38 protein-coding genes (1 of these 38 cut by a window edge) are annotated in these 47,491 nt (G+C 55.8%); 19 read left to right on the top strand and 19 right to left on the bottom strand.

Annotation, left to right across the window (positions count from 1 at the left end):
• A partial coding sequence (locus AB1J88_RS29310; protein ID WP_430292649.1) for an MraY family glycosyltransferase occupies positions 1-1,010 on the bottom strand: 1,010 nt, incomplete at its 3' end.
• Positions 1,010-1,978, bottom strand: a complete 969-nt coding sequence (locus AB1J88_RS29305; RefSeq protein WP_430290008.1) for an NAD-dependent epimerase/dehydratase family protein — start codon at positions 1,976-1,978, stop codon at positions 1,010-1,012. The genes AB1J88_RS29305 and AB1J88_RS29310, both read right to left, overlap by 1 nt.
• 543 nt (positions 1,979-2,521) lie before the next feature.
• On the opposite strand from AB1J88_RS29305, the gene AB1J88_RS29300 reads away from it, so the two are divergent.
• The 14 genes from AB1J88_RS29300 to AB1J88_RS29235 all read left to right on the top strand — a co-directional run bounded on the left by AB1J88_RS29300 (position 2,522) and on the right by AB1J88_RS29235 (position 22,134).
• A complete protein-coding gene (locus tag AB1J88_RS29300; protein WP_222018736.1) occupies positions 2,522-3,424 on the top strand; it encodes a glycosyltransferase family 2 protein in 903 nt (300 codons plus the stop codon).
• A 176-nt stretch (positions 3,425-3,600) separates the two neighbouring features.
• The gene (locus AB1J88_RS29295) at positions 3,601-4,437 is read left to right on the top strand and encodes an ABC transporter permease (protein WP_430290007.1); all 837 of its coding nucleotides are present in this window, start codon (positions 3,601-3,603) and stop codon (positions 4,435-4,437) included.
• Positions 4,427-5,767 carry an ABC transporter ATP-binding protein gene (locus tag AB1J88_RS29290; RefSeq protein WP_430290006.1) on the top strand — a complete coding sequence of 447 codons (1,341 nt, stop codon included), beginning with the start codon at positions 4,427-4,429 and terminating at the stop codon, positions 5,765-5,767. Before AB1J88_RS29295 ends, AB1J88_RS29290 begins: the two co-directional genes overlap by 11 nt.
• Before the next feature lie 4 nt (positions 5,768-5,771).
• On the top strand, positions 5,772-9,515 hold the full coding sequence (locus AB1J88_RS29285; RefSeq protein ID WP_430292648.1) for a glycosyltransferase: 3,744 nt from the start codon (positions 5,772-5,774) through the stop codon (positions 9,513-9,515).
• Complete coding sequence (locus AB1J88_RS29280; RefSeq protein ID WP_430289989.1) at positions 9,512-10,858, top strand: glycosyltransferase family 4 protein; 1,347 nt, start codon at positions 9,512-9,514, stop codon at positions 10,856-10,858. Before AB1J88_RS29285 ends, AB1J88_RS29280 begins: the two co-directional genes overlap by 4 nt.
• A gap of 170 nt (positions 10,859-11,028) precedes the next feature.
• Positions 11,029-12,438 carry a glycosyltransferase gene (locus AB1J88_RS29275; protein WP_430292647.1) on the top strand — a complete coding sequence of 470 codons (1,410 nt, stop codon included), beginning with the start codon at positions 11,029-11,031 and terminating at the stop codon, positions 12,436-12,438.
• Between the two features lie 16 nt (positions 12,439-12,454).
• Positions 12,455-13,393: an NAD-dependent epimerase/dehydratase family protein gene (locus AB1J88_RS29270; RefSeq protein ID WP_430292646.1), complete on the top strand. Its 939-nt coding sequence runs from the start codon at positions 12,455-12,457 to the stop codon at positions 13,391-13,393.
• A gap of 231 nt (positions 13,394-13,624) precedes the next feature.
• A complete protein-coding gene (locus AB1J88_RS29265; protein ID WP_430292645.1) occupies positions 13,625-14,848 on the top strand; it encodes an acyltransferase family protein in 1,224 nt (407 codons plus the stop codon).
• Between the two features lie 2 nt (positions 14,849-14,850).
• On the top strand, positions 14,851-15,312 hold the full coding sequence (locus AB1J88_RS29260; protein WP_430289986.1) for a hypothetical protein: 462 nt from the start codon (positions 14,851-14,853) through the stop codon (positions 15,310-15,312).
• 358 nt (positions 15,313-15,670) lie between these two features.
• Complete coding sequence (locus AB1J88_RS29255) at positions 15,671-17,128, top strand: UbiA family prenyltransferase (RefSeq protein ID WP_430292724.1); 1,458 nt, start codon at positions 15,671-15,673, stop codon at positions 17,126-17,128.
• Positions 17,125-18,438, top strand: coding sequence for an FAD-binding protein (locus AB1J88_RS29250; RefSeq protein WP_430292644.1), 1,314 nt, complete (start codon positions 17,125-17,127; stop codon positions 18,436-18,438). The genes AB1J88_RS29255 and AB1J88_RS29250 overlap by 4 nt, the downstream gene beginning before the upstream one ends.
• Complete coding sequence (locus AB1J88_RS29245; RefSeq protein WP_186613832.1) at positions 18,435-19,175, top strand: SDR family oxidoreductase; 741 nt, start codon at positions 18,435-18,437, stop codon at positions 19,173-19,175. Before AB1J88_RS29250 ends, AB1J88_RS29245 begins: the two co-directional genes overlap by 4 nt.
• Positions 19,172-20,137 carry a lysylphosphatidylglycerol synthase transmembrane domain-containing protein gene (locus AB1J88_RS29240; protein WP_430292643.1) on the top strand — a complete coding sequence of 322 codons (966 nt, stop codon included), beginning with the start codon at positions 19,172-19,174 and terminating at the stop codon, positions 20,135-20,137. The genes AB1J88_RS29245 and AB1J88_RS29240 overlap by 4 nt, the downstream gene beginning before the upstream one ends.
• 38 nt (positions 20,138-20,175) lie before the next feature.
• Positions 20,176-22,134 carry a hypothetical protein gene (locus tag AB1J88_RS29235; RefSeq protein WP_430292642.1) on the top strand — a complete coding sequence of 653 codons (1,959 nt, stop codon included), beginning with the start codon at positions 20,176-20,178 and terminating at the stop codon, positions 22,132-22,134.
• 452 nt (positions 22,135-22,586) lie between these two features.
• Here the strand turns inward: AB1J88_RS29235 and AB1J88_RS29230 are convergent, their stop codons facing one another.
• From AB1J88_RS29230 to mtnA, 15 genes are all read right to left on the bottom strand, one after another.
• Positions 22,587-23,561, bottom strand: a complete 975-nt coding sequence (locus AB1J88_RS29230) for a glycosyltransferase (RefSeq protein WP_430292641.1) — start codon at positions 23,559-23,561, stop codon at positions 22,587-22,589.
• A gap of 29 nt (positions 23,562-23,590) precedes the next feature.
• A complete protein-coding gene (gene rfbA, locus AB1J88_RS29225; RefSeq protein WP_027612427.1) occupies positions 23,591-24,481 on the bottom strand; it encodes a glucose-1-phosphate thymidylyltransferase RfbA in 891 nt (296 codons plus the stop codon).
• The gene (gene rfbD / locus AB1J88_RS29220) at positions 24,478-25,371 is read right to left on the bottom strand and encodes a dTDP-4-dehydrorhamnose reductase (RefSeq protein ID WP_222018729.1); all 894 of its coding nucleotides are present in this window, start codon (positions 25,369-25,371) and stop codon (positions 24,478-24,480) included. Before rfbD ends, rfbA begins: the two co-directional genes overlap by 4 nt.
• Positions 25,368-26,444, bottom strand: coding sequence for a dTDP-glucose 4,6-dehydratase (gene rfbB / locus AB1J88_RS29215; protein WP_027612425.1), 1,077 nt, complete (start codon positions 26,442-26,444; stop codon positions 25,368-25,370). The genes rfbD and rfbB overlap by 4 nt, the downstream gene beginning before the upstream one ends.
• 222 nt (positions 26,445-26,666) lie before the next feature.
• On the bottom strand, positions 26,667-26,906 hold the full coding sequence (locus AB1J88_RS29210) for a lipopolysaccharide assembly protein LapA domain-containing protein (protein ID WP_222018727.1): 240 nt from the start codon (positions 26,904-26,906) through the stop codon (positions 26,667-26,669).
• 27 nt (positions 26,907-26,933) lie between these two features.
• On the bottom strand, positions 26,934-27,230 hold the full coding sequence (gene ihfB / locus AB1J88_RS29205) for an integration host factor subunit beta (protein ID WP_003189779.1): 297 nt from the start codon (positions 27,228-27,230) through the stop codon (positions 26,934-26,936).
• Positions 27,231-27,383: 153 nt separating this feature from the next.
• Positions 27,384-27,662, bottom strand: a complete 279-nt coding sequence (locus AB1J88_RS29200; RefSeq protein WP_222018726.1) for a hypothetical protein — start codon at positions 27,660-27,662, stop codon at positions 27,384-27,386.
• Positions 27,663-27,860: 198 nt separating this feature from the next.
• On the bottom strand, positions 27,861-29,543 hold the full coding sequence (rpsA, locus tag AB1J88_RS29195) for a 30S ribosomal protein S1 (protein WP_041069380.1): 1,683 nt from the start codon (positions 29,541-29,543) through the stop codon (positions 27,861-27,863).
• A gap of 119 nt (positions 29,544-29,662) precedes the next feature.
• Positions 29,663-30,352, bottom strand: coding sequence for a (d)CMP kinase (gene cmk / locus AB1J88_RS29190; RefSeq protein ID WP_007963625.1), 690 nt, complete (start codon positions 30,350-30,352; stop codon positions 29,663-29,665).
• The gene (locus AB1J88_RS29185; RefSeq protein WP_282412745.1) at positions 30,349-32,556 is read right to left on the bottom strand and encodes a bifunctional prephenate dehydrogenase/3-phosphoshikimate 1-carboxyvinyltransferase; all 2,208 of its coding nucleotides are present in this window, start codon (positions 32,554-32,556) and stop codon (positions 30,349-30,351) included. The genes cmk and AB1J88_RS29185 overlap by 4 nt, the downstream gene beginning before the upstream one ends.
• 28 nt (positions 32,557-32,584) lie before the next feature.
• Complete coding sequence (hisC, locus tag AB1J88_RS29180) at positions 32,585-33,697, bottom strand: histidinol-phosphate transaminase (protein ID WP_041069377.1); 1,113 nt, start codon at positions 33,695-33,697, stop codon at positions 32,585-32,587.
• Positions 33,698-33,710: 13 nt separating this feature from the next.
• The gene (gene pheA / locus AB1J88_RS29175) at positions 33,711-34,805 is read right to left on the bottom strand and encodes a prephenate dehydratase (RefSeq protein ID WP_041069374.1); all 1,095 of its coding nucleotides are present in this window, start codon (positions 34,803-34,805) and stop codon (positions 33,711-33,713) included.
• Positions 34,805-35,890 carry a 3-phosphoserine/phosphohydroxythreonine transaminase gene (gene serC, locus AB1J88_RS29170; protein ID WP_145594192.1) on the bottom strand — a complete coding sequence of 362 codons (1,086 nt, stop codon included), beginning with the start codon at positions 35,888-35,890 and terminating at the stop codon, positions 34,805-34,807. The genes pheA and serC overlap by 1 nt, the downstream gene beginning before the upstream one ends.
• Before the next feature lie 221 nt (positions 35,891-36,111).
• Positions 36,112-38,766 (bottom strand): DNA gyrase subunit A, encoded by a 2,655-nt coding sequence (gene gyrA, locus AB1J88_RS29165; RefSeq protein ID WP_041069368.1) that lies wholly within the window; start codon positions 38,764-38,766, stop codon positions 36,112-36,114.
• A gap of 425 nt (positions 38,767-39,191) precedes the next feature.
• On the bottom strand, positions 39,192-40,268 hold the full coding sequence (gene mtnA / locus AB1J88_RS29160; protein ID WP_086794158.1) for an S-methyl-5-thioribose-1-phosphate isomerase: 1,077 nt from the start codon (positions 40,266-40,268) through the stop codon (positions 39,192-39,194).
• Between the two features lie 108 nt (positions 40,269-40,376).
• Between mtnA and AB1J88_RS29155 the strand changes: the two genes are divergently transcribed.
• From AB1J88_RS29155 to AB1J88_RS29135, 5 genes are all read left to right on the top strand, one after another.
• A complete protein-coding gene (locus AB1J88_RS29155; protein ID WP_430292640.1) occupies positions 40,377-41,711 on the top strand; it encodes a TRZ/ATZ family hydrolase in 1,335 nt (444 codons plus the stop codon).
• A 58-nt stretch (positions 41,712-41,769) separates the two neighbouring features.
• Positions 41,770-42,468 carry a bifunctional 2-polyprenyl-6-hydroxyphenol methylase/3-demethylubiquinol 3-O-methyltransferase UbiG gene (gene ubiG / locus AB1J88_RS29150; RefSeq protein ID WP_430292639.1) on the top strand — a complete coding sequence of 233 codons (699 nt, stop codon included), beginning with the start codon at positions 41,770-41,772 and terminating at the stop codon, positions 42,466-42,468.
• A 4-nt stretch (positions 42,469-42,472) separates the two neighbouring features.
• Positions 42,473-43,144 (top strand): N-acetylmuramic acid 6-phosphate phosphatase MupP, encoded by a 672-nt coding sequence (mupP, locus tag AB1J88_RS29145; RefSeq protein WP_430292638.1) that lies wholly within the window; start codon positions 42,473-42,475, stop codon positions 43,142-43,144.
• A 168-nt stretch (positions 43,145-43,312) separates the two neighbouring features.
• Positions 43,313-44,053: a YciK family oxidoreductase gene (locus tag AB1J88_RS29140; RefSeq protein ID WP_003226924.1), complete on the top strand. Its 741-nt coding sequence runs from the start codon at positions 43,313-43,315 to the stop codon at positions 44,051-44,053.
• 362 nt (positions 44,054-44,415) lie between these two features.
• Complete coding sequence (locus tag AB1J88_RS29135; RefSeq protein ID WP_222018721.1) at positions 44,416-45,342, top strand: GGDEF domain-containing protein; 927 nt, start codon at positions 44,416-44,418, stop codon at positions 45,340-45,342.
• A gap of 138 nt (positions 45,343-45,480) precedes the next feature.
• Here the strand turns inward: AB1J88_RS29135 and AB1J88_RS29130 are convergent, their stop codons facing one another.
• Positions 45,481-46,242, bottom strand: a complete 762-nt coding sequence (locus AB1J88_RS29130) for a TenA family transcriptional regulator (RefSeq protein ID WP_217436895.1) — start codon at positions 46,240-46,242, stop codon at positions 45,481-45,483.
• Positions 46,243-46,321: 79 nt separating this feature from the next.
• Positions 46,322-47,491 carry the 3' portion of an EAL domain-containing protein gene (locus AB1J88_RS29125; RefSeq protein ID WP_222018719.1) on the bottom strand. Its footprint extends 1,290 nt past the window's final position, so the window shows 1,170 of its 2,460 coding nt (coding positions 1,291-2,460); its start codon lies off the right edge, out of view; its stop codon occupies positions 46,322-46,324.

The following is a 47,491-nucleotide window of genomic DNA, read 5'->3' as shown; positions in this document are numbered from 1 at the left end:
CCTTCCAGTCGTCCCGCCTCGTACCTGACCGCCAGCCATACCAGAGGCAGGTAAGCCAGGATCAGGGCGAAGGCTCCATCCCATTTGTAGAGCACTACTCCAATCGCAATAGGCATTAGCCAGAGCAAGTTGATCAGGCAGACGGCAAGCGCGACAGGCATATGACCGCCATGCGACCGGGAAGCAAACTGATAGGCATGGCTCCGGTGCGCCTCGTAAACCTTGTCGCCGCGAAGCAGACGCCTTAACAGCGTGAAGGTGGCATCGACAATAAACACCCCTAGCAGAATGAGCCAACCCCACAGTAAATCAGGCGCGATCCAAGCCGCCTGTAGAGACAAAAGTCCCAACACGACACCCAGAAAACCACTGCCTGCATCCCCCATGAAAATCTTCGCCGGCGGAAAATTCCAACACAAAAAACCCGCTACGCAAGCAGCAAGAAGGACTGCGGGCCATGCAAGATCAGCGTTACCGCTGAACCAATAGATAAGCACGCCGCCGAAACACACGGTGATCGCCTCAAGACTGGCAATACCGTCGATACCGTCCATGAAATTATAGAGATTCAGCATCCACACCAGATAAACCACAGCCAGAAAATGCCCGATCCAGCCTGGATCAATCGAGAATCCAAACAAGGCAAAGGGCGCGAGCCCCCCCAGCCAGTAAACTCCCCAACCCGCACTCAGGAAATGCGCCAGCAATCTCCATCGCGCGGCAATATGGCCATGGTCATCCAGAAACCCGATCACAGCAGTGACCGAACCCGCCCCTAGAAAAGCAATAAAGGTATCAGATGACATCAATCCACAGCCATATAGCATACAGAGCGCTACAACATAGCTCAGCACTATTGCCACTCCTCCGCCGCGCGGAGTCGGGACTGAATGAGAGCTGCGGTCATTCGGCACATCCATGAGGCTTCGCGCCAGCGCATAACGCCTTAAGCCTGCGGTCAGGGCGAACGAAACTCCCACCAACAATGGAACAATCCAGTAGAAGTTCATTACTTTTGAGATTCCAGATAGGCTTGCACGGTCGCGTTCAGTCCTTGATCGAGGCTCATTGGAGGCACCCACCCCAAGAGTCGTAAGTTTTTGCTTATATCAACCTGAAGAGAACCGAAAAGTCGCTGGGCAATGGCCTCCCTGCCCAGGAGCTTTGCCCCCAGACACATAAAAGCCACCGGAAATGGCAACAGCCTCGCGGGCTTATTCAATGCTCGACCGATTTTCATCAACAGCTCTGTTGTGGATACATCCTCACCATCGCTGGCAAGAAAAGTCTGATTGGCCGCTGCTGGATGAGAGAAGCACGTCAGTATCAGATCGATCAGGTTATCCAGGCTCACCAGACTACGCTTGTTGACGATCGCACCAAATGGCAACGGAACTCCCCGGTCCAGCCAGCGGATCATACTTAAAAAGTTCGCTTTCACGCCCGGCCCGTAAACCAGTACGGGCCTGATAATAACAAGTTCCATTGACGTCGAAGATACCAACTGGCGAAGAGCTTCTTCAGCTTCACACTTGGAAATGCCATAGGGATCGACGGGGGAAAAGGGATCGTCTGCCGTAAAGGCTCTGCCAGGAACAGTAGACTCCCCGTTCACTTTGATTGAGCTGATGTAAATGAATCGACGGACCTTCGCTTTCACGGCCTGTCGAGCCAGGTTCAGAGTGCCCTCGACATTTACCAAGCGAAACTCGGTCAAGGGATCGCCCGACTGCTCGTCCATCACGTGAACCCGTGCTGCGGCGTGCACTACAACGTCGACGTCAACCAGAGCAGCCTGCCAATCAACGGTTGGAGTCAGGCCAGGAACATTGAACGCGCGCACTGACGCAGGCAGGCTTTTGCAGTCACGTCTTAATGCCGTGCGCAAGGAGTATTCTTTTTGACTTGCCAATGTCCTTAACAGGGCGCCGCCCAGAAAACCCGAACCACCTGTAACCAATACGGTGCTAGCGTTCATCTATCTCATTCTTAAATAGCAAAATCATCGTGATAGCAACCCTGGTCCCACACCTTCGACATATCGCGCAGTCTGCTGTGATCGCGAAGCATCGTCCTGGGCAGCAAGCCAATGCACTGAACACGCGAAACCGAATGGATTTGTTGTAGGGCAACGCCTGAGATCTGTCGTCTATGGCGGCCATGATACCTGTAAACCCGGACCATGCTTTTCAGCCATAAAAATGACGGATGCACATGCTACCTGATTGCCCCCTGTCCGCCGGTCAATATCCCTGCGCAGATGCGGCTAAGCACTACTAGGGCAAAGTAATTTTCGCTACAATGCCCGTTTTGACTTTGGTCATCCAATGTTATTCCGAGGCTGACTCGCGGTTAGTGCCCTCGCCACGGATTTTTCTGACCAACGAGTCATTTATTCGCAACGGAGTGCTAGGTGCATAGCCCCTCAACATCAGATTCTAGCGTGGACACTCACCCGGCAAACCAACTCGTGAAGTCAAATTGCTTCCACCGCTCATTGTCCAAGCGTGTCGCAATACTTATGTGCACGTACAACGGTCAACGTTTTCTGGCTGACCAACTGGCCTCCATCGCAACCCAGACTCACGAAAACTGGATAATTGCCGTATCCGACGACGGATCAACCGATCAGACCCTGGACATTCTCGCGGCGTTTTCCGAAGGATTGAAGACAGCAGACAGTGTCCGCGTGTTCCAGGGTCCCAAACGGGGGTTTGCCGCCAATTTCCTGACTCTCACCTGCAACGAGGCTGTTCAAGCGGATTTTTATGCATGGTCTGATCAGGACGATATCTGGCTGGACACCAAACTCGAGACAGCTCTGGACTGGCTGCAAACGATTCCCACGGATGTTCCGGCACTTTACTGCGGGAGGACCCGCGGCATGAACTCGCACGGAAAGCCCATGGAATGCTCACCACTTTTTTCACGTCCTCCGGCGTTTGCCAATGCATTGGTACAGAGCATCGCGGGAGGCAATACGATGGTGTTCAACCATGCAGCACGCGAATTGATGCGCATCGCAGGCGATCATCTGGAGATCGTCGCGCACGACTGGTGGGCCTATCTTCTGGTGACCGGCGCTGGCGGCAAGGTTGCCTACGACGCACAACCTTTCGTTCTGTATCGTCAGCATGAAGACAACCTGATCGGGGCCAACTCCGGATTGAAAGCCCGGTTTTCACGGTTTCGCCAGATGCTCAAAGGACGCTTTTCGAACTGGAATGAACAGAACATCCATTGCCTGACTTCGGCGCACGCACTGCTGACTAATGAAAACCGGAAAAAACTTGAATGCTTTCGCCTTGCGCGAAAAGGCAACTTGCCGCGCCGCCTTCTTGGACTGCTGCGTGCCGGTGTCTACCGCCAGACACTGCCAGGTAACATCGGACTTCTCCTCGCAGCCATCGTGAAGGGTATTTGACCGATGACAACCAATCGAAAGCTTCACCGTGATGGCAACGGTGTATTCGTCAAATCGGGTTTCAGTCATTGCGCTGCACCCATCGGCTACTTCCAGTCGCCACCTTCAAGCGAACTAAATAACGTCGCTCGTACAATCTATCAACTTACCGAACGGCCTCCATTGGAGCTTTTGCCTTGAACATGCATGATTCATTTCCAACGTCGCCTTTGCGAATGCTGATCAGCGCAATTAAAAATCGCCAACTGATCATGCAACTGACGAAACGAGAGATTTCATCTCGTTATCGCGGTTCAGTGGGGGGCGTAGCATGGTCATTTATCAACCCGCTGCTATTGCTCGCTATTTATACATTTGTCTTTTCAACCGTATTCAATGCGCGCTGGGGCGGCAGCGGTGCGGCCACCGGGTCCAAAGTCGACTTCGCGCTGATTCTGTTTACCGGCCTGATCATTCATGCGTTCTGCGCAGAATGCATCAACTCGGCACCCAAACTGATCACTGGCAACGTCAACTTTGTAAAAAAAGTCGTTTTTCCGATTGAAACCCTCGCTCCGACCTCGGTGTTGAACGCCCTGTTTCACCTGTGCGTCAGCCTGTCGGTGCTGCTGGCAGCACAACTGGTGTTCAATCACTCGATTCCGCTTACTGCGCTGTTTTTCCCGATTGTTCTGATACCGCTAATCCTGATGGTGATAGGCCTATCCTGGATCTTGTCCGCACTCGGCGCATACATACGCGATATTGGCCAGGTCACGGGCATGGCCGCCACGGCACTGCTGTTTCTGTCGCCGGTTTTCTACCCGATCAGCGCCTTGCCTGAAGAGTACCGCGGCTGGCTATATATCAACCCATTGACCGCTGTCATCGAAAATGGCCGCGCAACCCTGTTGTTCGGCCAGATCCCTGATATGCACACACTTGGCACGAGCTATATCGTCGGCATTGTTATCTGCTGCCTCGGCTTTGCATTCTTCCAAAAAACTCGCGCAGGCTTTGCTGATGTCCTCTAAAGATGTTGCCATTCGCGTCAATGACCTCTCCAAGCGTTTCAACATGTATGAGAAAGCGCACGATCGCTTGCTTCAGATGATCTTGCCATCAAAGAAACTTCACCATGAGTTCTGGGCTCTCAAGGACATCAACTTTGAAGTTGCACGCGGCGAGTCTGTCGGCATCATCGGCAAAAACGGTTCGGGCAAATCCACACTGCTGCAGATTATCTGCGGCACACTGACGCCGACCTCGGGCACGGTAAATGTCGATGGGCGCATTGCCGCGCTGCTTGAGCTGGGCTCAGGTTTCAATCCGGAATTCAGCGGGCGGGAAAACGTTTATCTCAACTGTGCGATTCACGGCCTGAGTCGCAGCAAGACTGACGAACTGATGGATGACATCCTGTCGTTTGCAGACATCGGGGAATTCGTCGACCAACCCGTAAAGACTTACTCCAGCGGTATGTTCGTGAGGCTGGCATTTTCTGTCCAGGCTAATCTGAAACCTGAAATCCTGATTGTCGACGAAGCCTTGGCGGTCGGCGATGCACTGTTTCAGAAACGCTGCTACGAACGAATCGAAAAGCTCACCAGCAATGGCACAACCCTGCTGTTCGTCTCCCACGATGAAGAATCGGTGCGGACCCTCACGCAGCGGGCGATCTTTCTTTCCAATGGGAAAATTGAAAGCATCGGGTCTTCGGCCGACGTCATCCTCGATTACCGCAGGAACCTGCACGAACAGGAAAGTCTTTACCTGCAACAGTTGACGAAAAACCTTTCCGACAAGGCTGCGCAACATCAGAAGGACGATAACAAGACTGCCAAGACCGAATCGAAAACTGCAGACCGGTTCTCCTTCGGTAATCAGGATGCCGAGGTTCTGGATGTGCGCGTGTTGAACGCCGAGGGCGAAGAAACCCAGGTTTTCTATGCCACACAGACGTCTGTCATTCGCGTGTCCTTCCGCTGCAACGTCGATCTTGACCACCTGAATGTGAGCCTACGTCTTCGCAACAAGGAAGGCGTCAAGATTTACTCCTGGGGCACGCTAAACCAGGACATGGCCATTGCCGCCAATCTGGCGACGGGCGAGACCTTCTGGACCAAGACATTCACTGCCGGCACCGAGTCCTCTGTTGATTTTCAGTTTGAATGCAGTCTGGGCGCCAACCTTTACGAAATTCAGGCTGCCATCTCCCAGGAAGGCAAACCTTACTACGCCGAACAACGCATTCTTCACTGGCGTGACGAGGCGGCATTTTTTACGGTGGCTACCAAGCCCCGCGAATACCATTTTGGCGGTGTCCTCGACCTCCGCATGAAAGCAATCGAACTCAAGGGCTGAGCCAATGACTATTTCCACCACAAACATTTGCTCGGCATCACTGACGGCAGGGGAACGCCAACAACTGGTCTCGCAGGTACTTTCAGCCTGTGGTAACGGCAAAGTGCTACATATCGGCCTGCCTGATACAGAGTTGCTGCGGGCCTTCCTGCTGGCGGGTGTGCAGGCGTACAACGTCTTCCCGGGTGCTGAAACCGAGTGCGGCAATGCACAGCTTCCAGGACGGTTCATTGCATGGGACGGTGCTGACCTGCTATTGGACGACGAGAGTTTTTCGACGGTATTGATCACTCATGCCGACGACGCTGCTCTCTCCCTCGAGCGTTTGGCTGTCGAAGCGCCAAGAGTCTCGAAACGCAACATCTTCCTGTTTCTGGACACCAGCTGCGAACCCGACACAAAAGAAGCCCGCAAAGCTTGGGAAATGCTGTTCTTCGAAAACGGCGTACGCAAACACCCTGCCTACTATCGCGTCAACGATTACCAGTCTCTGCAATATGAACAAGGCAAAATTGCCATACCGCTTGAGAAGCTTCCCAAGGAAGCCGCCACCGTTTATCCATTGGAAGCGCTGAAAGACGAGCGCGACCTGCACATGGACATGACGCGCGAGCCTGGCAGTCGCTCCGATGGCCATATCATTCGCTATCTCCTGGCCAGTCGCTATGTGCGCAACGGCGACCGCATCCTCGACGCGGCCTGCGGACTAGGTTACGGCGCCTATACTTTGTTCAACTGCTCGGACGCCAGTTCGATCCTCGGCGTTGATGGCAGCAACTATGCAGTCAAATACGCTGAAAAAAACTTCTCTGCGGTCAATTCGCAACTCACCTTCAAAGAAGGCTGGCTGCCGGAAGCGCTGAACGATATTCCGGATAACTCGATCGACCTCATTACCTCGTTTGAAACCTTGGAGCACGTACCGGATCCGGTTGGATTGCTGGCAGAGTTCTACCGGGTCCTAAGCCCGTCCGGGCGAATCGTACTTTCCGTTCCAAATGACTGGTCAGACGAAACCGGAGAAGATCCGAACGAATTCCACTTTCACGTCTACACGTGGGAGCGCATCGTTAAAGAACTGGAAAAAGACTTCATCGTCGAAGCGGCTTACGCCCAGACAGCGGATCAATACAAACCGAAAATCAACAATGCTTACGAGTGGGCAGTCGGCATTCGCGAGCTGTATGAAGTAGACCCCAAGACATTGATCGAAAAAGATCCGTCTTGTGAATGGTGCCTTCTGGTCGGCATGAAATCGCCGACACTTGGCGCAACCGTGCCTTACCGCGAAACCACCTACGATCTCTATCCTGAAAACCCGGGATGGAAGGTCACGCGTTTTGACGACTATGCCAACCCCTGGCTGGTGAAAGGCCTGGTCACGATCGGTCATCGCATCGAAGACACTCAGAAGCTGCTCGAGCTTGCCCGCGAAGTCGCCGCTCAAGCCCCGGAAACCTCACCTGACCTGGGAGCGGCACTGTGCATTCAGGCTTACCAACTGCTGCAGGCATCCACACTGACGGTGAGTCAGCTGGAAGTGTTTGCAAAAGATTCTGACGCTTACATGAATCAGGCGGATCATTCACCGCAGCAGTTGCGCTGGAAAGTATCGATATCGTTCGTTATGGCCCAACTCTGGCAGGCCGCAGGCGACACTGATCGCGCCATTGATCTTTATAAAACTTGTGTGGCCTATGACTGCACTCAATACAGCCCGACTCTGATTACCAAGCAAATCAGGTCCTACCTGAATCTGGGTTTGATCGAGTCCGGCAAAAGAAATAATCAACAAGCAGCGTTGTATTGGCGTACAGGTGTCACCAGTGCAGAAAAGGCCCTCGCCATCGATTGGTGCGCCTCATTGGGCTCGCTCGAAAAACCGACCGATTTTGGTATGTCCGAACTGGGCGCCATTGTCGAACTCGCTTCTTCGTGCGCTTATGCCTTGCGATACGTTTCCAACATTGAGAATCGCACCCCGCAATGGTGGCATCAGCATCTTCGTGACCGCGACTCTCAACTGTCGAGAATGCCAGGTATCGTGGCGGAAACCGCGCGACTGAATCGGGTGGTCATCGACAAAGATGCGACCATTCAGTCTGTGATCACGCAGACCGAGGTCGCCGTACAGGCCGCCATCACCAAGACTGAGGCAGCGTTTCACTCTGCGATCACACAGACGGAAGAAGCGTTCGTGTCCGCCATCTCGCAAACCGAGGCAGCGTTCCAATATCTCATCAACAAAACAGAGGCGGTTGCTGAGTCCGCCATCAATCAGAGTCAGAATCTGAACTCCACGCTGAATGAAATTAATGACGCCCTGCAAGAAGCACTGGCTGCCTCTGAAGCAAGACAGCAGGAGATCAGCGCCCTGAACCAGCACCTGGAACAAAAGAACGCCATCGTGCAACAGCTCAACGTTGAAGTCGCACATCGCGAGCAACGGCTACAAGCCATCGGCCGGAGCCGACTGTTTCGTTTGAGTCAGGCATTTGCAGCGCAACCCAACGATCTCAAGAAATACTTGCGCATCGCCTACATGCTCGCCTCCCTCGTGACCCCTGCCCCCGCACGTCGCTTGCTGAGTCCGACCGTCTCGGCCTTGAAGAAAAGCCTGAGAGGCCAGCCACCAGCTATTGTGTCGAACACTGATGCGCCCACCGACATCAGTGAAGATACTTACATCGTCAAGCAGCCAACCAGTGTGAATGCTGTCCGGCCGCGGGTGCTGCATGTCATCGCCAACTTCATGACCGGCGGCTCCTCACGCCTGGTGGTGGACATCTACGAATACCTGGGCGTCCGGTTCGAGCAAAGTATTCTGACCAGCCATGCGCCGATCCCCGCCGCGTATTCGGGCATCACCATCAAGGAAATCAAACTGTCTGCAGACGAGATGCCTTTTGTCGAGTACCTGCAAGCACTACAACCAAATGTCATTCACATGCACTACTGGGGCGACTGTGATGAACCCTGGTATGACCAGACCATGCGTGCCGCGCAACAATTAGGCATTCCCGTCATCCAGAACATCAACACACCGGTTGCGCCTTACTTGTCGCCCTCCATCAAGCGTTACGTATACGTCAGTGATTACGTTCGCAACGTTTTTGGACAAGCAGAAGCACCGAATGCAACGGTTTATCCCGGCTCCGACTTCTCGATGTTCAAAGCCGATGCGCCCAATCAGACTGCTACCGACACGATCGGCATGGTTTACCGACTGGAAACGGACAAGCTTAATGCTGACTCCATTACTCCATTCATCAAAGCCGTACAGAAACGCCCGCAGACCCGCGTATTGATTGTCGGTGGCGGAAGTCTGATGGAGACCTTCAAGGAAGCGGTGAACTCGGCAGGCGTATCAGACAACTTTGAGTTCACCGGTTATGTCGCCTACTCGCAACTGCCGGACTTGTACCGCCGCATGAAGCTGTTTGTTGCGCCGGTCTGGAAAGAAAGCTTCGGCCAGGTGAGTCCTTTTGCGATGCGCATGCATGTTCCGGTTGTCGGGTATGACATCGGTGCAATTGGCGAGATTGTCGATGACAGCAGCCTGCTCGCCCCTTACGGCGATGCGGACAAGCTCTCTGACATCATCGTAGATCTGCTGAATGACAGTGCTCGTCGCACCTACATTGCCGACCGTCACAGCGAAAGAGCCGAGGCTCACTTCTCGATCCAGGCAATGATTGCGAGCTACGACCAGATCTATGCCGAAACCCTGGCGGAAACCAAACAATGAAAATCGTTTTTTTTGTGCACTGCTTCTTTCCGGATCATTTTTACGGAACAGAAACCTATACGCTGGAACTGGCAAAGAACTACCGCAACTGGGGTCACGAGGTAGTCATCGTCAGCGCCTTGTTCCAGGGCGAACCGGCGGCAGCAGAACTGATCACTCGATATGAGCATGAAGGCTTTGAAGTTGTCCTGGTCGACAAAAACAAAATCCCTCACGTCAATATCAAGGAAACGTACTACCAGGCGGAGATGCGTCCGGTCTTGACCGATATTCTCGCCGACTTGAAACCGGACATCGTTCACGTCACTCATTTGATCAACCACACCAGTGCCTTGCTCGAAGCGACCAAGGCCTTGGGCATTCCGACCTACGCAACTTTCACGGACTTCTTCGGTTTCTGCCTGACCAATAAACTGGAAGCAGCCGACGGTGCACTGTGCGCAGGCCCGTCCAGAACTCGCAGCAACTGCGTGGCCTGCTACTTGAAAGAGACTGCGCGCACGTCGAAAGAGGGCTGGATCAGATACGCGAACAATGGCACGTCAGCCAAGCTCATCGCCAGCGCCGTAACTGCTCTGCGCAAAATGCCGGGCGTGAAAAACAGTGTGTTCGATCAAACGATCGACTACATCGCGGAGCGTCCGGACATTCTTGGAGCTCTTTACAACGGCTCCTACGCAGGTGCCGTCGCGCCAACCACCTTTTTAAGGGAAGCCTATGTCAACAACGACATCAAGGTACCCATGAAAACCTTGTGGTTCGGCATCGATGTCGATCGCACGCCGAAGCCGCAGCGAGACGCCGAACACATTCCAGTGATCGGTTTCATCGGCCAGATAGCACCGCACAAAGGTACAGATCTGCTGATTGATGCCTTCAATCGCCTGCCAAAAGACAGTGCAAGATTGGTGATCTATGGTCCAACCGACCAGGACCCGGCGTACATGGAAGAATTGAAAGCCAAAAGCTCCGGCACGCAAATCGAGTTCCGTGGCGTTTTCGAGAGCAAGGATATGGTCAATATCCTGCGCGATATGGACACCTTGGTAATCCCGTCACGCTGGTATGAAAACAGCCCACTGGTGCTGCTGAACGCTCTGGCCACCCACACCCCTGCCTTGGTATCGGATGTGCGCGGCATGACCGAGTTTGTAGAGGCCGGGATAAACGGAGAGATATTCGATCGCGGCAGCGCCGAAGATCTTTATCGCAAGCTGTCAGCCTGGGTTGCCAACCCACAAGCCCTTTACGATCTCGCGAAAACCACGAACTACGAAAGGACGCCGGAAATCATGGCCCGAGAGACATTTGCCATGTACTCAAAGGCAACTGAATCAGCCTGAGGATTGTCTACCAACGGCGTGGCCAGGGACGGCCACTACCGGATTTGCCCCCCATACTGTTTTAGAGTCCACCTTCTCCCCGACAGACAGTTGCTGAACGACTAGAGCGCTCAACGCCCGTCGAATGGAAGTCTATCCATCGGTCTGCACAATCGGAACCATCAAAATGCATGAAACAATTCATCACCATGCAATCTGATAAGCCATTGGCCATCGGCAAGCGCATCCTCTTGTGCGTTCACCAGTTTTTTCCGTTTTTTTCTGCGGGAACAGAAGTCCTGACTCTATCGACGGCTCAAGCGCTAAGAGCACAGGGCCATCAAGTCGAAATCGTCACAGCAAAACTGGACGATACCGAGTCGCTAGAGCGTTCAACATACGTATACAAAGACTTTACGGTGCATCAATTCAACATTCCCTATGCACCGGGAAGGTTCTCCAGCACCCGAATGATCGACGAGTACCACAATGCTTCCATCTACCAGCCATTCAGAGTCCTTCTTGAACAACTCAAGCCGGACCTGGTGCATTTTTTTCATCTGAAGAACCTGACGATCGCAGCACTGAACGCTTGTTTTGACGAGAAAATCCCGACGGTCTATACACCGACCGACTACTGGATAAGCTGTCGATCCTGCCAACTAGTAAAGCCATGGGGAAAGGCTGAATGCACAGGCCCGAACTTGCTGGCCGGAAACTGCTTGAAACATGTCGCCATCAATAACAAAAAGGGAGTAACTCGTACCCTGCTGGCATTGACACCTCAATTAATTTTTTCATCTGTTGCCCTGACCACCTCAACCCTTATCAACACTTCACTGAAACGACTTGTTTCCCCCTTGGTTGATTTGAGCAATAGAAAAAAAGTTATTACAGAAGCGCTATTAAAAGTCGACAGAATATTGCCGCCGACATTATTTATAGAAAACTTATTGCTCCAGACGGGACTTTCACAAAGCAGAATCCAACGCCTGAGGTACGGTATTCAATCACCACTAATTCACCCTAAAGAACCGGACCTAGCTGCACCAACCAAAACAACTGCAACCTTTGGCTTCATCGGTACGCTGACGGAACATAAGGGCTGCCATATTTTCATGCAGGCGATCAAATCGCTGCCGCACGTCAATGCCCGTTTTTTAGTTTACGGTGACAAACAACAATATCCGGAATACTTCAACACGCTCAAATCCATTATCCAGGAAGATAAGCGCGTCCGATTCATGGGCACTTTTCCCCATGAAAATATTGGCAACATCTTGAGTTCTCTGGACGCGCTGGTCATACCCTCAACATGGAGAGAGAACGCACCGCTTGTGCTATTGAACGCGTTGGCTTGCGGCACACCGGTCATTGCCAGTGATGTAACGGGCATAACGGAGTACTTGGGCAAGGACGACAACGTAGCAGTATTTGAGCCCGGTAACGCCCGACAACTGGCACAACGAATGGAGTCTCATCTTGCAATGGTAAATGACCCGGCCCACAATCAGGATCAAGGAAGGATGGCAGGTGAATCGCTAGATGCCTATGTGAATGTACTTTCAGGCGTTTATGCCGAACTCATCAAATCCTCATGAATAATTGGAATAAATCATGAAATACGTAATTTTTGGCGGTGGTGGGTTTATCGGTTCTGCGATCGCGGACAAACTGCTGGAAGAAGGGCACAGTCTTCGAATTTTCGAACGCCCTCGCGTGCCACCTTACAGAGCATTCGAGCCCCACGAAAGCGTTGAATGGATCTCGGGAGATCTGCAGAGTAAACACGACCTTGAAGAAGCGATCACTGGCGTCGACGGCGTGCTCCATCTCGTTTCCACTACCCTGCCAAAATCTTCCAACGATGATCCCATTTATGACATTCAGACCAATGTCATCGCCACATTAAACATGCTTGACGTTATGGTTGAACAGAACGTTCAGCAAATTGTTTTTATTTCATCAGGCGGAACCGTATACGGCAAACCTGTACAGTGCCCCTTGACTGAAGAGCACCCGACAAACCCTGAAGTCTCATACGGAATAAGCAAGCTGACCATTGAGAAATATCTCTATCTGTACAGCAAGCTTCATAATATAAAGCCGGTCATTCTGCGTGTCGCCAACCCGTACGGTGAAAGACAAAGAATCGAAACAGCTCAAGGCGCTATAGCCGCTTTCGTCAGCCGCGCAACCGCCGGCCAATCAATCGATATCTGGGGCGACGGTTCGGTGACTCGCGACTATATATACATAAAAGATATCGCGAATGCATTTTCGAAAGCACTGAAGTATTCAGGGCCAAAAACCGTTTTCAACATTGGTTCTGGCGAAGGTACTGCGCTCAGTACTCTAATAGAACTTATCGAAAAAATTACCGACACGCCTGTCGCGAGAAACTTTCTTCCAGCGAGACCATTTGACGTCCCCGTTAATGTGCTGGAATGCTCTCTTGCTGAACGGGAACTGGGCTGGAAAGCAGAGTTTAACCTTCAGGAAGGCCTGAAGCGCACCATTGCCTGGTATATCGAAAGCAAGCGCTCAACAAAGTAACCGGGTAAATTTGCCTTCCATATCATGGGGGAGCGACAAGCTCATCAGGCTTGTCCTTTCCCAGTCCAAACCGATACGGGCCACTGGCGAAGTCAATGTCAGGGGCACGCTCAGCACAACTATTCAGAGCGGCGGCAACCCGTTCTGAATCAGCACCCTCGCCCTGCGATCTTTAAAACGCCATGACATAGCGATACCATACGCCCCCCTTTTTTTATCCTGGTAGGAATTGTGAACGTTAAGCACAAATTGGACGCGCTGACGTCCCTGCGATTTTTCGCTGCTGCGATGATCGTGCTTACCCATGCGCACCCGATATTCGGGTCATTCGGGATTGCCGAGGCTGCTCCTCTGGGTCAGGGCGTTTCATTTTTCTTCGTGCTTAGCGGATTCATTCTGGCGTACAACTATAAAGACTTTTCAAAGGACGGGTCGATCAAGAGGTTTCTGGTTGCCCGGTTTGCCCGGGTCTGGCCGCTCCACTTAGTGACATGCATCATTTGGATAGGCCTGATTTTCCATTTTGACCGGTACACCTACTTTGGTGGCGAGACAGGCATGCTGCGCCTGATTTCAAACCTGACACTGGTCCAATCATGGATTCCACTGAAACTATGGGCCCTGTCATTCAATGGCGTGGCATGGAGCATTTCCAACGAAATGTTCTTCTACCTTCTGTTTCCGCTACTCATCGGGTTGTGGAGCAAACACTGGGCCAAGCTGTTTTTTGCTGCAACCCTGGTTGTCGTGGCATTTATCTGGGCCGGTAACGCCTTGGAGTTGAAGTCTACCGACAATTACAACGGCGTCAGTTTGCTCGGAACCCTCTATTTCAACCCGCTGGTCAGGGTATTTGAATTCATGTTTGGTATTTTCCTGGCCAAGGTTTTCATGACGCCAGCGATTCATGAGTTCAAAGCCAGTCAATTGGGCTGGCTGTATTTAGAGTTGATGGCACTTGGCTTGGTCGTCGCAGGCATGTTGCTGGCTGGCAACCCTGCACGTATCGCCGATACATTTGGAACCGCCGCCGGTTACTACTTCCAGCGGGAGGGTATCTGGCTCATTTGGGGAACGTTGATCCTCGTCTTTGCACTGAGCAAAGGACCGATCGGGTCACTGCTCTCGACCAGACCGCTGGTGTTTCTGGGGGAAATCAGCTTCTCCCTTTACCTCGTTCACGCGATTCTGATCACATTCATTGAGCCATACACCGCAGCGATCAAGCCGTATGGGCTGACTGGGTACGCAATATTCTGGATAGTTGCGCTCACATCATCGGCACTCCTCTATAAAGGCATTGAAGACCCTTGCAGGCATCTGATCATGAATGCCTGGGATCGCCGTCACGCCTCCGTGAAGGACAACCTCAGATCCAGTTATGGTCCAGTTGCGATCAGTTGCGTACTGGTGCTGATTGCCACTGTCGCAGCCTTCCACTTGAACAGGTTCTGAACATGAAAAAGTATTGGTTGCTCCCCGCCATAGCAATAATTGCCATCACCACCAGCATGGTTTACTCCATGGCAAGCATTGAAAAGTCAAAATCGGTCGATGGCAAAGTGATCTTCATCGACGGCACGACGATTTCCAATCTTAGCTATCAACCCACTGACACAGAGGACAAGCATAAGGTTGTATTTTTCAAGCTTGTCCCCGGAACGCAGTCTGGCCTAATTTTCGCCATTCACCTGAATGACTCGAATCAAAAAATACTCATCAACGCGGGTGATTTCCCCCTGGCAAAATATTGCCAGGGGGAAAAAATTCTCGAATGCAGATTCCCTATCCCTGATAAATCACTTGAACAATCCGAGACGCTGGGCATTGCCGCCTATGCGATTCCCGGCCAATTGATTCAGATTCAGGAAGGCAGGGCGGACTGGGATGACCATCGCGCCATTTTCCCAACTCGCTAAAACAACGCGATGGCGTGCTGCCCATCAGACGCCTCGATCTTGCAAGCACCCGTTCCTGAGCGGGTGCGCGCTTGATTAGATCACCGCAGGAGCTCCTGGCCACGCAATCAAGTCGTCCTGAATGGATTCGCGAGGAAGCTTCCCGCAATGTAAAACAGCAGAAAACGCACAAGCATTTACAGATGAGACCGAGACCCGACGAAGGACAGAAAAAATCTGAAGTACCCTTCAACCCATGAAAAAAAGCTCTGTTCGTGCTATGTTCGCGCGCTTAATGAATACCCGCTGGCCTTACTGATTGATTGTCGCCCAGCGGCGCTGTTCTCCTCGACTCACTACGCTGGGACAAGCCTTAATGCTGGCCAGCACTCAGGGAAGAACCCTCGTGACCGGCTCAGCTCCACCCCTTGTCGTTGACCTCGACGGCACTCTGTTGCGCTCCGATCTGTTGCTCGAAACCGGTATGGCCTTCTTGCGCAGTCACCCACTGCAATTGCTCAAGCCATTCAAATGGTTGGCCAACGGCAAAGCCACGCTGAAATCAAAGCTGGCCAATGCGACTCATATCGATGTCAACGTTCTTCCATACAATCGGGAAGTTATCGCGCTGATCGAAACCGCCCGCAGTGCAGGTCGTTCGGTAGTGTTGGCAACTGCAAGCCATCACTCATTGGCCGAGCGCATTGCCGAGCATCTTGATTTGTTCGACAGCGTGCTGGCGTCCGACGAAAAGACCAATCTGTCGTCCCACCGCAAGCGAGATCTGCTGGTCGAGCATTATGGCGAGCAAGGCTTCGACTATATCGGCAACTCCCATGACGATATCTCCGTCTGGGCCGCAGCACGAATGGCCTACGTAGTCGATCCGGAGTCCGGCGTCGAGCGTCGAGCGCGAGCTCAGGGCAATGTCGAACAAGTCATTCGCACCGCACCGTCGGCCATCAAGGACTGGACCAAAGCACTGCGCCTGCATCAATGGATGAAGAACCTGTTGATTCTTGCTCCGATGCTGGCTGCGCATCAGTTGACCAATTTGAACATGCTCTGGCAGAGCCTTATAGCGTTCCTGCTTTTCGGTCTGTGCGCTTCCAGCGTTTACCTGCTCAACGACCTGCTGGACTTGGCGGACGACCGGCATCACCACTCTAAACGTCATCGCCCGTTCGCGTCGGGACGACTGTCCATAAAGTTCGGACTGTTCGCGTTTCCTCTTTTATTGATCACCGCGTTCACAGGTGCGGCGCTATTACTCCCCTGGGAGTTTTGTGGCGTACTGGCAGCCTATTACATACTCACGCTTGCGTACTCATTGTCACTGAAACGGCAAATGGCCATTGACGTCATCGCGCTGGCCTTGCTGTATACAATCCGGATTATTGCCGGCGCCGCGGCCCTGAACCTGGAACTGACCTTCTGGATGCTGGCGTTTTCGATGTTCATGTTCCTGAGCCTCGCGCTGGTCAAGCGTTATGCCGAGTTACGTGAAGCCCGACGCAAGGGGCATACGGAAAAAACCCGCGGCCGCGGTTATTACCCCGACGACCTGGAGATGATTTCATCCCTGGGCGCCGCATCCGGCTACCTCGCTGTGATGGTACTTGCGCTGTATATCCATGATCAGGGTACCGTCGCACTCTATGCCCGGCCCCAACTGATCTGGCTGGCGTGCCCATTGTTGCTGTTCTGGATTACCCGGATCTGGATGCTCACCCATCGCGGACAAATGCACGATGACCCTGTTGTATTTGCCGTACGCGACCGAATCAGCCTGGTGGTAGGGGCGCTGTTCTGCCTCGTGTTCTGGGCAGCATCATGAGTGCACCGCTGTTTTCCTGGGGCCTCTATCCTGAGGCCCCACAGACCGCTCACGGCTGCACCTGGAAAAGCGAAGTACCTCAGCAACTGGACTGCCTGAATTCCGAGTTCGGTAGCACCCTGGCATACGGCAATGGCCGTAGCTATGGCGATAGCTGTCTGGCCGACAGCGATCACGTACTGCACATGCGGACCTTGAATCGCTTTATCGAAGTCGATTGGCAACGGGGTGTGGTGACAGCAGAAGCAGGCATCACGCTCGCCGAAATCCTCGCCGTTGCCATCCCGCGGGGCTGGTTTCTGCCAGTAACACCGGGCACTCAGTTCGCTACGCTGGGGGGCGCGATTGCCAATGACGTGCACGGCAAGAACCATCATGTGCGCGGCACCTTCGGCAATCATGTGCGACGTTTGGGTTTGCAACGTTATGATCAGGATCTGCTGACCTGTTCGCCGGTCGAAGCTCCCGAAATGTTCGCGGCCACCATCGCTGGCCTGGGTCTGACAGGAGTGATCACCTGGGCCGAGATCCAATTGATACCGATCAAGTCCTGTCAGATCGACAGCAGCGCGGTACGTTTTGACAATCTGGCGGATTTTTTCGCCTTGTCCAAGGAACTGGACCACCAGCACGAGTACAGCGTCGCCTGGATTGACTGTCTGGCCAAAGGTGCGCAAGCCGGTCGTGGCGTATTTTTTGTGGGTGATCATGCGGAATATGGCGCTAAAACCGTCGAAGAGCGCAGCAAGTTGTTCGTGCCGATCACACCTCCGATTTCGTTGATCAACAAACTTTCGTTACATACGTTCAATGAAGCGTACTGGCGAGTGCATCCCGCCACACAGACGCGCAAACGGGTGAATTACGAACCCTTCTTTTACCCGCTTGATCGAATTGATCACTGGAACCGGATCTATGGTCGCCGTGGCTTCCAGCAGTACCAATGCGTGATACCTCAGCCAGTGGCAGAGGTCGCCATTGGCGAACTTCTCAGCGCTATCGCACAATCAGGCCAAGGTTCCTTTCTGGCCGTGCTCAAGCGTTGCGGGGAAATCACTTCGCCAGGCTTGCTGTCCTTCCCGATCCCGGGAACCTCGCTCGCCCTGGACTTCCCTCAAAACAAACACTTGGCCGCTCTGTTCGCACGCCTCGATGCCATCGTGCACGACGCGGGTGGACGACTCTATCCGGCCAAGGATGCGCATATGAGCGGGAAAGATTTTCGTCAAGCCTATCCCGCCTGGGAGCGACTGGAAGCCCTTCGCGATCCCTCCCTGATGTCCCGCTTCTGGAAACGAGTGACAAAATGAAACGAGTTTTGATTGTTGGAGCCACATCGGCCATTGCTACTGCGTGTGCCAGAATCTGGGCAGCCCAGGGCTGCGAGTTTTTCCTGGTCGCGCGCAACGAAGAAAAGCTGGAACAGACCCGCGCAGACCTGAGTGCTCGTGGTGCAAAATCCGTCACTATTCACATCATGGATGCCAACGACTTCAACGCGCATCCTGCGATGATCGACAGCTGCCTTGCTGCGCTGCACCAGATCGACATCTCCCTGATCGCCCACGGCACGCTGCCAGACCAGAAAGTCTGCGAGCAGGATGTCGATGTGGCTCTCAAGGAGTTTGCTAACAACGGCACATCCGTAATCGCTCTTTTGACCCTACTGGCCAATCAGTTTGAACGCCAACGCTGCGGTACGCTGGCTGTCATTTCTTCGGTTGCCGGTGATCGCGGACGTCCGTCCAACTATCTGTACGGTGCGGCCAAGGCTGCGGTATCGAGTTTTTGCGAAGGCCTCAGAGCGCGCCTGTTCAAAGTTGGCGTACATCTGATCACCATCAAACCCGGCTTTGTGGATACCCCGATGACTCAAGGGTTACCGCTGCCTGCTGCGCTCGTAGCCAAACCCGAACAGGTGGCCAAGAGCATCGTCGCTGGTATCGAACGCAAGACTGCCGTCCTCTACACCCCCGGGTTCTGGGCACTGATCATGCTGATTATCCGATGCGTGCCTCAGGCAGTCTTCAAGAGGCTGAATCTTTGAGCGAGGGCATTTATCTATCAGGCTGGAGATACAGAGCAGTCGTTCTGTCGATCGTCGCATCAGCGCTGGGCTATCTGGGGTTTTCCTTGTGGGGCGGATGGGAGGCGGTCGTCAATGCCGTCGCCCAAGTCGGTTTAATGGGCGTCACCTTGGCGCTGTCGATGTCTTCGCTGAACTACGCCATAAGGTTTCTCAGGTGGCAGATTTACCTCAAGGCGCTCGGCCATCCGGTGCCCTGGCGTCCGAGCCTGAAAATCTACCTGTCCGGCTTTGCCCTGACCACGACCCCCGGGAAAGCGGGTGAAGCCATGCGTGGCGTACTGCTTAAACCTTTGGGCGTGCCCTATGCGAAGAGCTTTGCGGCATTCTTCAGTGAACGGCTCAACGACCTGTTTGCCGTAGTGCTGCTTGCACTGTTCGGCCTGACACTTTACCCACAAGCGCTTCCTCTGATTATCGCGGGGGTCGTACTGGTCGGTGTGGTCTTTACCGGCTTGTCGCAGCGCAAGCTCATTGTGTACATGACACAAAAGCTCCCTCGCGAAGGCGGCAACCTTAAAGCAATGGCCCGTCATCTGCTCAATGTTCTGCTAGAGGCACAGTTGTGTCACCGACCACTGACGCTGCTGATCGCCACTCTGCTGACCGTGATGGCCTGGGGCGCAGAAGCGTTTGCCTTCTATTGGATACTCAATGCAATGGGGGCGGAAATACCGCTGACTTTTGCCATATTCGTGTATTCGGTTTCCATGCTTGCCGGAGCCCTCAGCTTCATGCCTGGCGGTCTGGGAGGCGCTGAAGCAGTGATGGTCGCCTTGCTCGTGTGGAAGGGCATGCCCGGCTCCGATGCTGTCGCTGCAACAGTGCTCATTCGGTTGGCCACCTTGTGGTTCGCTGTGGGAGTCGGTGCATTATTCCTGACCACCAGGAATCGGACCGAACTTCCCACCCAAAAAACATAATTTATTAATTCAACGACTTCTTTCAGGAGCGATTCATCATGGGCGGTCAGGGGCAATTAGCGCGCAAAGGCCTTATTAGCGCGATCATAGTCATCGGACTATTGATCGCAATGGCGATTGCGTACTACTTACGAAATCAGAATTACTCTGTCGATGACTCTTTCATTACCTATCGTTATGCCTTCCACCTGTCACAGGGTGACGGCCTGGCTTTTAACGTTGGGGAAAAGTACTACGGCACCACGGCAGCAGGTTACGCAATCGTTCTGGCTACATTCAACAAACTTGCATCGACCCTTCATCTGGATTTGTCGACTCAAAATATTTCGGTCGCGATCTCTACCCTGGCGCTACTCATCACGTCACTGTTCGCTTTTTGTATCTCTGCCAGACGCAGCTCGCCTGCCACGTCAGCACTTATGACGCTGGGGCTGGCAGTCTCCCTGTTCACCGCTTATTCGTTCAATGAGGTCGCAGGCCATGAAACCTATGCGTTCCTCGCGCTTGCTTTTGTAGGCGTTGTCCTCGCCAGCTATGAAAAAATGCTTGCGGCGGGAATCATTGTAGCCATTGCGACTACCTTCAGGCCCGACGCTGTGCTTTTCGCACCGATCATTTGCTGCGCCTACATGCTGTTCAACAATCTTGGCCTACGACGCGCGCTCACCAACAAACAACTGATTCAGTTTGCGTGTGGCTTTTTTCTGATTGCAATTCCATGGTTGCTCTTCCTTTATAGTTACTACGGGCGCATATCACCGGGAACAATGGATGCAAAAAAAGCGCAAATACTTATTGGCGGTTTCCCGACCTACAACCTTAAAAGCATCCTTGGTTATGTATCCGGCAGTATCAGCTGGATCGCTGGTGTAGCGATTTCAGTAGGTGTTGTTCTTTTCGGAATAAACCTGTTCAGCTCGAAAAAACCGGCCCCAACGGCATTCATCGAGAAACAACATTCCTTTATCGGGACATGCTGGCTGGTATTTCTGGTCATCAGCATCGGTTTTTACATTTCAATCAACGTAACGTTCTGGAGATGGTATGGCATCCCGGCCGTTTTTTCGTTGATGATTATCGCTTTTTGCGGCTTCTGTGCACTGGCCGGCAAGAACAATGAAACCCAGACAACCAACGCCAAACCCGCCCTGTTCATTGCATTGTGCGCAGCAGTCCTGCTGGTGGCCAACATTGCGCATATCAAGTTCTGGCTAACCAGCGAGAACGTGAACCCACACACCAAAGCCTATTACGACATTGCGCAATACCTCAAAAAAGCAGAGCCCGATGGCACGGTTATCGAAATGGCCGAACCGGGCTCCTTTGGCATGCAACTGGGTCCAAAATTCACGGTTGTGGATGAACTTGGGCTTATTAGTCCTGGCGTCGCAACTGCATTGCTGAAGGGCGATAAAACTTATACAAATCGAACATACAATCCGAAATACATCGTATGTAGCTGGGGCAGTTCTTACAGCGCCTGCACCATCCCTGAAATCATCATGAATTATGACTTCGTGGGCGAGTTCGATGCCGATTTCTGGACGAAACTTCTCGGCCGCGGCGCTAAACTCTATCGCAAGAACACCTCGAACCTGCTGCCTATCGGGCAGTATGTCAGTGACCCGGTGCTTGGAGACAAATACGGCATCGTCCGCCAAAACACCGAGCGCCAGACATTGTTTGTGCATCCAGGGGACACACCGACCTCCTTTAATCTGGAAGTGTCTAGCCTCATCACCAGCCCCGGCAAAACACTGCCAGTAGTGGTCGCCATCTCCAAAGGCGTTCCCGACAGCGCAGTGGCCAGTGGTGGAGCGACCGCCGGCGTAACGATCTATCTGGATGGCAAAATTTTCAAGGAAAGAAGTGTTATCAAAGTGGGGACTTCGCTGTCTGTCGACCTTCCTTACTCACAGGGCCGACCTTACAGGTTCTCCGTAGATAACAACGGAATGTCCAACAACAACTGGGTTGATCTGTCGGCTAGCTATTAAAGAGACATCAAGAAACTCTCCGTTTTTTGAAACAGGATCAATTCCGGGTGTGAGTGGAAAAACACGCCATCGAGAGGTTATCAGTTGACCTGATAACCTCCGCTGCCAAAAAAACGCTTTAAGGCACTGACCGCACGCTGCAGTGACCTCACTTCCCAAGAATCCTCGATAGGTGGAAATGCATCTATCGAGGATTTTTCATTCTGGGCAACCACAGTGTTTCGGTAGCAACCCACTTATCGTGGAAACGCATCAGGCCTTTCCTTGGCCGGGTACGCAGGCATGTGCCCATCATTGAACTGATGAGGTCGCATGCATTTTTATCGATAAATGAAGGGAAGGAGATAGCGCTTTGAGAGTACTAGGCCACTGATACATCTCAAGGCTTGAAAGACGTCGCTTCGCACCTGACAGACAGGCTCTCACTCACGCGAGAGACGTCTCGTTGAACCTTACTTTTTCGCAGCGGTGATAGTGCTATCAGCACACTGTAGAGGCTGCCACATTGCTGCATTGATCCAGCAAACACAGAAGAATAAAAACTTGTCACGCGCCCGCCGCCGACACTTCAAGGCACTCATTGAAAGCGATAGAAGCTGCAGCCTGCCCAACGCCCGCCATTGCAAAACAAAGGGGTGCACATCCAAACCAACCAGCGATACGATGAGTTTGACTTGAGAGAACCACCATCCGTTGTTAATGCTTTTGTACCGCGAAACAAGCGACTTTATTCCGGTATTAGCGCCGACCTGATTCCTCTCATGCTGGCGATAACGCAACGTTGAGCGAGAGTCGATAAACCATTTATATCCCGCACTGCGCGCAAAGGCATAGACATACCAATCGTGCAGCGACACAGACTGAAGCCTCTCCCAAGTCTGAAGCATTAATGCCTTCAACGGGTCGGCGACCTTGCGGCTCATCAGATAAGTACAGCCGGGACCAGCGGCCTCAAATAGATAATCCCACTCCACCTGAGACTGCGCCTTGTCCAACAGAAGCGTTTTGCCACTTGGCCAGAATGCGGTGACATTACTGGAATACGCATCAACACCATGACTATGCAGCATCCGGACAGAATGCTCGAGCTTGTCTGTATCCCAGATATCATCCTGGTCAGAAAACGCAACATAGTCATAACCGTCGAACGCGACGTCACGAATCAGGCGGAAAAAATTGCGAGCAGCGCCCCCGAACACCTCGGAGACAGGCAGAAGAACTATTTCGGAATACTTCGCAGCAGTCGCGGCGCACCACTCCTCGGTACCATCAGTGGAAGGGTCGACGCTGATGTAAATCGTCAAATCCACCGCCGTCTGGCGGCGAATTGACTCAATTTGCTCTTCTAGCCAGCGCACACCATTGTAGGCCGCCAGCAAAACAGCGATACGGGGTTTTACTGGCGTTTGGTTTTGGCGAGCACTCACAAAACATCCTTTGCATCAAATCGCCATTTTCAGCGATTAGTTGGCTCCAAGAGTTTCTGCAAGTACTGGCCATAACCAGTCTTCTTCAGCGCATCGGCTTGGGCACCGAGTTGCTCAGCAGTGATCCAGCCGTTGTGGTATGCGATCTCTTCCAGGCAAGCCACCTTGAGGCCCTGACGCTGTTCGATGGTGTGTACGAAGTGACTGGCCTCAAGCAGCGAATCGTGCGTGCCTGTATCGAGCCAGGCAAATCCACGACCGAGCATTTCAACACTCAGCGTCTTTCTTTCAAGGTACGCACGGTTGACGTCCGTAATTTCCAACTCACCACGCTCAGATGGCTTGATGCCCTTCGCGATCTCGACAACATCGTTATCGTAGAAGTACAGCCCGGTCACGGCGTAGTTGGATTTAGGCTTGAGCGGTTTCTCTTCAATACTCAGAGCACGGCCCGTTTCGTCGAATTCGACAACACCGAAACGCTCCGGATCAGACACGTGATAACCGAAGACCGTAGCGCCTGTTTGCTGAGTGCTCGCAGAACGCAAATTGTCCGAGAAGTGCTGCCCGTAAAAGATATTGTCACCAAGAATCAGGCAGCAAGGATCTTTGCCAATGAACTCTTCACCGATGATGAATGCCTGGGCCAGACCGTCGGGACTAGGTTGTTCTGCATAGGTCAGCTTGATCCCGTAAACGCTTCCATCACCTAGCAATTTGCGAAAACAAGGCAAATCTTCCGGCGTGGAGATGATCAGGATTTCGCGCATCCCCGCGAGCATCAACACGGACAGCGGATAGAAGATCATCGGTTTGTCGTAGATCGGCAGCATCTGCTTGGAAACGCCAAGGGTCAGCGGGTGCAGGCGTGTACCCGAACCACCAGCGAGGATGATGCCTTTACGATTTGTCGTGGTCATTTGTTCAGAACTTCCCTAAGCATTCGGTTCACACCACTTTGCCAATCCGGCAAGTGTAGATAAAATTTGGCACGTAACTTCTGGGTATTAAGACGTGAGTTCAGGGGACGTTGTGCAGGAGTCGGGTAAGCAGTCGTGTCGATTGGATTGACGGCCGTTACTGCAAGTTTTTCCCCATTGGCCTGAGCGAACGCAATGACATGAGCCGCATACCCATGCCAAGACACTTCGCCGCTGGCCGCCAAGTGATAAACACCTGAAAGTTCCGGCTGCTGCAACGCCTGACGAATAGCCAAAGCGCTTACATCCGCTATCAGATCAGCCCCTGTCGGAGCTCCGATCTGGTCCGCGATAACATTCAACGTTTCCCGATCCTTTGCCAACCGCAACATCGTCTTGGCGAAGTTGTTGCCGCGCGCTCCGTAGACCCAACTGGTCCGGAAGATCAGATGCTTGCAGCCCGACGCAATGATCGCCTGCTCGCCTGCCAGCTTACTCGCACCGTACTGATTCACCGGGCCGACAGCATCCGTCTCCAGCCATGGAATGGAACCAATACCATTGAAGACATAATCGGTTGAATAATGAACCAGCCAGGCATTCAGAGCAGCGGCCTCTTCGGCCAAGACCTGCATCGCTTGGCCGTTCACAATGAAGGCCAGCTCAGGTTCTGATTCTGCCTTGTCGACTGCGGTGTACGCAGCGGCGTTGACGATGACATCCGGCTTGATCCGTCGGATCGTCGCACGCACGGCGGCCAGATCGGTGAGATCACCACACAGCCCGTCGGCAGTCTGGCGATCCAGCGCAATCAACTGACCAAGCGGCTCGAGCGAGCGCTGCAGCTCCCAACCTACCTGACCGTTCTTACCCAGCAGAAGGATTTTCATGCCTTGTTCGAGCGATCCGCATAGTTCTGATCGATCCACTGCTGGTAACTGCCGCTCTTCACGTGCTCAACCCACTCAGTGTTGTTCAGATACCATTCGACAGTCTTGCGAATACCGGTCTCGAAAGTTTCTTCCGGAGTCCAGCCCAATTCGCGCTGAATTTTGCTCGCATCGATTGCGTAACGCACGTCATGTCCAGGGCGATCTTGGACATAGGTAATCAGGCTGGCATGAGGACGATGGGACGAATCAGGACGCAACTCATCAAGCAGCGCACAGAGGGTGTGCACCACTTCGATGTTTTGTTTTTCGTTATGACCGCCAATGTTGTAAGTCTCACCAATTACACCTTCAGTGACGACTTTGTACAACGCACGAGCGTGATCTTCGACATACAACCAGTCACGTACCTGATTACCTTTGCCATAAACCGGCAACGGCTTGCCTTCCAGTGCATTGAGAATGATCAAAGGGATCAACTTCTCAGGGAAGTGGCAAGGGCCGTAGTTGTTCGAGCAGTTGGTAACCAGTGTCGGCAGACCATAGGTGCGTGCCCAAGCGCGAACAAGGTGATCAGAGCTAGCCTTGCTGGCCGAGTATGGCGAGCTTGGCTGGTAAGGTGTGGTCTCGGTGAAGAGGTCTTCCGGACCTTCGAGGTCTCCGTAAACTTCGTCAGTCGAAATATGGTGAAAGCGGAAACTGGCTTTACGCGCATCATCCAGCGCTGCCCAGTAGTGGCGGGCAGCTTCGAGCAGCGTGTAAGTACCGATGATGTTGGTCTGGATGAATTCGGACGGGCCGGAGATCGAACGATCGACGTGGGACTCTGCGGCCAGGTGCATGATTGCATCCGGTTGGTGCTCACGCAGGACACGGTCAACCTGATCACGATCGCAGATATCGACGCGCTCGAAAGCGTAACGCGAGTTCTGGCTGACTTCTGCCAAAGACTCCAGATTGCCGGCGTAAGTCAACTTATCGACATTGACGACAGAATCAGAAGTATTGGAGATGATGTGACGGATGACTGCCGAGCCAATGAAGCCGGCGCCGCCGGTAACTAGAATTTTCACGCGAAACGATACCCTTGAGCTGCGGACAGCGCTGCCTGCGAGCGCGGTCTAATCCATGAATGCAGAAGCCACCATCAGTTGGCATCCGTCAGAGTCAGTCTGAATCGACATGCATTTAGACATGATCGAACAAGGGTGCATTTTACAGCTTAATGATGGTTTTACTAATGGATAAAGACAGGCCAAGGCGCAAATTCGACAGATGCCGTGCGCCTGTCGCTTTCAGACCAGTCGTTTGCGCGCTGCCCTGGACGAACGCCCCAGAAACCAGCCCAATACAGGACCAATCATCATGCCGATCAGCAATGCCAACACAACAACAACCGACACGGGCAACTGCGGCCCGGAAAAGCCCATAAACAAAAGCGAAACCGACTGCTGGTTCTCGAGCACAAACGCAAGAATTGCCAACACCAACAATAAAATGAAAACGCCAAGAAGTATGCGCTTGAGATTACGCATGAGTTACTCCTCGAGAGATAGCGACTGTCAAACCCCCTCCTCCTCTTCCTCATTCACCCGGTCACGCAATTCCTTGCCCGGCTTGAAATGCGGAACAAACTTGCCGTCAAGGCTGACAGACTGACCGGTCTTTGGATTGCGACCGACGCGCGGCGCACGATAATGCAGGGAGAAGCTGCCAAACCCACGGATCTCGATGCGATCCCCGGTAGCCAGGCACTGGGACATTTGTTCAAGCATGGTCTTGATGGCCAGCTCCACATCCTTGGATGAGAGTAGCCCTTGATGGGTGACAATTCGTTCGATCAACTCCGACTTCGTCATATTTTTCCCTTCTTTTTCAAGCAGCTAGATCAGCGCTTGAAAGGTTTTAGCACGCCCGGAAGATTTTGAACAGCCCAGGGATTGACATATCTTTCTCGGCATCAAAACGCCCGTTTTCTGCGCACAAAAGCACCGAACCGGAGCAGCACTCATTCAGCGACACATCACCAGCATTGTCCGAGTGACGTAGCCTGCGGGATTGAAGCCAAACGGATATTCATCTTCATCCTTGGCCTGATCAGATCGGGTGATCACCCGGTAACCTGCCCCCTTGCACTCCTTCGCCGCGCGCCTTTGGCATTTCTCCCACCCTGAACCCAAACCCGAGCAGTCGATCTCGATACCACTGACGCCACGCACCGCATGCGTCTTGGCACTGGTGGTACAGCCAGCCAAAACCAACGCCGCAATCAACACAATAAATCTGTTCATCCACTTCCTTATGCCAGGCAACGCCCGACTACTGCACGACTACTACCCACAGCTTAGTCGCGAATAGGCGATTGATCCGATTAAAGAAACAGACAACCCGCTAAAGGGATTGGTTTCACCGCAGCCTGGATCTCCCCACCAAATCGCAGGCACAAAAAAGGGCGACCGAAGTCGCCCTTTTTCATGATCAAGCAGAACTTAGTTCTGTTTGGCCATTGCTTGCTTCAACAGAGCAGCCATGGTGGTATCGGCTGGAGCTTCCTGAACGGAGTTCAGGCTCTGGATAGCTTCTTTCTCTTCAGCGTCATCTTTCGACTTGATCGAGAGCTGGATTACGCGGCTCTTGCGGTCAACGCTGATGATCTTGGCTTCAACTTCCTGGCCTTCTTTCAGAACGTTGCGCGCGTCTTCAACGCGGTCACGGCTGATTTCGGAGGCTTTCAGGGTCGCTTCGATGTCGTCAGCCAGAACGATGATGGCGCCTTTGGCGTCAACTTCTTTCACGGTGCCTTTAACGATAGCGCCTTTGTCGTTAACCGAGACGTACTCGGAGAACGGATCGCTTTCCAGTTGCTTGATGCCCAGGGAGATGCGCTCGCGCTCTGGGTCAACCGACAGGATGACGGTGTCCAGCTCGTCGCCCTTCTTGAAACGGCGTACGGCTTCTTCGCCCACTTCGTTCCAGGAGATGTCGGACAGGTGAACCAGACCGTCGATGCCGCCGTCCAGACCAATGAAGATACCGAAATCGGTGATCGACTTGATGGTACCGGAGATCTTGTCGCCCTTGTTGAACTGGCCAGAGAAGTCTTCCCATGGGTTCGACTTGCACTGCTTGATGCCCAGGGAGATGCGACGACGCTCTTCGTCGATGTCCAGAACCATGACTTCCACTTCGTCGCCGACTTGTACGACTTTCGAAGGGTGGATGTTCTTGTTGGTCCAGTCCATTTCCGAAACGTGTACCAGACCTTCAACGCCTTCTTCCAGCTCAGCGAAGCAGCCGTAGTCGGTCAGGTTGGTTACACGAGCGGTAACGCGAGTGCTTTCTGGGTAACGGGCTTTGATAGCAACCCATGGATCTTCGCCCAGTTGCTTCAGGCCCAGGGAAACACGGTTGCGTTCGCGATCGTATTTCAGAACCTTGACGTCGATTTCGTCACCAACGTTGACGATCTCGGAAGGATGCTTGATGCGCTTCCAGGCCATGTCGGTGATGTGCAGCAGGCCATCCACGCCACCCAGATCGACGAATGCGCCGTAATCGGTGAGGTTTTTGACGATACCTTTGACTTGCTGGCCTTCCTGCAGGGATTCCAGCAGAGCTTCACGCTCGGCGGAGTTCTCGGCTTCGAGGACGCTGCGACGGGAAACGACAACGTTGTTGCGCTTCTGGTCCAGCTTGATGACCTTGAATTCCAGCTCTTTGCCTTCCAGGTGCGTGGTGTCGCGCACTGGACGGACGTCAACCAGGGAACCTGGCAGGAACGCACGGATGCCGTTAACGTCGACAGTGAAGCCGCCTTTAACCTTACCGTTGATAACGCCCTTGACCACTTCCTCAGCTGCGAAGGCTGCTTCCAGAACGATCCAGCATTCAGCGCGCTTGGCTTTTTCACGGGACAGCTTGGTTTCACCGAAACCGTCTTCAACCGAATCCAGAGCAACGTGAACTTCGTCACCGACATTGATAGTCAGATCGCCAGCGTCGTTGTAGAACTGTTCCAGCGGGATGAGTGCTTCAGACTTCAGGCCAGCGTGAACGGTTACCCAGCGAGCCTGGTAATCGATATCAACGATAACACCGGTGATGATGGAGCCTGCCTGAAGGTTCAGGGTCTTTAGGCTTTCTTCAAAGAGTTCCGCAAAGCTTTCGCTCATTTTAATTCCTGTAGATGAGGGCGAAGAATACGCCCATCTCCACACCCCAGACGGTGTGGGTTAGTTTCATTTAAAAGAAGCACTGCAGGACTATGACTGGTCCCCTGCGGCCTTCTTGGTCACCCGGCGATATCGCGAATGGCGATCTCGCTCATGATGCGTTCAAGCACCTGATCGATGGACAACTCCGTGGAATCCAGCTGAATCGCGTCGGCCGCCGGCTTGAGCGGGGCCACTGCACGCTGGGTATCACGCTCGTCGCGTGCACGGATCTCATCTAGCAGACTCGACAGACTAACATCCTCGCCTTTGCCCTTCAACTGCAAATATCGGCGACGCGCTCGCTCCTCGGCGCTGGCGGTGAGGAAGATCTTCAATGGGGCATCGGGAAAAACCACCGTACCCATGTCGCGACCATCAGCCACCAACCCGGGCGCCTCCTGGAAGGCGCGCTGGCGCTGCAGCAGCGCCTCGCGCACCGCCGGCAGCGCAGCTACCTGGGACGCGCCTGCGCCAACACTTTCAGTACGGATGACATCGCTGACTTCATCACCTTCCAGAATGATGCGCTGCAGCTGACCTTCAGTCGCCGCGATGAACTGCACATCCAGATGAGCAGCCAGTTTTTTCAGCAACTCTTCATTGGTCAGGTCGACACCATGGTTGTGCGCAGCGAAGGCCAGCAGGCGATACAGCGCACCGGAATCCAGCAGGTTCCAGCCCAGACGCTTGGCCAGAATCCCGGCGACCGTGCCCTTGCCCGAACCGCTTGGCCCATCGATGGTGATGACCGGTGCAATGTTTTTCACGACTGAGCCTCTTGAGCCACACGAATGCCAACCTGCGCGCACAGCGCGAGGAAGTTCGGGAACGACGTCGCGACGTTGGCGCAATCATGGATACGGATCGGCGCAGTGGCGCGCAGCGAGGCCACGCTGAAGGCCATGGCGATACGGTGATCGCCGTGACCATGCACTTCGCCGCCACCGATCTGGCCGCCATCGATGATGATGCCGTCCGGGGTCGGCTGGCACTTGACGCCCAGCGCCAGCAAGCCGTCCGCCATGACCTGGATGCGGTCCGATTCCTTGACGCGCAGCTCTTCGGCGCCGGTCAGCACGGTACGACCTTCGGCACAGGCCGCCGCCACGAACAGTACCGGGAATTCGTCAATCGCCAGTGGCACCAGCGCTTCCGGAATCTCGATACCTTTGAGTTTAGCTGCCCGCACGCGCAGGTCGGCTACCGGTTCGCCACCGACCTCACGTTGGTTTTCCAGGGTGATATCGGCGCCCATCAGACGCAGGATGTCGATAACGCCGGTACGGGTCGGGTTGATGCCGACGTGCTCCAACACCAACTCGGAACCTTCGGCGATCGACGCCGCCACCAGAAAGAACGCCGACGACGAGATATCGCCCGGTACTTCAATGTGGGTCGCGGTCAGCTTGCCGCCGGACTCGACCGAAGCGGTCGCGCCATCAACGCTCACCGGGTAGCCGAAACCACGCAGCATGCGCTCGGTGTGATCACGGGTTGGAGCCGGCTCAGTGACAGTGGTCTTGCCTTCCGCGTACAGACCCGCCAGCAGCAGGCAGGACTTCACCTGAGCACTGGCCATCGGCATGGTGTAGGTCAGACCCTTGAGCTTATGACCGCCACGAATGGTCATCGGCGGACGACCTTCGGCAGCAGTTTCAATCACAGCGCCCATTTCACGCAGCGGATTGGCCACGCGATTCATCGGACGCTTGGACAACGACGCATCGCCCGTCAGGGTGCTGTCGAAGTTCTGCGCCGCCAGCAGGCCGGACAACAGACGCATCGAGGTGCCGGAGTTGCCCAGATAGATCGGGCCAGGTGCCGGCTTCAAGCCATGCAGGCCTACGCCGTGAATGGTCACCCGACCGTGGTGCGGGCCTTCGATGACCACGCCCATGTCGCGAAATGCCTGCAAGGTCGCCAGGGCATCTTCACCCTCGAGGAAACCTTCAACCTCGGTCACGCCTTCGGCCAGCGAGCCGAGCATGATCGAGCGGTGGGAAATCGATTTGTCACCTGGTACGCGAATCCGACCGGACAAGCGGCCACCAGGTTGAGCCAGAAAAATCAGATCGTTGGAATTCATAGCGTCCACATAGGCCCTGCGGGCCAGGATTTTACTGAAATGCTCGCGGGCAACCCGGGCGCGCGTGAAGACGCCCAACAATTGGTGCCCATCCCCTGCATCGACCGCGTCGCGCAAGGCGTCGAGGTCGCTGCGAAATGTATCGAGTGTGCGCAGGACAGCCTCGCGGTTGGCGAGGAAGATGTCGTGCCACATCACCGGGTCGCTTCCGGCGATTCTTGTGAAATCGCGAAAACCGCCCGCAGCGTAACGGAAGATCTCAAGGTTTTCATTGCGTTTGGCCAACGAGTCGACCAGACCGAAGGCCAGCAGGTGCGGCAGATGACTGGTCGCGGCCAACACTTCGTCGTGGCGCTCGACCTGCATATGCTCGACATCGGCACCCAGCTCACGCCACAAGCGATCGACCACCGCCAGCGCGGCCGGGTCGGTTTGCTCGAGCGGGGTCAGAATCACCTTGTGCCGACGGAACAGCTCAGAGTTGGAAGCTTCCACCCCGCTCTGCTCGGAACCGGCAATCGGATGCCCCGGCACAAAACGCGCCGGCATGCCGCCGAACGCCTCGGTCGCCGCGCGCACCACATTGCCCTTGGCACTGCCGACATCGGTCAGAATCGCCCGGCCAAGATCGACACTCGCCAGACGGGCGAGCACCTTCTCCATGGCCAGAATCGGCACCGCCAGTTGAATCACGTCGGCGCCCTGACACGCAGCAATCAGGTCGTCTTCGCAACGATCCACCACACCCAACTCGACCGCCAGCTTGCGCGATTGCGGGTCGAGATCGACCCCGACCACTTCACGGCAGATGCCGCTTTCACGCAAGCCTTTGGCAAACGAACCACCGATCAACCCCAGACCGACCACCACAAGGCGACCGATCATAGGTGCAGCAGATTGCAGAGCAGTGACATCACCCACGAGCCAGAACCTTGCGCAGCGCTTCAAGGAAGCGGCTGTTTTCCGCCGGCAGACCGATGGTCACCCGCAGGTGGTTCGGCATGCCGTAATTGGCCACCGGACGCACGATCACGCCTTCACGCAGCAGCCCCTGGAAAATCGGTGCAGCGACCTGACCAAGATCGACGCAGATGAAGTTGCCCTTGGACTCGATCCAGCTCAGACCCAGCTCACGGAAACCCGCCTGCAGTTGCTGCATGCCGGATTCGTTGAGCTGACGGCTTTGCGCCAGATACTCGTCGTCCTTCAGCGCCGCACAGGCTGCGGCCAGAGCCAGGCTGTTGACGTTGAAAGGTTGGCGCACACGGTTGAGCACGTCCGCTACTACCGCAGTGGACAGGCCATAACCGACGCGCAGCGCTGCCAGGCCATAGGCCTTGGAGAACGTGCGCGATACCAGCAGATTCGGGTACGCCGCGAGGAAATCCAGACCGTCCGGCAGGTCGCTGCCTTCGGCGTACTCGATGTAGGCCTCATCCAGCACCACCAACACATGCTCCGGCACGTCCTGCAGGAACTCGTCCAGCGCTTCGGCGCCGAACCAGGTGCCGGTCGGATTGTTCGGATTGGCAATGAACACCACACGAGTGTTGGCATCGATGGCCGCGAGCATCGCAGGCAAGTCGTGCCCCCAGTCCTTGGCCGGTACCACTTTGGCCTGCGCGCCGACCGCCTGGGTGGCGATCGGGTAAACGGCAAACGCATGCTCACTGAACACGGCATTGAGGCCCGGCGCCAGATAGGCGCGCGCCACCAGCTCGAGAATGTCGTTGGAGCCGTTGCCCAGAGTTACCTGGTTCAGCTCGACGCGGCACTGCTCGGCCAACAGCGATTTCAGCGCGAAGCCGTTGCCGTCCGGATAACGGGTCAGCTCGGCCAGCTCATCACGGATTGCCGCCAGCGCTTTCGGGCTGGCGCCCAGCGGGTTTTCATTGCTTGCCAGTTTGACGATTTTCGCCGGATCCAGATCCAGCTCGCGCGCCAGTTCGTCCACAGGCTTGCCCGGAACGTACGGCGAAAGTTGTTGCACGCCCGGCTGTGCCAGAGCGAGGAAGTTGCCACTCATTTGCTACCGCCCCTTAAAGAACTGCTTTCGGGTAGGAACCCAGCACTTTGAGTGCTACTGCTTCCTGACTGATCTTTTCCAACACACCTTTGATCAACGGATCACGGTGGTGACCGACGAAGTCGATGAAGAACACGTAGGTCCATTTGCCACTGCGCGACGGACGGGTTTCGATCCGGGTCAGGTCGATCCCGTTATCATGGAACGGCACCAGCAGCTCATGCAGCGCGCCAGGCTTGTTGCTCATCGAGACGATGATCGAGGTTTTGTCGTCGCCGGTCGGCGGCACTTCCTGATTACCGATCATCAGGAAGCGCGTCGAGTTGTCCGGACGATCTTCGATCTTCTCGGCCAGACGCGTCAGGCCATACAAGCCAGCAGCCATGTCGCCGGCAATCGCCGCCGAGTTCCACTCACCCTTGACCCGCTTGGCCGCTTCGGCGTTGCTCGCCACCGCCACGCGCTCGACATTCGGGTAATGCGCGTCCAGCCACTTGCGGCACTGGGCCAGCGACTGCGCGTGGGAGTAGATGCGACTGATGCTGTCGGTCTTGGTGTTTTCACCGACCAACAGGTGATGGTGAATGCGCAGCTCGACTTCGCCGCAGATCACCATGTCGTGTTCGAGGAAACTGTCGAGGGTGTGGTTGACCGCGCCTTCGGTGGAGTTCTCCACCGGCACCACGCCGAAGTTCACCGCCCCCGCCGCCACTTCACGGAACACTTCGTCGATCGCCGCCATCGGCTTGCTGATCACCGCGTGGCCGAAGTGCTTCATCGCCGCTGCTTGAGTGAAGGTGCCTTCAGGGCCGAGGTAAGCCACTTTCAATGGCTGCTCGAGCGCGAGACACGAGGACATGATTTCGCGGAACAACCGCGCCATCTCTTCGTTGCCCAGCGGCCCCTGATTGCGCTCCATCACGCGCTTGAGCACCTGAGCTTCACGCTCGGGACGATAGAACACCGGCACTTCGCCTTCGGCCAGCGAGGCCATCTTGACTCGCGCAACTTCCTGGGCGCAGCGCGCACGCTCACTGATCAGTTCCAGGACCTTTTCGTCCAGAGCGTCAATACGCAGGCGCAGTGCCTTGAGTTCTTGCTCGGACATCAGCCGTGTTCCTTCTCGAATTCAGCCATGTACGCCACCAGCGCGTTGACGGCGTTGATGTCGACGGCGTTGTAGATGGAGGCGCGCATGCCGCCCACGGAGCGGTGGCCCTTGAGGTTGAGCAGACCGCGCGCATCGGCACCGGCCAGGAACGGTTTGTCCAGGCGATCATCAGCCAGACGGAACGGCACGTTCATCCACGAGCGGTCCGACTTGTTGATCGGGTTGCTGTAGAGGCCACTGGCGTCGATGAAGTCGTACAGCGTGCGCTGCTTGACGTCATTCAGTTTGGCGATCGCTTCAACGCCGCCCTGCTCTTTCAGCCACTGGAACACCAGACCGGAGAGGTACCAGGCCAGGGTCGGCGGAGTGTTGTACATCGAACCGTTATCGGCCGCGACCTTGTAGTCGAGCATGGTCGGGCACAGCGAACGTGCCTTGCCCAGCAGGTCTTCGCGGATGATGTTGACGACGATACCGCTCGGGCCGATGTTCTTCTGTGCGCCGGCGTAGATCATGCCGAAACGCGAGATGTCGACCGGACGCGAGAGGATGTCCGAAGACATATCAGCCACCAGCGGTACATCACCGGTTTCCGGGATCCACTGGAATTCCAGACCGCCGATGGTTTCGTTCGGCGCGTAGTGAACGTAAGCGGCGTCTTTCGACAGCTTCCATTCGTTCTGACCCGGGATGGCGAAATAGTCGTAAGGCTTGGCGGTGGCGGCAACGTTGACGTGGCCGTAGCGCGAGGCTTCTTCGATGGCTTTCTGCGACCAGATACCAGTGTCGATATAGTCGGCGCTGCCGTTTTCCGGCAACAGGTTCAGCGGGATCTGCGCAAACTGCTGGCTGGCACCCCCCTGCAGAAACAGCACTTTATAGTTCGACGGGATATTCAGCAGGTCACGCAGGTCCTGCTCGGCCTGAGTAGCAATGGACACGAACTCATCACTACGATGGCTCATTTCCATGACCGACAGACCCTTGCCATGCCAATCAAGGAGTTCACCCTGGGCACGTTGCAGGACAGCTTCAGGAAGCGCCGCAGGACCGGCACAGAAGTTATAGGCTCGCTTGCTCACATCCAATCTCGCTCTGATTTGGTGGTATCACATATCAGTCGGCGCCGATCCTGTGGGAGCGAGCTTGCTCGCGAAGGCGGACTGACATTCAACAACGATGTCGCCTGTTGCTCCGCTTTCGCGAGCAAGCTCGCTCCCACAGGGTTCGTCATGGGCGCCGATATTTCATACCGGACAAATAACAAGGGGGCGAATTTTCATCCGCCCCCTCGCTTGTCCGCTTATTCCTGCGGCTCTTCGTCAGCTGCGGCGTCGAGTTGCTGGTCCTCGGCAACGTCGTCGATCACGACATCTCCCTCGAACTCGGCACCCTCTTCACCTTCAAGCTCGTCGCCTTCGACTTCCGATGGCTCCTGAACCCGCTCCAGACCGACCAGGGTTTCATCCTTGGCCAGTTTGATCAGAGTCACGCCCTGGGTGTTACGACCCAGGCTCGACACTTCGTCGACACGGGTACGTACCAGCGTGCCCTGATCGGAGATCAGCATGATTTCTTCGCCGTCGAGCACCTGAACCGCACCGACCAGACGGCCGTTACGCTCGTTGCTGACCATGGCGATCACGCCCTGGCCGCCACGCTTGTACTCAGGGAACTCGGTGATCGCGGTGCGCTTGCCATAACCACGCTCGGAAGCAGTGAGGATCTGGCTGCCTTCTTCCGGGATCAGCATCGAAATCAGCTTCTGCCCTTCCGGCAGACGCATGCCGCGTACACCACGGGCAGTACGGCCCATGGCACGGACATCGGACTCTTTGAAGCGCGTCACTTTGCCGCCATCGGAGAACAGCATCACTTCGCGCTCGCCATCGGTGATGGCCGCAGAGATCAACACGTCGCCTTCGTCCAGTTCCAGCGCGATCAGACCGACGCTGCGCTGACGGCTGAAGGATTCCAGCGGAGTCTTCTTCACGGTGCCGTTGGCGGTCGCCATGAAGATGTAATGACCTTCGGTGTATTCCTCGACCGGCAGCATGGTGGTGATGTATTCACCGTCATCCAGCGGCAGCAGGTTGACCAACGGACGCCCACGGGCGGCGCGGGACGCTTCCGGAATTTCGTAAGTCTTCAGCCAGTACACCTTGCCCTTGCTGGAGAACAGCAGCAGCGTGGTGTGACTGTTGGCCACCAGCAGGTGAGCGATGTAGTCCTCATCCTTGACGCCGGTGGCCGACTTGCCTTTACCGCCGCGGCGCTGGGCCTGGTAGGCAGCCAGCGGCTGGGTCTTGGCATAGCCGCCGTGGGAGATGGTCACGACGCGCTCTTCTTCCGGGATCATGTCGCCCAGGGTCAGATCGAGACGCGCATCGAGAATCTCGGTGCGGCGCACGTCGCCATATTCGGCGCGGATCACTTCCAGTTCTTCGCGGATCACTTCCATCAGGCGCACGGCGCTGTTGAGGATGCGGATCAGCTCGCCGATCTGGTTGAGAATCTCTTGATACTCGGCCAGCAGCTTCTCGTGCTCCAGACCGGTCAGACGGTGCAGACGCAGCTCCAGAATGGCTTGTGCCTGTTCTGGCGACAGGAAGTACTTGCCTTCGCGCAAACCGTATTGCGGATCGAGATTTTCCGGACGGCACGAATCGGCGCCGGCACGTTCCACCATCGCCACCACCGCCGAGGATTCCCAAGGGGTGCTGACCAGCGCTTCCTTGGCTTCCGACGGAGTCGGCGACGCCTTGATCAGGGCGATCACAGGATCGATGTTCGACAGGGCAACGGCCTGACCTTCGAGGATGTGACCACGCTCGCGGGCCTTGCGCAGCTCGAATACGGTACGACGGGTGACCACTTCGCGACGGTGACGAACGAAGGCTTCCAGCAGATCCTTGAGGTTGAGGATGCGTGGACGGCCGTCAATCAGCGCGACGATGTTGATGCCGAATACCGATTGCAGCTGGGTCTGGGCGTAGAGGTTGTTGAGGATCACCTCAGGCACTTCGCCGCGACGCAGTTCGATCACGACGCGCATACCGTCCTTGTCGGACTCGTCGCGCAGCTCGGTGATGCCTTCGAGCTTCTTCTCTTTGACCAGCTCGGCGATCTTCTCGATCAGACGCGCCTTGTTCAGCTGATACGGCAGTTCAGTGATGACGATCTGTTGACGGCCACCGACCTTGTCGATGTCTTCGATGATCGAACGCGCACGCATGTAAATGCGACCACGACCGGTGCGATAGGCTTCGATAATGCCGGCCCGACCGTTGATGATCGCGGCCGTCGGGAAGTCTGGACCGGGGATGTATTGCATCAGCTCATCGACGGTCAGCTCGGGATTGTCGATGAGGGCCAGGCAACCGTCGATGACTTCGCCGAGGTTGTGCGGCGGAATGTTGGTCGCCATGCCCACGGCAATACCGCTGGAACCGTTCACCAGCAGGTTCGGCACGCGGGTCGGCATGACCGCCGGGATCAGCTCGGTACCGTCGTAGTTCGGCACCCAGTCCACGGTTTCCTTGTGCAGGTCGGCCAGCAGTTCGTGCGCCAGCTTGGTCATGCGCACTTCGGTGTATCGCATGGCCGCGGCGTTGTCGCCGTCCACCGAACCGAAGTTACCCTGACCGTCAACCAGCAGGTAACGCAGGGAGAAAGGCTGAGCCATGCGGACGATGGTGTCGTAAACCGCGGTATCACCATGCGGGTGATACTTACCGATCACGTCACCGACAACACGGGCAGATTTCTTGTACGGCTTGTTGAAGTCGTTGCCCAGCTCGCTCATCGCGAACAGTACGCGACGGTGCACGGGCTTGAGGCCATCGCGCGCATCCGGCAGTGCACGGCCGACGATTACGCTCATTGCGTAGTCGAGGTAGGACTGTTTCAGCTCGTCTTCGATATTGACCGGGAGGATTTCTTTGGCCAGTTCGCCCATGAGAAGCCTGATTCCTTTTTCTGGTGAAACTTCGTCATATCCATATGGGATGTACGAAGCTCGTCGGGGCAGGCTGAGTGCCGTGCGCCGACTTACGACAAATCAACGGATACAACCACGGATTTGCGCAGTAAAGACAGCTCCGTGAAGCCGCCTCGGAAAACGCCGGATGTTATCACAAGAGCCGCCACGCACCTATCCCCCAGATGCGCATGGAGCATAGTTAGTTGACCGATGACAGGCGTAAAGGGGACGAGAGAGGCTCAGAGCTTCTTTGAATGCAGTTTTGAGGTCAGGTTTTGCGATGTTTATTGACTTTCAGGGCGCCATCGCTGGCAAGCCAGCTCCCACAGGGTCAGCGGCGAGCACAGAACCTGTGGGAGCTGGCTTGCCAGCGAAGGCGTCCTTACAGACGCCAAAGCCAATCAATGCAGGCGTTTGCGGCACATCAACTGGGCCATTTTCGCCGTATCCGGCCGTTCGACGATGCCCTTTTCAGTGACGATCGCATCGATCAGATCGGCCGGCGTCACATCGAACACCGGGTTGAACGCTTCAACGTCCGCGCCCACCCGCTTGCCACCGACCTCCAGCAACTCGGCGCCATCACGTTCCTCGATCGGAATGTCGTCGCCGCTGGCCAGATGCATGTCGATGGTCGAACTCGGTGCCACCACCATGAAGCGCACGCCGTGGTGCATGGCGTTGACCGCCAGTTGGTAGGTGCCGATCTTGTTCGCCACATCGCCATTGGCAGTGATGCGGTCAGCACCGACGATCACCCAGGTCACGCCTTTGGTTTTCATGATGTGCGCGGCGGCGGAGTCAGCATTGAGCGTCACCGGGATGCCTTCATTCGCCAGCTCCCAGGCGGTCAGGCGCGAACCCTGCAACCACGGGCGGGTTTCATCGGCGTAGACGCGTTCTACCATGCCTTCGAGATAGGCCGCGCGAATCACCCCCAGTGCGGTACCGAAACCACCGGTGGCCAAGGCGCCGGTATTACAGTGAGTGAGAATCGCCTGGGCGTTGCCCTGATGCTTGCGGATCAGATCGACACCGAGCTGAGCCATGGTCAGGTTGGCTTCGCGGTCGCTTTCATGAATGGCGATGGCTTCGGCTTCCAGTGCCGCCAGCGGATCGGCGTTTTCTTTAAGCCGGTCCAGGCGATCGTGCATGCGATTCAGCGCCCAGAACAGATTGACCGCTGTCGGCCGGGAATCGGCCAGCAAGGCGAAATCCTCTTCCAGCGCCGCGTACCAGTCACCCCCCTCAGCGATCCGTGCGCGGGCCGCCAGCACAATGCCATAGGCCGCGCTGATGCCGATGGCCGGTGCGCCACGCACCACCATCGAACGAATCGCCTCAGCCACACCGGCCGCGCTGGTGTAGGCAATCCAGGTTTCCTCGAACGGCAAAATACGCTGATCCAGCAGGTGGAGCGCGCCATCTCGCCAATCGATGGCCTTTACTTTCTCCGCAGCCAACAGTCGATCGCGCATCCCTCACCCCGCACTCATGAACAAAAGCCGCCGATTATAGCGATCCCCCCGCGAAGACGCTCGGGTATACTTCGCCATCCTTTACAAAAGCACTGGAACCGACCCTCGATGCCGAAACCTGCCATTGCGCTCGACTTATTATTGCTGCCGACCTGGCTGGTACCCGTCGAACCTGCAGGCGTTGTGCTCAAGGAGCACGGCCTGGGCATCCGTGACGGTCGCATCGTGTTTATCGGCCCGCGCGCCGAAGCATTGAAATGTAACGCCACTGAAGTCCGCGAATTGCCGGACGTGTTGCTCAGCCCGGGCCTGATCAACGCCCACGGACATGCGGCGATGACCCTGTTCCGTGGCCTGGCCGACGACCTGCCGCTGATGACCTGGCTGGAAAACCACATCTGGCCGGCCGAAGCCAAATGGGTCGATGAAGAGTTCGTCCGTGATGGCACTGACTTGGCGATTGCCGAGCAGATCAAGGGTGGCATCAGCTGTTTCTCGGACATGTACTTCTTCCCGAAAGTCGCCAGTGAGCGTGTGCACAACAGCGGCATTCGCGCACAGATCGCGATTCCGATCCTCGATTTCCCGATCCCCGGCGCCAGCAGCGCCGATGAGGCCATTCGTCAGGGCGTCGAGCTGTTCGGTGATCTGAAGCATCACGAACGGATCAAGATCACTTTCGGCCCTCATGCACCCTACACCGTGGGCGACGAGAACCTGGAAAAAATCCGCGTGATCGCCGAAGAGCTGGACGCGTCGATCCACATGCATGTCCACGAAACTGCCTTTGAAGTCCAGCAATCGCTGGAGCATCGCGGCGAGCGGCCACTGGCCCGCCTCGCTCGCCTCGGCCTGCTCGGCCCGCGCTTCCAGGCGGTGCACATGACCCAGATCAGCGATGACGATCTGGCATTGCTGGTAGAAAGCAACACCAGCGTGATCCACTGCCCGGAATCGAACCTGAAGCTGGCCAGCGGTTTCTGCCCGGTGGAGCGTCTGTGGCAGGCTGGCGTGAACGTTGCCGTCGGCACCGATGGCGCAGCGAGCAACAACGACCTCGACCTGCTCGGCGAAACCCGCACCGCCGCGCTGCTGGCCAAAGCCGTCGCCGGCTCGGCCACCGCGCTGGACGCCCATCGCGCGCTGCGCATGGCCACGCTCAACGGCGCCCGGGCTCTGGGCATTGAGGCACAGGTCGGTTCGCTGGAGATCGGCAAGGCTGCAGACATCGTCGCCTTCGACCTGTCCGGCCTGGCCCAGCAACCGGTCTATGACCCGGTGTCACAGCTTATCTATGCCACCGGCCGCGACTGCGTGAAACACCTGTGGGTCGCCGGCAAACAGTTACTCGACGACCGGCGCCTGACCCGCCTGGACGAACAACAGCTGGGCGACACCGCCCGGGCCTGGGGACAGCGCATCAGCGGCCACTCAGAATCGTAAACACCGCGGAGCAGACTTCGCGGCTACAGCCTTTTTCAAGTTTTTCGAGGAATAGATCATGAGCAACGTCGACCACGCCGAAATCGCCAAATTCGAAGCCCTGGCCCATCGCTGGTGGGACCGTGAAAGCGAGTTCAAACCGCTGCACGACATCAACCCGCTGCGCGTCAACTGGATTGACGAGCGGGTCAATCTGGCCGGCAAGAAAGTTCTCGACGTTGGTTGCGGCGGCGGCATTCTCAGCGAAGCCATGGCCCAGCGCGGCGCCACTGTCATGGGCATCGACATGGGCGAAGCGCCGCTGGCGGTCGCGCAACTGCATCAATTGGAATCCGGGGTCAACGTCGAGTACCGGCAGATCACCGCTGAAGCCCTGGCTGAAGAAATGCCCGAGCAGTTCGACGTCGTAACCTGCCTGGAAATGCTCGAGCACGTACCGGACCCGTCGTCGGTGATTCGCGCCTGCTACCGCATGGTCAAGCCCGGCGGCCAAGTGTTCTTCTCGACCATCAACCGCAACCCGAAGGCGTACCTGTTCGCCATCGTCGGTGCCGAATACATCATGAAGCTGCTGCCGCGCGGCACCCACGACTTCAAGAAATTCATTCGCCCGTCCGAGCTGGGCGCCTGGAGCCGCATCGCCGGCCTGACCGTCAAGGACATCATCGGCCTGACCTACAACCCGCTGACCAAGCACTACAAGCTGGCCAACGACGTTGACGTCAACTACATGATCCAGACCCTGCGCGAGGAATAAGCCGATGGCCATCAGAGCAGTCCTTTTCGATATGGACGGCACCCTGCTCGACACCGCGCCGGATTTCATCGCCATCTGTCAGGCGATGCGCGCGGATCGCGGCTTGCCGCCAATGAACGACAAGCACATCCGCGACGAAATTTCCGGCGGCGCCAAAGCCATGGTCGCGGTGACGTTCTCGATGGATCCGGAATCGCCGGGCTTCGAAGAACTGCGGCAGGAATTCCTCGAACGCTATCTGGCCGGTTGCGCGGTGCACAGCAAGCTGTTCGACGGCATGGACGAGCTGCTGGCCGACATCGAGCGGGCCAACCTGATCTGGGGCGTGGTCACCAACAAACCGGTGCGGTTTGCCGAACCGATCATGCAGCAACTGGGGCTGGCCGAGCGCTCGGCGCTGTTGATCTGCCCGGACCACGTGAAAAACAGCAAGCCGGATCCGGAGCCGCTGATCCTCGCGTGCAAAATGCTTGATCTGGATCCGTCCACCGTGCTGTTTGTGGGCGATGATCTGCGCGACATCGAATCCGGGCGCGATGCGGGCACTAAAACCGCCGCCGTGACCTATGGCTATATCCATCCGGACGACAACCCGCGGCACTGGGGCGCGGATGTGGTGGTGGATCATCCACTGGAACTGCGCAAGGTCATCGACAACGCGCTGTGCAACTGCTGAAAACGGCCTTTGTGGCGAGGGGATTTATCCCCGATGGGTTGCGAAGCAGCCCCCGCATTCTTTCAGGTCGATTCGATACGCAGGTTTCACGACTGCTTCGCAGCCGGTCGGGGATAAATCCCCTCACCACAAGGAAGCAGGTCTTCATGAATGGATTGTGAGGTTTTTATGTTTGATTACACCGCCCGTCCCGAATTGCTCAAGGACCGGGTCATTCTGGTCACCGGTGCCGGACGCGGCATCGGCGCGGCGGCTGCCAAAACCTACGCCGCCCATGGCGCTACCGTGCTGTTGCTGGGCAAGACCGAAGCCAATCTGACGCAGGTCTACGACGAAATCGAAGCAGCCGGCCACCCACAACCGGCGGTGATCCCGTTTAACTTGGAAACCGCCCTGCCCCATCAATACGATGAGCTGGCGGCGATGATCGAAACCGAGTTCGGCCATCTCGATGGCCTGCTGCACAACGCCTCGATCATTGGGCCGCGTACGCCGATCGAGCAACTGTCCGGCGAAAACTTCATGCGCGTCATGCAGGTCAACGTCAACGCCATGTTCATGCTGACCAGCACCTTGCTGCCGCTGCTCAAGCTGTCGCAGGATGCCTCGGTGGTGTTCACCTCCAGCAGCGTCGGACGCAAGGGCCGGGCCTACTGGGGCGCCTACGGTGTGTCGAAGTTTGCCACCGAAGGCTTGATGCAGACGCTGGCCGACGAAGTCGATGGCGTAGCACCCGTGCGCTCCAACAGCATCAACCCGGGCGGCACGCGTACCAGCATGCGCGCACAGGCCTATCCGGGGGAAAACCCGCTGAACAATCCGACCCCGGAAGAGATCATGCCGGTGTACCTGTACCTGATGGGCCCGGACAGTACGGGCATCAATGGCCAGGCATTCAACGCGCAATAACTGCCATACGTCGCTTTTGTTGCCGTGGCGGATTACCGTCGCGGCACACCTTTGCCGCTTTTCGATGTCATATTCCAGTCAAATATCTGCCACTCCCGCCTAAAGCAAAATGCCATCCTATTGATTAATAACGGTTTTAATTATCCTGAACCGAATGGCACGACTTTCGCTCTAATTTCTCTCAAAGCACGCCGTGTGAAGGCACTGGGGCAAGGCCGATTTCGATAGCTGACTAATCGACATCCGGCAGACTAAACTTACGCCAAATGTCCTACGGGACTGATGGATCAGTATGACGCGCAGCCCATAGCCGCTCTCACCCAGCCTGTAAGACAGACTTACTGCTTAGGGGCTCACGCCATATGAAATCACCTTCCCAGACCAATGCAATTGACTTTGACAGTGCCAAATTGCAACGCCTGGGCTTTGGTCAGCTGCCTCCGCTTCTGGAACGCCCGGCCAGCCTCGCGCAACTGCGCCAGCAAATGAGCCTGCAACTGCAAACCAGTCTTGAGCCGCAACGAATCCTCGGTCTGTTTTTTCGCGAAGTTCAGCGCCTGGTGCCACTGGACGCCTTGAGTTATGTGCATTCAGGCAGCGACCTGCGCCTGGAATTCGGCGCCCGCGGTCACCATTCCGTCAGCTATAGCCTCAGCCACGAAGGCGAGCACTTGGGCGAGCTGGTGTTTCGCCGCAACCAGCGCTTCAGCGAGCAGGATCAGGGCAACCTCGAATCGCTGCTGTCGTCGCTGCTGTTTCCGATGCGCAACGCCCTGCTCTACCGCGCCGCCACGCAAAGTGCGTTACGCGATCCGCTGACCGGAACCGGCAACCGGATCGCCATGGAGCAGACCCTGCAGCGCGAGATCGACATGTCACGTCGGCACCTGCAACCACTATCGGTACTGATGCTCGACATCGACCACTTCAAACGGGTCAACGACAGCCACGGTCACAGCGCCGGTGATGACGTGCTCAAAGCGGTGGCAGCCTCGATCAAGAGCCAGTTGCGCAACGTCGACATGGTGTTTCGCTATGGCGGGGAAGAGTTTCTGATCCTGCTGTCGAACACCGGCCGGGAAGCGGCGCAGATGATTGGCGAGCGATTGCGCCATGCCGCGCAGGCTGAGGAGTACTTCGCCGACGGCCAATTGATCGACCTGACCGTGAGCCTTGGCTGCTCCACTCTGCTGCCGGGTGAATCAGCGGACAGTCTGCTGCGTCGGGCCGACAGTGCGCTGTACGTGGCCAAGCGCGAAGGGCGTAATCGATTGGCAATGGCTGGCTGAATACTCTCAGACAGCAGACAGCAGTGTGGGAGCGAGCCTGCTCGCGAAAGCGGTGAATCAGTCAAAACCGTGCTGACTGAAGCGCCGTCTTCGCGAGCAGGCTCGCTCCCACATTTTTGCTACACCTCAGACCTTGAATCAGCTCTCTGCCAACGCCAGACGTTCACGACCGTGGATCGCGCGCTCCGTGGTTTCCAGCTGCATGCAGCGCTCAAGGAACAGGTACATGTAGTCGTAGCTCTTGCACACGGCCTGGCGCAGCTCGGTCTGCAATGCCTGGCTCGGGTTCATCCCCGCCAGCGTGCAGATGATTTCCAACGCTTCCCATGGATGGGCGTCGTCATATTGGGCATGCATCTTCAGCCATTTCATCGCCCGCTTGCGCTCCTCTTCCGGGAACGCCGCAGCGTACACGCCAGTGGAACACACCAGCGCCGACCACTCCCCGGTCGCGCCCTCGATGGCGTAGTTGGTGGCGGCGATGGCGACGATCAGCGAATCCGCCGAACTCGTATGCCAGCACCAGTGACTCAGCGCATGCAGTTCCGGCGGCACTTGCTGAGCCTGAAGATCCTCAAGGCTGACGCCGTGCGCGCGGCTCCAGTTCAGCCAGTAATCGGCATGATTGAGTTCAACACGGATGTTACGCATCAGCCAGCGGCGCGCCATGTCCTCCCCAGGATGGCGGGCAAACCTGGTCTTGGTCAGGTTCTGCGCCATATATAACGCAAACTGTTCAACGACCGGCCAGCCCCCGATCAGGTACTGGCGCATGGTCCTGGCGCTGAGCTTGTTATCGCGCATGCGCTGGTACAGTTCATGTTCGACAACCCGGCGCTTGCTCTCGCTGCAATCCGTAATGAGCTGTTGCGCCCAGGCGGGATAACTTGCAGCCTCCATGAGTGGTCCGGTTCGGTTGAATGTGTCGATCACTGTTCGGCTCCTTTTGATTTGTGATTGTAAGGATCGGCAAGAGATTTCAACGGAACGTGCCAGGCGCCTTGAATAACAACGGCTGCGGTCTGGCGGGCCGACTTTGCAAACTGTCGCAGGTAAACAACTGCGGGCGTTCGATGACGTAACCCTGAGCGTAATCCACCCCGATTTCAAGCAATGCCTGCTCGATCTGGGTTGTTTCTACAAACTCGGCAATTGTCTGCTTACCCATGACATGCCCGATGTGATTGATCACTTCGACCATTGCGCGGTTAATCGGGTCGTCCAGCATATCCTTTACGAAACTTCCGTCGATCTTCAGGAAGTCTACAGGCAAATGTTTCAGATAAGCGAATGAAGACATTCCGGCACAAAAATCATCAAGCGAGAAGTAACAACCTAAGCCTTTGAGTTCATTAATAAATCGAATTGCACTCCCAAGATTGGCAATTGCACTGGTTTCGGTAATTTCAAAACAAATCATTTCAGGAGGTATGGCGTAATTAACAAACTGTTCACGTAGAAAGTGCAAGAACGCGTCATCTCCGATAGTAATGCCTGAAAGATTAATCGCACACATTGCCAAAGGCCCTTGATGTTGTTCGGCAATACATTGGGCAATGACTTTAAAAACATTTTCTACAACCCAGCGGTCCAGTTGACTCATCAGGCCATAACGTTCGGCCGCCGGAATGAAACTGTCCGGCAGGATCATCCGCCCGGCCTCGTCATGCAGACGCAAGAGTATTTCGATGTGCCCGCCGCCATCAGCTGCGGGGCCCAGTGGCGCGATTTCCTGGGCGTAAAGGCAAAAGCGGTCTTCTTCCAGAGCCATGTGCAGGCGTTGCACCCAGGCCATTTCGCCGAAGCGCAGAGACAGTTCGGAGTCATCTGCGTGGTAAACCTGCACCCGGTTACGGCCCTTTTCCTTGGCCATGTAGCAAGCCATGTCAGCTGCACGCAATGAGGCTTCGAGGGTGGTCGGGGTCTGGGCGATGTGCACCAGACCGATACTCACCGTGGTCAGAAACGGTCGCCCCTTCCACACGAAGTGCAGGTTCTGCACAGTCTGACGCAAGCTCTCGGCAATTTTCTCGGCAGCGTCCGGGGCGCAGTTCTCCAGCAGGATGCCGAACTCGTCGCCGCCCAGCCGTGCCAGGGTGTCGCTCTCGCGCAAGCCCGATTGCAACAGCGCGCAGATGTGCCGCAGCAA

The organism is Pseudomonas sp. S8 (assembly GCF_050473925.1).
Classification (GTDB): Bacteria; Pseudomonadota; Gammaproteobacteria; order Pseudomonadales; family Pseudomonadaceae; genus Aquipseudomonas; species Aquipseudomonas parakoreensis.
Note: the sequence above shows the minus strand (reverse complement) of the source record. Positions and strands in the feature narration are given on the sequence as shown.

Excerpts from the sequence above, each read along its gene's own strand:
- gyrA (WP_041069368.1), bottom strand. The coding sequence starts at position 38,766 with ATGGGCGAACTGGCCAAAGAAATCCTCCCGGTCAATATCGAAGACGAG.
- AB1J88_RS29300 (WP_222018736.1), top strand. The coding sequence starts at position 2,522 with ATGTGCACGTACAACGGTCAACGTTTTCTGGCTGACCAACTGGCCTCC.
- rfbA (WP_027612427.1), bottom strand. The coding sequence starts at position 24,481 with ATGACCACGACAAATCGTAAAGGCATCATCCTCGCTGGTGGTTCGGGT.
- AB1J88_RS29250 (WP_430292644.1), top strand. The coding sequence starts at position 17,125 with ATGAGTGCACCGCTGTTTTCCTGGGGCCTCTATCCTGAGGCCCCACAG.
- rpsA (WP_041069380.1), bottom strand. The coding sequence starts at position 29,543 with ATGAGCGAAAGCTTTGCGGAACTCTTTGAAGAAAGCCTAAAGACCCTG.
- AB1J88_RS29140 (WP_003226924.1), top strand. The coding sequence starts at position 43,313 with ATGTTTGATTACACCGCCCGTCCCGAATTGCTCAAGGACCGGGTCATT.
- AB1J88_RS29280 (WP_430289989.1), top strand. The coding sequence starts at position 9,512 with ATGAAAATCGTTTTTTTTGTGCACTGCTTCTTTCCGGATCATTTTTAC.
- ubiG (WP_430292639.1), top strand. The coding sequence starts at position 41,770 with ATGAGCAACGTCGACCACGCCGAAATCGCCAAATTCGAAGCCCTGGCC.
- AB1J88_RS29200 (WP_222018726.1), bottom strand. The coding sequence starts at position 27,662 with ATGAACAGATTTATTGTGTTGATTGCGGCGTTGGTTTTGGCTGGCTGT.
- AB1J88_RS29155 (WP_430292640.1), top strand. The coding sequence starts at position 40,377 with ATGCCGAAACCTGCCATTGCGCTCGACTTATTATTGCTGCCGACCTGG.
- mupP (WP_430292638.1), top strand. The coding sequence starts at position 42,473 with ATGGCCATCAGAGCAGTCCTTTTCGATATGGACGGCACCCTGCTCGAC.
- AB1J88_RS29290 (WP_430290006.1), top strand. The coding sequence starts at position 4,427 with ATGTCCTCTAAAGATGTTGCCATTCGCGTCAATGACCTCTCCAAGCGT.
- AB1J88_RS29185 (WP_282412745.1), bottom strand. The coding sequence starts at position 32,556 with ATGATCGGTCGCCTTGTGGTGGTCGGTCTGGGGTTGATCGGTGGTTCG.
- AB1J88_RS29210 (WP_222018727.1), bottom strand. The coding sequence starts at position 26,906 with ATGCGTAATCTCAAGCGCATACTTCTTGGCGTTTTCATTTTATTGTTG.
- AB1J88_RS29130 (WP_217436895.1), bottom strand. The coding sequence starts at position 46,242 with ATGGAGGCTGCAAGTTATCCCGCCTGGGCGCAACAGCTCATTACGGAT.
- mtnA (WP_086794158.1), bottom strand. The coding sequence starts at position 40,268 with ATGCGCGATCGACTGTTGGCTGCGGAGAAAGTAAAGGCCATCGATTGG.
- AB1J88_RS29305 (WP_430290008.1), bottom strand. The coding sequence starts at position 1,978 with ATGAACGCTAGCACCGTATTGGTTACAGGTGGTTCGGGTTTTCTGGGC.
- hisC (WP_041069377.1), bottom strand. The coding sequence starts at position 33,697 with ATGAGTGGCAACTTCCTCGCTCTGGCACAGCCGGGCGTGCAACAACTT.
- AB1J88_RS29245 (WP_186613832.1), top strand. The coding sequence starts at position 18,435 with ATGAAACGAGTTTTGATTGTTGGAGCCACATCGGCCATTGCTACTGCG.
- rfbD (WP_222018729.1), bottom strand. The coding sequence starts at position 25,371 with ATGAAAATCCTTCTGCTGGGTAAGAACGGTCAGGTAGGTTGGGAGCTG.
- AB1J88_RS29275 (WP_430292647.1), top strand. The coding sequence starts at position 11,029 with ATGAAACAATTCATCACCATGCAATCTGATAAGCCATTGGCCATCGGC.
- pheA (WP_041069374.1), bottom strand. The coding sequence starts at position 34,805 with ATGTCCGAGCAAGAACTCAAGGCACTGCGCCTGCGTATTGACGCTCTG.
- AB1J88_RS29235 (WP_430292642.1), top strand. The coding sequence starts at position 20,176 with ATGGGCGGTCAGGGGCAATTAGCGCGCAAAGGCCTTATTAGCGCGATC.
- AB1J88_RS29270 (WP_430292646.1), top strand. The coding sequence starts at position 12,455 with ATGAAATACGTAATTTTTGGCGGTGGTGGGTTTATCGGTTCTGCGATC.
- AB1J88_RS29260 (WP_430289986.1), top strand. The coding sequence starts at position 14,851 with ATGAAAAAGTATTGGTTGCTCCCCGCCATAGCAATAATTGCCATCACC.
- AB1J88_RS29135 (WP_222018721.1), top strand. The coding sequence starts at position 44,416 with ATGAAATCACCTTCCCAGACCAATGCAATTGACTTTGACAGTGCCAAA.
- ihfB (WP_003189779.1), bottom strand. The coding sequence starts at position 27,230 with ATGACGAAGTCGGAGTTGATCGAACGAATTGTCACCCATCAAGGGCTA.
- AB1J88_RS29285 (WP_430292648.1), top strand. The coding sequence starts at position 5,772 with ATGACTATTTCCACCACAAACATTTGCTCGGCATCACTGACGGCAGGG.